The sequence below is a fragment of the Streptomyces sp. NPDC007896 genome, assembly GCF_042959425.1.
In the GTDB taxonomy this organism is placed as follows: Bacteria; Actinomycetota; Actinomycetes; order Streptomycetales; family Streptomycetaceae; genus Streptomyces.
In genome coordinates this window covers 1-52,554 of the sequence record NZ_JBIBKX010000030.1, presented here as the reverse complement: position 1 = coordinate 52,554, position 52,554 = coordinate 1, and the positions used below count along the sequence as shown (strand labels likewise).

Here is a 52,554-nt window from a genome sequence, read left to right as displayed (position 1 = left end):
CGGGGGAATCCAGGCCGCTGCGCGTGCAGACGCAGGGCCGCCCCTCCGAGAGAGTCGTCCTGATCTTCCGGCTCCGCTTCGGCTAGCGCGAAGGTGCCTTCGTGCCGTAGGGACAGGACGCGATTGCGTTCATCGACGACGACCGCGACCGTCGTGACGAGGCACCAAGCCCGTGGCGCTGTGTGTAGATCCACAGAAGCCTTCGCGTGACGTCGGCGGCATCCCGGAGGTAGATGAAGGTGCCGAACGACGGAGTCTCCGCGGTCGGACGGTTCTGCAAGTCGAGGAGCCGGTAACCCTTGCGGAACAACTCTCGTACGCCCTCGTCCTCGTCGGCCCCCAGATCCTCACCGAGTAGGAGGTCGAGGTGCCCGACGATCTCCGGCAGGGAAGCGTTCAAGTCCTTGCGGGTGGAGGTGGCCATCCGCATGGAGAGGGCTGCCTCGGTGCTTTCCGAAATAGTCTCGACGTCGACTGGGAGAACTTCGGTTGCCGTGCTGTCGGTTGCTCTCAATGCCTTGCCACTACTTGCCACAGTGATCACCGTCTGGCCCCTTCAGCGCGCGTTTCGGGCCGTGCCAGTAACGCATAAGACCGCGTTTGAGATCTCCTCGTAGGACAATCGGGCGGTGATCCGTCCCCTGAACCGTGACCGCTCCCTTGAAGAGCTTGAACGCGACCGCTGGCCAGCCCCGTCGGCCGACGCCACCCGTCTTGTCGCTACGGCGCACGCCTTGCGGCTTCGACCGATCGGCGAGCTGACCGTCGAGGACATGCGTTTGTTGATCGGCCAGGACATTGGACTGCCCTATCTCCTGCCGCTGGCACTGGAGGTGCTGCGGGACAGCCCGATGGCAGAGGGGGACATGTACGAAGGTGATCTACTGTCAGCAGTCCTCACCAGGAACCCAGCGGTCTGGACTGAGTCTTCCGGACTCGGTCGAGAGCTTCGCGTGATCGTCGCGGAGTTGACCGACCTGCCACCTGACCTGCAGCAGAAGGTTGAGCGGTTCATGACTTCGTAGAGCGCTGATGCGGGATGTTGCCCATGGGTGGGCGGACCGGCGTATCTATGAAACTTTTCGCAGAAGCGGGCGCGGGCCTGGCCGCGTCGCTGGTCGGCCGCGGGTGAGGCGGCGGACCATGATGCCGATCATTGCCCAGCGGATCATGGTTTCGGAGCGGGCCGGGCTGGTCTCGTAGTCCCGGGCGAGGCGGCGATGGGCGGTGAGCCACGAAAAGGTGCGCTCGATCGCCCAGCGCTTGGGCTGGACCTCGAAGCCGCGCTGGCCGGGCTCCTTGCGGACGATGTCCAGCTCGCGGCCGAGGATCTGGGTCGTCCAGTCGACCAGGCGGCCGGCGAAGCCTTGGTCCGCCCAGATCTTGCGAATCTGCGGATGGTCCAGTCGGGCCCACAGCAGCGGCCGCTTTGCGCCATCCCGATCCTGGACGCTGGCCGCGACGACATGGATAGCGACGAGCAGACCGAGGGTGTCGGTGACCAGGAACCTCTTGCGGCCCTTGACTTTCTTGCCCGCATCGAAGCCCCTGGTCGCTGCCGGGACGGTGTCGGCGGTGCGGACAGACTACGAGTCGATCAGCCCTGCGCTTGGCTCGGCGTTTCGGCCGTCAGCCTCACGGACCCGGCCGCGGAGGACGTCGTGGACGTGCTCGACGGTGCCGTCGTCGTGCCACCAGGTGAAGTACCAGTACACAGTGGGCCAGGGCGGGAAGTCCTTCGGCAGCTGCCGCCCGGCGCACCCGGTCCGCACCACATAGAAGATTGCGTCCACGATCCGCCGACGTGGGTGCTTCTCCCGACGCCCGCCCCTTGGCCCTACCCGTGCCGGCGGCAGCAACGGCTCCACCAACACCCACTGTTCGTCCGTCAGATCCGACGGATAGCCGCTCCCAACACCACTCACGCGCAGCTCAACGGCCGCTTCAGCGCACAGGCACGGCTGATGTCAAACGCGGCCTCAGAGAAGATGGCCGCTCTCAACGCGGAAGTCGCCGCCGGCGATCTGGTGGTGTTCGCTTTGCCGACCTACAAGGCCACCTATACCGGACTGCTGAAGTGTTTCCTGGACAGGTATCCGGCGAATGGTCTGGCAGGGGTTGTCGCCGTCCCTTTGCGCACGGGTGCGGACTCCGGCCACGCCATGGGAGCGACCCACACCCTCGCTCCTCTCCTCGTCGAGCTGGGCGCCGTCGTTCCCGGTCGCGGCTTCTATCTGCCGATGGATCAGCTGGACGAACTCGACACCGTGGTCAGGGCGGCAGCGGCCGAGTACTCCTCGAATGTCAAGAAGATCGCAGGTCTGGCACAAGCGATGTCATGACGGGGGTGGGTGGCGGCTCCCCTCCCCGGACAACCTTTATGACACTCGTTATACGTGCAGTGTAGGGTCGGTTATGACGATCGATATAGGAGGCAGCCGTGACCGTCATCACCGTGAACAGCTCCAAGGGGCGTCTGGATCAGGGGCAGCGCCGCAAGCTGGCCGAGACGCTGACGGATGCGGTACTCGTGCCCGAGGTCGGCCAGTTCGCGCCGGCCGCCCGGATCGGGTTCCAGGTGCACTTCGTGGAGCGGGAGCCGGACATGATGGCGATCGGCGGACGGCTGCTGGCCGACATCGGCCAGGAACTCGACGTCATGCTGGTCGATGTGGCGGTGATGGACGGCGACTGGCGCCCGGAGGTGCGGGCCGAGGTCATCGAGCGCCTCCTGGTCGCACTCGCCGACGCGTGCGGGCTGCCGGCGCCGTCGCCGGCCTGGTGGGTCAACTTCCGGGTCATCGACGAAGGCAGCTGGGGCTCCAGCGGTGGCGTCGCCTCCATCCTCGCCCTCCTGGCCAGCGGTGTGTTCACCGAGGAGAAGGCCAAGATGATTCGAGCCGCGATCGGCGCGTGAGGCCCGGACCGCGCGGTCGACCGAACCGTCAGCTCGAAGGGCCGAGCGCCCCGGCGATCAGCCCTTCGAGCTGCTGCGCGACCTGGTCCAGGGGTTGCGCGCTGCGCTTGGCGCGGCACATGGCGGTGGCGCCCTCGACGGCCGCCACGACGAGGGCCGCCAGCCCCTGACCCTGCTCGGGTGCGACGCCGTGTTCACGCAGCGCGTCGGCGAGCAGCCGCTCCCAGTCCTCGAACATCTCGGCGGCGGCGAGCAGCGCCGGCGGGATCTCGCCGGCCGGCGGCTCCTCGACCGAGACGGCCAGCACCGGACAGCCGGCCCGGAAGTCGCTGTCGACGACGATGCCGCGCCACAGGGCCAGGAAGGCCCGCAATCCGGCGACCGGGCCCGCCTCCAACTCCTTGCGCAGTACGCGGGCGACCGTTCCGCCCGCGTACCGCACCGCCTCGGTGGCCAGTTGCTGCTTGCCCTCGGGGAAGTAGTGGTAGGTGGAGCCGAGCGGCGCCTTGGCGTGTTTCGCCAGCTCCCGGATGCTGGCGGCGCTCAGGCCGCGCCTGCTGATCAGGTCGGCGGCGCCGATCAGGATGCGCTCGCGCGACGGCGCGCTGGACTTGGCCACGATCGTGCTCCCGTCTGGACCCCTCTGGCTATAACGCTCGTCATAGTCTAGCGTGACCTCCGCCTATAACAGTCGTCATAGAGCGTGCGTGGAGCACGAGAGGAGACTTCGTCATGCCGATGATCCGGCTCACCGTCCCGTCCGGCGCCCTGACCGAGGAGGGTCGCAAGACCGTCCAACGCGACCTGGCCGCCGTACTGCTGCGTTGGGAGGGGGCGCCCGACACCGCGTTCTTCCGGGCCCAGGCGTGGAGCTACCTCGCCGAGCTGCCCGAGGGAGCGCAGACCACGGCCGAGGACGAGGCGCCACGCTTCCTCGTGGAGGTGACGGTTCCGCAGGGCGCGTTGTCCGAGCGGCGCAAGGCCGGTCTGGTCGAGGACGCCACCAAGACGGTCCTCGCGGCGGCCGGGCTGTCCCAGGAGGACGCCCTGCGGGTATGGGTGCTGGTGCACGAGCAGCCCGACGGCACCTGGGGCGCGGGCGGCTCCGTCATCCGCTACGCCGACCTGGTGGCGCTCGCGAAGGGGCAGCGGGCCGATGCGTGAACTGACCTACGTCGCCCGCAACGCCGTCGAGTGGCGCGAGGCACCCGACCCGAAGCTGGGGTCCGGCCAGGAGGCGATCGTCGCCCCGGTGGCGGCGACCTCCTGCGACGTCGACACCGCGATCCTGGCCGGACACGGCTTCATCGACCCGCCGTTCGCCCTGGGCCACGAGTGCGTCGCCGAGGTCGTCGAGACGGGCGACTCGGTGACCGGCGTGTCCCCCGGCGACCTAGTGGTCGTTCCCTGGTCCATCAACTGCGGAACCTGCGACCACTGCCGCGCCGGACTCACCGCGCACTGCACGGCCGTACCGCACATGGCCATGTACGGCGCACCCATCGGCGGCAGTTGGGGCGGACTCTTCTCCGACCTGGTCCGCGTGCCCTACGCGGACGCCATGCTCGTACCGCTGCCGGACGGCCTCGACCCGGTCGCCATGGCCTCCGCCGGCGACAACTGGTCGCTGTCCTGGCGGCTGGTCGCACCTCACCTGAGGAACAAGCCCGGCGCGCGCGTGCTGGTCGTCGCGCGCGGCAGCATCGGTCTGTACGTGTGCGACATCGCCCGTGCGCTCGGCGCCTCCGACGTCCTCTACGTCGACCCGAAAGCCGAACACCGCAAGCTCGCCGAGGACTTCGGCGCCCGTACCGCGGAGACGCTCAAGCCCGTCCGGCACGGCTTCGACATCGCCGTCGAGGCCACCGGACGCGTCGACCAGCTCGCCCTGACCGTCAAGTCCCTTGCCCCGGAAGGCATCTGCGAGTCCGCCGGCAACCACTTCCGGCCCGGCGAGCTGCCCCTGCTCGACATGTACCTCACCGGCGTCACGCTGCGCGTCGCCCGTGACAACGTCCGCGACCACATTCCTGACGCCCTCGACCTGGCCCTCTCCGGCAGGGTCGACCCCGCCCGGGTCGTGTCCCACGTCCTCGACTGGGAGCAACTCCCGGACGCGCTGCCCGAGAAGCACCTCAAGCCCGTGTTCGTCCGCGCCGACGGCTGACACGTCCCGACCGAGAAACCTGATGAACCCAGTACCGACCGACTCCCTGACGACTACCCCCGACCCCGTACGACCCACAGGAGAGGAACTGGACCACCAGTGGGCGGCGATCGCCGCGCTCGGCCGTGAACTGCGGGCTCTGGTGGACGCCACCGTACGCACCGCGACCCCGCCCGAGGTGCTGCACCGCATGACGGACGAAGTCCGTCGGCTCACGGGGCAGCTGACCGGCCGGCGGCGGGCACGGGCGGAGATCCCGGCGGTGGACGAGTTCCCCGGCGGGGTACGGATGTACAGCCCCGTCACCGGGCCCGGCAGCCCGCTCGCCCCGCCCATGCGGGTGACGCCGGACGGCGACGGCGTCGTCGGTCACTGCACCCTCGGCATCGCCCACGAAGGCCCGCCCGGCTATGTGCACGGCGGCATGAGCGCCATGCTGCTGGACGAACTGATGGGCTGGGCCTGCTACGCGGCCGGAACGCCCGCCATGACCGTCTCCCTGCGGATGCGTTACCGGCGGCCCGTCCCCCTGGAGACCCCGCTGCGGGTCCACGCCCGCGTCGCGGGCATCGAGGACCGCAAGATCTTCGTGGCCGGCTCGATCAGCGCCGCGGTCGACCCGTCGGTGAGCCTGGTCACCGCGGACGGGGTCTTCGTCGCACCCGACCCCGACCGGGCCCGCGCCCTGTTCCCGAACACGCCCTGATCTGATGCCGAGGGCTGCCGCCCGTAGTGGGCGGCAGCCCGCGACGGCGGCCTGTCAGGCGGGCTGGCCGGTGGGCATGACGGTGATGTGCGGGAGGTTCACCCGGGGCGGGAGGCGCGCGACGAAGCCGACGGTCTCGGCGATGTCCTGCGGCGTGAGCCACTCCAGCAGCTGCTTGGCGCCCTCCAGAGCCGCGCGGACCTCATCGCCGCCGACGTGGTTCTGCAGTTCGGTGTCGACCAGGCCCGGCTCGATCACCGAGACCCGCACCTTCTTCGCACCCAGTTCGGCCCACAGGTTGCGGGACAGGTGGGAGACGTACGCCTTGGTCCCGGCGTAGACGGCGAAGGCCGGAGGGACGGACTGGGCCGCGACCGACGAGGTGTTGATCAGGTCGGCCACTCCGCGCTCGGCGGCGGCCCGCACCAGCTGGGGCGTGAACGCGGCGATGACGTTCGTCAGGCCCTTCACGTTGATGTCGATCTCACGCTGCCACGAGCCCACCGCCGGCGCCTCGGCCGGGTTGAAGAGCATGACGCCCGCGTTGTTGAAGAGCAGGTCGGTGCCGCCCAGCTCGGCTGCCACCTGGTCGGCGGCAGACTGCCCGGCCGCGGTGTCGGCGACGTCGACGGCCAGGGCGAGGGCCTGGCCCCCGCTCTTCTCGATCCGGGCACCAGGTCGCTCAGCCGGTTCGCGCGACGCGCCAGGACGACGACGTGGGCGCCCAGCGCGGTCAGGTGCTCGGCCGTCGCCTCGCCCATGCCGCTGGAGGCTCCGGTGATGACCGCGACACGGCCGTGCCGAGATCAGCTGTTGAAGCGGCGTTGCGGTTGCGTACGTGTGGTCCCGGCAGGAGTGTCGCGGACGCGCGCCGTCAGAGAACGAAGTGCGTCCTGGTGTCGAGTGATCAGTCTGTCCGCCGCACGGCCCAGGTCGTCACCGCCGCCAGCGCCGCGGTGATCACGGCCATCAGGGGCACGGCCGCGGAGGTCCAGGCCGCGGCCAGCACCAGAGCCGCGGCCATGGGTGAGGCCGCGACGGCGGGACCGCGCAGCGGCGGGCCTACGCGCAGCCACCAGACCGTCGCGATCCAGGCGGCGAGGGGTATGCCGACAGCCAAGCCCTGCTGCAGGTGTGTGACGTGCGCATGGCCGATGAGGGCGTCGACGGCGACGGCGAGTCCGGCGCCGATCGCCGCGGTCGAGGCGAAGACGAGGTAGTGGCCGTAGCCCCAGATGATCGTCGTGGGCATGGAGCGCAGCATGCGCTGGGTGGTCCGGTCGAAGTAGAGCCACCACAGGCTGAAGACGAGCAGTAGACCGCTGCCGGCCAGGACCAGCAGGTCGACGTCGGTGCCGTCGCGCGAGTCGGCCGCGGTCTGCACGGCGCTGGTCGCGGCCAGCACCGCCTCGCCGAGCACGATCATGGTGAACAGCCCGAACCGCTCGGTGATGTGCTCCGGGTGAAAGGTCGTCACCCGCGCCCGCTCGGCCCAGATCGGGACCAGCAACTCGCCCACGGCCACCGCCAGCCCGACGTAAAGGTACGTCGGCGGGTCGAAGGCGAGGCGAGCGATCCATCCGGCCTGTACCAGGGCGTAGCCGACGGCGTACCGCAGGGCGGTCGTGCGCCGCTGCGGATCGGCCCTGGCCGCCCGCAGCCACTGCATGACCATGGCCAGCCGCAGGATCACGTAGCCGAGGGTGATGACGAGATAGTCGCCGGACTCGAAGGCCCGGGGTACGCCGGCGGCCAAGGTCAGCGCCCCGGCGATCTGCACCATGGTCAGCAGGCGATAGGGGTCGTCGTCGTTGTCGTACGCGGAGGCGAACCAGGTGAAGTTCCCCCAGGCCCACCAGATCGCGAAGAACACCCAGAGGTAGTTGCCCACGGCATGGCCGAGGTGCCCGCCGCTCAGGTCGTGATGCAGATGGGAGGCGGCCTGCGCGACGGCGGCGACGAAACAGAGGTCGAAGAACAGTTCCAGCGGGGTGGAGGACCGGTACGCCTCGTCGGTCCGGCGGGCCGTCATTCTGCGTAGGTTCAGCACCCGCGTGCCGCGGCCTTCCGCGGCCGGTTCCAGGCCGACCGCTTCTGTGGTCTCCCCGGGCATGGTTCGGCGATCCGTCCTGGCTGTCTGTGTCAGGTTCCGCTGCCGAGCAGGTCGTGGGCCGCGACCCACAGTGTGTAGGGGTTCGCCAGCTCGGGATGGGCGGCCGTCATCCGGTCGATGAGCTCGCCCGGTGCGGAGCTGCGTTCCAGCGCCGTCTCGAAATCGGCCAGGTAGCGGCGGCTTTCGTCGATCTGGCGGCGGGCGTCGTCGTCGGGGGCCCGTGGATCGCGGTGGCCGGCGATCAGGGTGTCGGCGTCCAGCGCCGCCACGGCGTCCAGCGCCCGCGCCCAGTCGGCCCGGGACTCCGGTGTCGATCCCATCAGCCACATGTGCGTCCGGTTGTAGACGACGTCACCGGAGACGACCAGGCTCAGCTCCGGGACATGGACGACGCTGGAACGCACGGTGTCGCTGGTCCCGACCGGGATCACCGTGGCCGAGGAGCCTCCGATCGGGATCGTGCGGCCGTTCAGCGGCCCGGGCGCGACAGGCTTGCCCGTCAACTGGCCGGGGAAGAACCCGCCCCAGATCTGCATGTACCCCGCTGAGATCTGCTCCTCCATCGCGGGGATGGACTCGGCCAGGGCCACCGGCCTCGCCCGCGGGAACGCCGCCAGGATCTCTGGCAGCCCGAGGAGGTGGTCGGCGTGCGGATGGGTGATGTACACGTACTCGGGCTCGCGGTCGTGGGACTTCACCCACGCCGCCAGCTCCCGGGCCTCTCGCACGGTGATGAGGCAGTCGATCAGCACGGCACCGTCGTCATCGCCGATCAGCGTCGACGTGGACGGCGGCCAGGTCGCCGGGCCCACCGCCTCCTCGAATCCCGGTACCGCACTCGGGATCGGCTTGGGATCCACCACGAACACGTCAAAGTCACGGCTCATCGTCTTCTCCGGCATCGCTGACTCAGCTGGACCTCATGGTCACCCTGGGGGACGGCGGCGGAGTATCAGCATGTTGACTGCACTGCGGGCCCGAGCCGCGGCCGGTTGCAGTCATGTTGCTGATACCACCCCTCGGTGCGTTGCCGGATGCTGGTGCTCATGAATCTGAACGCAGCCACATCCGGGGGCGGCGCGCGCCTGCTGGCGGACGGGAACCAGGTGCCGGTGCTCGGCCTCGGCGTCTGGCAGGTGCCGGCCGGGCGTGAGTGCGTCAACGCCGTCCGCTGGGCGCTCGACGCCGGTTACCGGCATATCGACACGGCTCAGGCATACGGCAACGAGGAAAGCGTCGGCCGCGCCCTCCGCGACAGCGGCGTACCGCGCGACCAGGTGTTCATCACCACGAAGTTCCATCCGCGGGGCAACGATCCGGTCGCCCAGGCGGAAGGCAGCCTTCGTCGTCTCGGCCTGGAGCAGATCGACCTCTACCTGGTCCACTGGCCCGAGGGCGGCCCGACCCGGGCCTGGGCCGGCATGGAACGTGCCCAGGAGCGGGGACTGGCCCGTTCCATCGGGGTCTCCAACTACGACGCGGCCGAACTCGAGGCCGTGATCGCCGCGGGAACAGTTCCGCCCGCCGTCAACCAGATCCTGTTCAACCCGCGGCACCGTCGACGGGCGCTCCTGGACGCCTGCGGCCGGTTCGACGTCGCTGTCGAGGCCTACAGCCCGCTGGGCACCGGCCAGTACGTCGACGACACCACCGTGGCCAGGATCGCCCGACGGACGGGCCGGACACCGGCACAGGTGCTACTGCGCTGGGGCCTGCAGCACGCACTCGTGGTCGTGGCGAAATCAACGCACCGCGACCGCATCCACGAGAACGCACAGATCCACGACTTCACCCTGTCGGCCGAGGACATGGCCGAACTCGACGCGCTCGACCGGACCGGCGGCACCGACCGCGCGCTCGAAGCCAAGTGGTGGTAACACCAAAGGAGTACGCAATGCCAATGATCGACGTGTACGCCACAGCGGGCACATTCACGGACGGGCACCAGCTCGCCAAGGACCTCGCTGCCACCCTGATGGCCATCGAGGAGGTTCCGGACATCCCGATGTTCCGCCAGAACACCGCCGCCTTCATCCACGAGTTGCCGGCAGGCGACCTGTCGAACGTCGACGGCGCGTCCACCTACGTACGCGTGCAGGTGCTGACCAACGCGGGTGCTCTCGACCGCGACAAACAGATCGCGGTGGTGAGCCGGTTCACCGGCATGGTCGCGGAGGCCGCCGGCGACCCGACACTCGCGGACCGCACCTGGGTGCTGTTGACCGAGGCCGTGCCCGGTGGATGGGGGCTGGGCGGTCACGCGCACACCAACGACGAACTCGTCGCCGCGGCGCGCAAGCAGATCGCTGAGCTGCAGGCGATGGCCGGGGACCAGTGACGTAGGCGACGGTCACGCCTGTTCGTGGATCCAGGCTTCCGCCAGCGTGGTCCATATCGCGGCCTCGCCGGCGCTCCGGGCGAGGCCGAGGCTGTGCGGGCCGTGGGCGAACACGTGCACGGCGTGGGGGACTTGGCCGGCCGCGAGCGCCGCGGCAAGGCGGTAGGTGTGTTCGGCGGGGACATAAGGGTCCTCCGCGGTGTGCCAGACGAAGAACGGCGGCGACTGGGGCGTGACCAGTGAATCCAGCGATGTCGACCGGCGCAGCCCGGGGCCGGCGTCCTCGCCGAGAAGGATCACCCGAGCCGGACGGTAGGTCTCGGTCTCCATCGACGTGATGGCGTAACCGAGCACGGCGAAGTCCACCGCCCCATCGGGCCCGGCGCCCGGCGCGAGGGCGGCCAGCCCGGCCAGATGACCTCCCGCGGAGAACCCGATGAGACCGATGCGCTGTGCGCCGGCCGCCCGCCGACGGCGGATCTCGGCGCGCAGCGCGTTGAGCGGCTCCGGGTGCCGGGCGCGGAGCGGATAGCGGAACACGCTCGCCCGCACGCCTATGTCGCCGAGCCAGTCCACCACCGGCTCGGCCTCGTGCGAAGCGTGTTCGGCGTACCCGCCGCCGGGCAGAACGATCATGTGGGTGCCGGTCATCGAGGGCCGCCGAGGAAGGCGTCGACGTCCGCGGCGAATTCCGCGTGGTGCTGGAACAGGAACCCGTGCGCCGAGTCAGGATAGATCTTCACGCGGGCCTGCGGGATCAGACCCGCGAGCAGGTGGGAGTAGTGCGGCAGGATCATCGGGTCGCTGTCGCCGTTCGCCACGAACACGGGCATCCTCAGGCCGCTGAGCCGCTGGAGCTTCGCGTGATCGGGGATCCCCCACGTGCATACGGCGTCGTACTGCGCCTCGCGGGTCGCCCAGTTGGTCGCCGTGTCCCGGTCTTCGCCCCGGGCGCCGTAGATCCGCTGCAGGGTTTGCCGGCCGGCCTGCAGGCTTGCCGGGGAGCCGGTGAAGAAGACGCTCAAGTATTCCTCGGGGCTGGTTTCAGGGTTGCCGACAGCGTCGATGACCTCAGGGGCCCAGCCGTGCATGCCGTCGGCGCCCTGCGGCGCCGACGAGGCGAGGACCAGCCTTCTGACGAGCGCCGGCCTGGTCAGGGCGATCTGCTGCGCGACGAAGCTGCCGAGGGAGAATCCCAGTACATCGACTGGGCCCTGGCCGAGGCCCAGGGCCCCGATCGCCTCGATGAAGGCGATGGCGTCGTGTGCCATCTGGTCCGCGGTGTTCGGAGTCGTCCCGCTGGAGCCGCCGACTCCGGCGTTGTCGAAGGCGATGACACGCCGGGCCGGTGCCAGCGCGTCGATCAGCGCCGGATCCCAGTTGTCGAGGTTTCCACGGAAGTGCTGGAGAAGGACCAGCGGCACACCGGCGCCGTCGTCCGTCGGGCCGGTGTCGCGGTACGCGTAGTCGATGCCGTTCGCGGCCTTGACCCGCTCGTTCGGCAGACCTGAGTACGAGTTGAGCTCCATGACCCGAGCGAATCAGCCGCGGCGCGGCGGCGGAATCCGCATGTTGACTGCACCGGGCCGCCGCGGGGGAGGTGCAGTCGGGTTGCGGATACCGGCCGCCGGGTACCGGGTGATCACCTACGACCGGCGGGGTTCGGCCCGTCGAGCGAGCCCACGACCGGCTACGACCGGCGTGGTGCTCTACGGGTTCTCGATGGGCACCGGGCACGTACGGCCCCGGCTGGGTGGACAAGGCGGTGCTGATCGGGACGGTCCCGCCGTTTCTGCTGAAGGCGGCCGACAATCCCGAGGGTGTCGACGGCCAGGCGTTCGAGGCCACGGCAGGACGACTGTCCGCCTTGGTCGCGGATCTCAGGCTGGTCAGCGTCGAGGGCGGCCCGCACAACATCTGCTGGACGCACCACGAAGCGGTCAGCCAGGCTCTGCTGGAGTTCCTCGCCGACTGACGTACGCGTTACAGGGCTTGCAGAAAGCCGACGAGCAGTTGGTTGACCTGGGCGGCGTGCGTCCAGATGATCGCGTGCCCGCCGTCCGGGATCACCGCGAGGCGGGCGTCGGCCAGCATCACGGCCAGGCGGTTCCCGGTCGCGCCGGGCGGCATGACCCTGTCCTGAGCGCCCTGGACGATCAGGACGGGGATCGTGATGCGGGCGACGTCGTCGCGGAAGTCCTCCCGCCAAGCGACCGCGCAGCCCAGGGCCGCGACCGCGGACACCCGGAGCGCGACATGGAAGCTGTTCTGCCACGCCTGGTCGCTCACCCGGCTCCCGCCGAGCAGGTCGGTGTTGCGGTAGTCGGTGTTGTAGTAGTCGATGTTGTAGTACCGGTCCAGGTAGGCCTTGATCGCCGCCGGGCGGTCGGCGGACAGCTCGCCGAGGAAGGCGTCGAGGACGCCCGGGGCGATGCCCTCCGGGTTGGCGTCGGACCGGGGCAGGAACGGCGGCAGAGGCGCCAGCAGCGCCGCGCCGCGGACCCGCCGCTGCCCGTACGTTCCCAGGTACCGGGTCAGTTCCCCGGTGCCGGAGCAGCAGCCGACGAGCACCGCGTCCAGCACATCCAGGACTTCCAGCAGTACGTTCAGGTCCGCGGCCAGCGTGTCGTAGTCGTAGCCCACCGCCGGCCTGCCCGAGTCGCCGCCGCCGCGCCGGTCGTAGCTGATGACGCGGTACCCGGCCGTGAGCAGAGCCGCTTCCTGCTTCTCCCACGAGCGTCCGTCGGCGAGATAGCCGTGGACCAGGACGACGGGCGGGCCCGCGCCGTGGTCCTCGTAGTGGATCCGGATGTCACCGGTGTTCTCCCGGCCGACCATGACATACGGCATCACGAAACCGCGTTCCGTCGCGCGCAGGGGACAGCATCCATACACTCAACCCTGTGCCGCGCAGCGGCCGTCCGGTATCCGCAACCTGACTGCACACGGCTTTGCGCGACCGGATCACCTTGGCTGTGTGCGGGCCTCTCTTTGGCCGGGTGAGGGTGGCGTTTCCGCGATGACCCGCAAGGACACGAACGTGATCGGGCGGCGGCAGGAGCTGTCCCTGCTGCGGGAACTGATCGCTCCGCCCCACAAGGAAAGCCACGTTCTGCTGCTCCTGGGCGATCCGGGTCTGGGCAAGACCGTCCTGCTGGCCGAAGCCGCGCGCGAGGCCAAGGCGGCGGGGATGCGGGTGCTGGCGACCACCGGCAGGGAGTCGGAGCAGGACCTGGCGTTCGCCGGGCTGTACCAACTGCTGCGCCCGGCGCTGGACCGTGTGGCCCGCCTGCCGACCCGCCAGGCCGAGGCGCTGCGCGGTGCGTTCGGGCTCTCCGACGACCCCGCGCCGCCCGACGCCCTGCTCACCGGGATCGCCGTACTCACCCTGCTGTCCGAGCTGTCCGACGAGCAGCCGCTGCTGGTGGCAGCCGACGACACGCAATGGCTGGACCGTGCCTCCCTCGACGCGCTCGCCTTCGCCGCCCGCCGCCTGGAATCGGAGCAGCTCGTGCTGCTGGCCGGCGCCCGCGGGAACGTACCTCCCGCCGGTCTCGAGCGGGACCTGCCGCAGCTCCTGCTGCAACCACTCACCCGGCCGGACGCGGGCCTGCTCCTGGACGCGCAACCGCGCCCGCCGCACGGTCGGCTGCGTGAACAGGTGCTGACCCAGGCGGTCGGCAACCCACTGGCACTGATCGAGCTGGCCAGGGTGATCGCCACGGATCCCGACGCGGGGCGCCGATGGACCGCCGAGCCGCTGCCGTTGACCGGGCAACTGACCGCCCTCATGGCCGCCCAGTACGTCACTCTGCCCCCGGCGGCCCGATCCGCGCTGCTGCTCGCCGCGGCCGCCGACAGCCCGGACCTGACCACGGCGGTACCAGGGCTTTCCGCCGACGCCCTTGCCCCGGCAGAAGCGGCGGGCCTGATCCGACTGGACACGCCGGGCCCGCGGTTCGCCCATCCGCTCACCCGGTCGGCCGTCTATCATGCCGCGCCCTTCGCCGAGCGGGCCGCGGCGCACCGACAGGTCGCCGACGCGCTCCGCGACCAGCCCGACCGCCACGCCTGGCACCTGGCGGCCGCCGCCCTGGAACCCGACGAGCACCTGGCCGCGCTGCTCGAAGACAGCGCGGCCCAGGCACAGCGCCGCGGCGGCGCCGCCGCGGCGGCACGCGCCCTCGAACGCGCCGCCGAGCTCAGCCCCGGCGAACCCGACAAGGCCCGGCGACTGCTGGCCGCCGCCGAACTCGCCCTGCCCGCCGGACAGGCCGACTGGGTACGCGAACTGGCGGGCAAGGTACTCACGCTGACCTCCGACCCGGACCTGCGCATCGCCGCCCGGCTGGACATCGGCTGGTCCCTGCTGTGGTCCAACCGCAACGCCGACGCGTTCGACACACTCCTGTCCGTCGCCGCCGAGGCCTCCCCGAGGCTACCGGCCATCGCGTGGCAGGCCGCCTGGATGGCCGCCACGGTCGCCCACCAGACCGGACTCCCCGAAGTCTGCGCCAAGGCACGTGCCGCCCTCGACCTGCTCGACTCCCGGGGCGGCCCACCGCCGTCGGCCGATGACTGGCCCGCCGGCCGCGCCGACGAGTACCGGATCTGGATCCAGGCCTGCACGGACCCGTTCGGCGAAAGAGCCGACATCGTCCCCCGCCTGCGGCGCACAGCGGGAGGATCCCTCTCGGACCCGGGTACGTTCGGCGCGGCGGCCTGGGTCCTGGACGAAACCGAACTGGCGGTCAGGGTGCTGCGCGAAGCACTCAGCCGGCTGCGCGCCCCGGGCGTCCGCGGTGCCAGCGGCGGCGTGCTGTCGGCACTGGAATGGGCATGCGTCGACAGCGGGCGCTGGGACGACGCACTCGCCGCCGCCCGAGAGGCGGGCGACATCGCCGCCGCCTACAAGATGGAAACCGTCGCGGGCTCGGCCGACCTCACCACGGCCATCGTGGCGGCCATGCGCGGCGAACACGACCAGGTGGCACCGCTGCTGGCCCGCGTGCGCGCCGCCGTAGACACCTGCGAATACCGCGGGTTCGCCGCCAGGATCTGGCAGACGGCAGGTCTCGCCGCGCTGGCCCAGGGCAACTACGTGACCGCGTACGCGCAGCTCAGCCGGCTCTTCTCCGCCGACGGCACACCCCTGCACCATCACTTCTCGTACCTCGCCGTCGCCGACCTCGCCGCTGCGGCGGTGCGCGCCGAACGGCACCTCGAAGCGCGTACGTTGCTGGAGCGCGCGCTGGCTCGCGTGGACCCCGCGCCCGGGCCGCGCCTGGAACAACTCACGGCCCGCGCCCGGGGACTGCTCGCCGGGCCCGACAACGCCGAAGCCCACTTCGCCGCACCCCTGGCCGATCCCGCCGGAGACACATGGCCGTTCGAACGGGCCCAGCTTCAGCTGGACTACGGGGAATGGTTGCGTCGGCAGCGACGGATCAACGACGCCAAGCCCATCCTCGTGACCGCCCTGGAAACGTTCCGCCGTCTGGGCGCGGCACCGTGGACCCGGCGCGCGGAATCCGAGCTGCGTGCCTGCGGCGTAACGGTGCAAGCCCCGCAGGGCGCCCCGGGCGCGCTGGACGGCCTCACCGCTCAACAGCGCGAGATCGTCATCCTCGCCGGACACGGCCTGACCAACGGCGAGATCGCCGACCGTCTGTTCCTGTCCCCCCGCACCGTCGCCTCACACCTGTACCGTTCCTACCCCAAGCTCGGCATCGCCGGCCGTCGCCAACTCCGCGACATCATCGACCAGCAGATCACGCCACGGGCCGGCCGCTAGGGCCTGTCCGGCGGATCAGGGCGCAGGAAACACGATTGAGGTCAGGACGTGCCGGCCTGACGGGTCGGTTGGTGGGTGATCAGCAGGCAGGCAGCCCGCCAGGCGAGAACCAGTACACGGTGCTCGGCTTGCGGCGGGTCGGCGGACGGGCGGAGCGGTCCGAGACCAGTGAAGCGATCGCGCGATGGGTCTCGGCGTAGTCCTCGCGTCGGCCGGTGTAGCGCTGGAGCCCCGGTAACCCTCGTCGACCTCGGCTGTCGCCTTCGGGCGGAGCCGGAGTTGCTCGGCGATGCCCTCGGTGCGCATCGCGGTCTGGTCGTGCATCCGGCCCGGGCGGTCCGCGCCCGACCACAGCAGGCGTCCCTGGCCGTCGCTGATGGTGGTGGTCTTGATGGTGTTCTGCTTCTTCTTGCCGGAAACGAAGGCCCGCCGTCCGGGCCGGTTGGCCTTGGGGCGGCGGACCTGGGTCTCGGCGCCGTCGATCCGTAGCCGGATCCCTCGGCCTCGGCGTAGGCGGACACGTCGGCCTCGGCGTAGGCGGACACGTCGGCCAGAGTGCGCAGCGGGACGTCGCAGAAGGCAGGATGGGTCGAGGCCGCACGGCCCACTTCTTGGTCACACTCGAAGAGCCTGTACGGCCGTTGTCACGTCACGGCCCTGGTCGAGCAGCATCGCGGATCTCGTCGCCAACCTCGTCGCCTACCAGGGCAGAGGGCCCGCCGCGTCGAAGTAGCCGCCGGTCGGGCCGTCAGGCCCCAGCTGAGCCATCCGAACGATAATCTCGGTGCCCTGCTCGACGGTCTGTGTGCCCTCGTGCCGGTTCAGGTCCGTCGCGGTGTAGCCGGGCTCCACGGCGTTGATCCGCATCCGCGGGAACGCCTTGGCGAACTGCACGGTGAGCATGTTGACCGCGGTCTTGGAGGCCGGGTAGGCGACCCCCGGATACCCCTTGCCGGCCTGGACCAGCGAGGCCAGGCTGCTGCTGACATTGACCACGACCGGGGCGGAGGAGCGTTCCAGCAGTGGCAGGAAGGCATGGGTCACCCGGACCAGGCCGAAGACGTTGGTCTCGAACACCTCCCGCATCACGTCGGCGGTCAGCTCCGCGGCGCCGATGATGTCGCCTCCCGGCGACCGCACCTCGATTCCGGCGTTGTTGACCAAGACGTCCAGGTCGCCGTCGGCCTCGATGGTGGCCACCGCGGCAGCGACCGACGCATCGTCGGTGACATCGAGTTGCACGAACCGGGCGCCGAGCTCGGCCGCGGCCGCCGAGCCCCGCTCGATATTGCGCGCTCCCATGTAGACGGTGTGGCCCGCGGCGATGAGGCGGCGGGCGGTCTCGTGGCCGAGGCCTTTGTTGGCCCCGGTGATCAAGGTTGTCGTCATGGGGCACAGCTTCCCTCCGGGATGATGCGATCGACCAGAGGTTTACAACGCGGTCCGCGATGCGGCTCGACCAGGGCGCCGAGGCCCATCGTGCGATCGCTTCACTGGTCTCGGACCGCTCCGCCCGTCGGCCGACCCGCCGCAAGCCGAGCGCTCGCCTGACAGGCGGCCTGCTGATCACCCACCAGCCGATCCGTCAGGCCGGCACGTCCTGACCTCAATCGCGGACCATGTCGTAAGCAGCCGGAGTCGGTGCCGTTGCTGCCGGCGCTACCCCCGCAGGTGCCGGGACGACTACCACGGGCTCGTCCCGGCGGGTGCGCTCGGCGAGCGACCCCCGCAGGCGCGGGGGACGACGGGGACGGTCTCGGGTATTTCCTCAGGAACATCGAGCTGCCCCCCGCGGGCGCGGTACGACAGCCCGGCGGTGTCGATGCCGTCCCGGGCCTTCGAGCTACTCCCGCGAGCGCGTGGATGATGCGACCCCAGCGTCCTTCACGCCCTGCGGCCGCCGAGTTGACCCAGCGGGCGCAGGGACTACTCGAGTGCTGTCCCGTAATGATCTCCGAACCGTGGACTGACCTGTCGTTCGCCGTCTGTCACCCGGCGAGGGTGACGGACTGGACACCGGCCCGGAAGTCGGATCCGTCCCCGGGGAGGGACTGCTCCACCAGCCGGACCCTCACGCCGGCCGCATGCACGGGCGCCAGAGGCACCACCTCCGCGTTCCCCGCAGTGGCCGCCGACGTCCGCGACGTGCACCGCATCCGCTGCGCCCCGAACCTCAGGTCGGACGCCGTCACCAGGTGGGTTCCCGCGGCGGCCAGCCTCCTCGCGGCCGGGGCGCGCCGTACCAGCCCGGCTGCTCGACGCCGACCACGGCTCGGGTGGGCGGGGCGGCGGTCGGAGGGCCACTCAGGCCCGTGGCCCCGGACCGCCAGACTGGGCAGTTTTCGAGAAGCATCGGTGACCCGACCGCCGCTACCGTCGAAGACATGAACTCCATCGACTCCGTCACCCTTGAGGTGGCCGACACCACGGCCGCCGCCCGTTTCTACTCCACCGCCTTCGGACTGGACTCGTCGCAAGTGCGCCTGCGCGCCATCGAAGCCCCATCGACCGGCTTCCGCGGTTTCACCCTGTCGCTCGTGGTGTCCCAGCCGGGCAACGTCGACGCCCTCGTCGGTGCCGCCCTCGACGCCGGCGCCACCGCCCTCAAACCCACCTCGAAGTCACTGTGGGGCTACGGCGGCGTCGTTCAGGCCCCGGACGGCACGATCTGGAAGATCGCGACGTCGACGAAGAAGGACACGGGCCCGATCACCCGGGACTTCGACGAGCTCGTGCTCCTGCTGGGCGTCGAGGACGTGAAGGCCAGCAAGCAGTTCTACGTCGAGCAGGGCCTCACTGTGGGTAAAAGCTTCGGCGGCAAGTACGTCGAGTTCGCCACCGGGTCGGGCCCCGTCAAACTGGCTCTGTACAAGCGCCGCGCTCTCGCCAAGGATGCGGGTGTCCCCGCCGACGGCACCGGATCGCACCGGCTCGTGCTCTCCAGCGCCGCCAGCCCATTCAGCGACCCGGACGGGTTCGTCTGGGAAGCCACTGCTCCCCTGACCGCCACCGCCTGAGCCGAGCCACCTCCGTTTACGGGACAGCACTCAGACAGGACATGCGCCCCGGTGCGCTGGTCGGAACCACCCCCGCAGGCGCGAGGACGACCCCGCCGTGCGGTCGACCTCGACCGGTGCGAGCGAGCTACCCCCGCGGTCGCGAGGACGACCTGCTGGATGCGGGCACGCCCTGATCGGCGGCGAGCCACCCCCGCTGGTGCGGGGACGACCTGCTGGATGCGGGCACGCCCTGATCGGCGGCGAGCCACCCCCGCTGGTCCGGGGACGACACCGTCGCCTGCAACACGGCGAACTCCTTAGGAGCTGTGTCTGAGGCCTCCATGACGAGGCGAAGGCGCCTTGGAAGAGCCGTCTATGCTGACCGGCAGCAGGACACGGGGAAGGGGCGGTTGGTGGACTGGTTCTGGTGGGTTCTCATCATCTTCTGGACGGGTGGCTTCGCGTGGGCAGCCGACAACGTCCGCACCGCGCTGCGCAATCGGCATGAGCGGAAGTTGCAGTTGTTGGAGGCAGCGAAGCAGGAACGTTTGGCCATCGAAGCGGTGCACAAGCCGCCGGAGCCGGTGTGCGGATGCACGCACCATCTCGCCAAGCACGACAAGCAGGGCCGGTGCCACGAACGCGTCGAGGTGCCGACGGCCTGGGACGAGAACAAGAAGCCGCTGCGATACGAGGCCGGCCAGTGCAACTGCCAGCAATACGTGGGACCGCAGCCTCTGTCGCAGGTGTTCGCCGAGGAGCTGACGGACCGCGCCTGACCCGTATGGGGGACTTCCGGCGGTCATTTTCGCTTCGTACGGTGGCGAGCACGGGTAGGGGCGGTGTTCCCCGGCTGCGGCTGGTCGTGGACGCGGAGCAGGATGGCGGGCCGCAGTTGTGCCGTGGGTGCGGTGTTCCGCTGATGCCGTCGGTGAAGGCGGCGGCGGTGTTCTGTTCTTCGGCCTGCCGTTCGCGGCACTGGCACTGGCTGCGGCGCACGAGGGCCAGGACCGAGGCGGTCCAGGCCGCCAGGATGGCGAACTACCCGGAGTGCGGCGCAAGTTGGACGATCGGGTTGGAACATCCCGTCTCGGCACGGTACTGCTCTTCCCCCTGCCGCAAACGGGCCTGGCACCGGCAGCGCACGCAGCCGGGCGGGGTGTGAGACAGCGCGCACCGCCGAGGCAGGGCCACTCCACGCGCCGGGCCCGTGCGCCCTGGCAACCGCTTCCGGGGCGCCGGATGGTGCCAAGTGGCGTGTATTCGAAGCGAGTTGGCGGCACGAAGGATGCCGCGCCCGGATGCCTGTGGGGGCGGGTGCGGATGTCCGCGATGGTCGGCAGTGTGACCCGGGACCATTGCGACGAGCTGGTCAAGCTGGGGCGGGACTGGGTGGGCATGATGAGCAGCGCCCAGTGGCGCCTCGGTGACGCGGCCCTGGAAATCGAGCCGATGTGCTCGTACGGGGGTGCGAATCCGTCCGGGAAGGACGACCTGTTCACCGTCAGCGAGGCCATCCGGATGTTCGGCGAAGATGTCGGCCTGGCCTGTAGGACGGTCCGTAGTTACCGGTGGGTGTCCTCGCGCTGGCCGAAGGAGCGCCGACGGGCGGACGTCTCGCACGCCATCCACAAGGTCCTGGCCGGCATCCCCGCTGAGCAGGAGCGTTTCGAGGCGGTCAACAACCCCCCGCCCAGCCCCCGCGGTGGTCCGCCGAGGTGGACGCACGACAGCGCGAAGCGGGTGGTGGGCTGGAAGGTCAACTCCCCGGAGAGCGTCCAGGAGAAGGTGGAGGCGATCCACGACCTGGCCACCGACGACGCGGTCGCCGCGGTGGTGACCACCGACTTCCTGCGCCGTCCGGCGGTCGTTTCGAAGGCCATGGCCGATGACACGGCCCGGCACGCCGTTAATGAAGCCCAGTTCGACCGGTTCCGCCAGCAGGCCCAGTTCGCGCAGGAGAAAGCAGGCACGCCGCCGCACCGCATGGAGCACAACGACCAGTTCATGGATCTGGTCGCGGCCTGCGCGCAGTTCGCCACCACCGCGGACAGGATCGTGCCGAACCTACGCGGCGAGCACTACGACGACGGCGAACGCGAGACGGTCTGCCGGGGCCTTGCCCGGGTTCGCGCCGCGGCCGACTGGATCGAGAACGCCGTCACCCGCGGCGAGGTCGACCTCGCCGAGCAGCTGGAAAAGCTGCTGAAGGGCTCGGGTGAGTAGGCGATGGGGCGGGGAGTCCCCGCTCACGTCCACGCCGAAGCGATCCTCGGCGCCCTCCGGGAAGCCCGTCCCGCCGGCCTGACCATCACCCAGCTGATGTCCGCCACCGAACGCACCCGCGCGCAGGTCCACACCGGGCTCGCGCATCTGCGCAAGGTCGCAGTGGCGAAGGGCCTGCCGCCCGTGACCTGGGACACAAGATGGGGGTATCGGATGCTGGATGACGCGCCGGAGGTGTGGACCGGCTACGAATGGGCGTTCTTCGAGACCGTCCACCACCGGGTGGCCAACTTCATCGCCGGGACCCTCCTCCCGCACCAGAAGAAGACCCCCGAGGACCCCTGCATCCGCACGGTCATGGCGCAGCTGGGGGCGATCGAGCCCACCCTTCAGCTTCTGGCCAACCTGGAGTGAACCGGAGCACGAGTGGCAACGGGCCGTGGCTGCCCCGCAGTTGGCCCCATCCACCGGTCGCGGCCCCAGACCGTCATGCTGCTGCCCCGCTACCGCTGCCCCTCCGGCACCAGCGACCTCGAATGGGCCCTGCTCAAAGCTCTCCTCCCGACTCCCGCCTGTCAGATGCCGAAGGACGGGGCCCCGGAGAAATGGCCTCGGCGCCGCGTCGTCTTTGCCGACCGTGGAGCTCATCGGATGAGCTCTGAACTGCGACGATGCGTCGCGGTCATGTCCGCGATGCCCTTCGGTAGATTCTTCGAGGCTCGCGAATGCCGAGCCGGCGGTGCGCCGAGGAGGATGAACGTGTCTGGTGAGCGGCTCGACTCGGAGTGGCTGCGAGGCTGGTGCGAGCAGACTTCTGCGGAGCTCAGGGCTTTGGTGTCGTCGTTTCTGAAGACGCACGGTTTCACGCCTGGTGAGAACGCCGTCGCACTCGCAACGGATGAGAGCCACAAGGCGACGGCAGCACTCGTGGATCTGACGCCGATTCCCTCTGACCTGACCACCCTTTACTGGGTGATTTGCGAAGTTTCCTTGCCTGATGTCGAGCACGGATACTTCGTCCACCCAGCCTGGACAGTTGCCGAGCACTTCCGCGAGTACGGATCTGTCCAGATCGACGACGAGCCCCCTGCCATCGTGTTCGCCAGTGATGGCGGTGGCCATCTGTTCGCAGTGGCAGGCAGCGGACGAGTCTGGAGGTCGATTACAGCCTCCTGGTTCGACGATTTCGAGGTCTTCGCATCATCCATCCAAGAGTTCCTTGAACAGATCGGCCGAAGGGCCGCCGGACGGAACTGACCAGGCAATCCGCCTGGGGATGTGGCTACCGCCTCAGGTTTGATCGCGTTCGAGGAGCTGAACCTCGAGGTCGGCGATGCGCTTGTCCGTGAATCGGAGGTTGGAGCGGGCGCCTTCGAGTCGTTCCTGGAGCTTGCGGTGCTCCTGGGCGAGCTGGTGGACGCGGTGCTTGAGGGTGGTGTACTTGGTGGTGAGATGCTGGACGGACTCGCCGGGAACCATCTGGTCGAAGTCGCGTAGCTGTCCAATGAGTTCACCGATCCGCTGCCGCTGCGCCGACGTCCAGGACCGCGACGCGGCCCGCTTGGGCATCACCATCAAGGTCGTCCCCCGCGCCAAGGACGCCAAGGGCTTCGTCCTGCTGCCCAAGAGGTGGGTGGTGGAGAGGAGCAACTCGTGGACGATGCGGGCCCGGCGCAACGCACGGGACTATGAGCGGCTGATGGCCCATTGTCACATCCTCTTTTCGCAGGTCACGGCATTATGAAGTGCTGTGGTACTCCCGTTTGCCGTTCGGTTGGGCGTCGACGGTCGCCGTTCCGAACGGCATTGGCAGCGCTTGGTCTTCAGGAGGCTGCGAGGGTGGCTGGCAGCGCTTCGGTCTGGCGGCGAGACCGGGCCAGGCGGCGGGACATGAGGGAGATGAAGGCATTGGATGTGGGCTTCTGCGCCGCCCGGGCGGCGCCCCGATCTACGTCATCTGGACAACCTGTCCGCCCACAAGGGCGAGACGATCCGGCGCTGGGCGCGGAAGAACCGGGTCGAGCTGTGCTTCACAAACCACCACAACCACATGTTCCAGACCCGGGCCCTACATGCCTACCTGCGCTGGCGCAACCAGCATGCCCGTCACCCCGACGTCCTAGCCGCTCAGCGCCGCGAACGCGCCCGCATCCGCAGCGAGAAGGGTATCCGCTGGGGCGGACGCCCTCTCAAGATCGCGGCTTGACCGACCCGGCGAACCAATGCGGTCACGGCACTAGCGGGCCGCAGCGAGTTCGGCGAGGACCTCGACGGAGCGGTCGATCTCGGCCTCGGTGTTGTAGTAGTGCGGCGAGAGCCGTACCAGCGGGTGGACGTCCCGGTCCTCGGTGTCGAACTGGGTCTGCACCGGGTCGGTGGTGCTGACGTTGATGCCGTGCCCGGCCAGGGCGGCCGCGACATCGGCCGTGGCCATGTTGTCGACCTTGCAGGTGACGATCGCGCACCGCTGCCGGCCGAGGTCGTAGGTGGTGATGCCGGGCACGGCGTCCAGCCGGTCGCGCAGATAGGCGCCGAGGGCGAGGGTGTGTCGGCCGATCTCGTCCATGCCGAGGTCCAGGGCCTGCTGGACGGCGGCGCTCAGACCCAGGACGTTGGCGTAGCTGACCTCCCATGTCTCGAAACGCTGCGCGCCGTCGTGCCAGGTGAAACTGCGCTTGCCGTCCCAGGTGGCCGCGGCAATCTCGGTCACGTGCGGCTCCAGGTATGCCAGTGCCTCGGGGCGCACCCACAGGAAGCCCGTGCCGCGCGGGCCGCGCAGGAACTTGCGGCCGGTGGCGGTGAGCATGTCGCAGCAGAGCTCGGCGACGTCGACGGGGAACTGGCCGACGGACTGGGTGGCGTCGAGGAGGAAGGGAACGCCGGCGGCGCGGGTGATGCGTCCGATCTCGGCGGCCGGGTTGACCAAGCCGCCGCTGGTGGGGACGTGGGCGATGCCCACCAGCTTGATGCGGTCGTCGATCAGGTTCGCCAGGGCGGCGGTGTCGAGCCGGCCGGACTCGTCGTTGGGGACGACGACGACCTCGGCTCCGGTGCGCTGGGCTATCTGCAGGTAGGCCAGAACGCTGCTGCCGTACTCAGCCCGGCCTGTGAGGATGCGGTCGCCCGGCTTGAACGTCATGGAGTAGAACACGGCATTCCAGGCGTGGGTGGAGTTGTCGAACAGCGCGATCTCGTCCGCCTGCCCACCCACCAGTCGGGCGATGCGTTTGTAGACGGCATCAATGCGGTCCCGTTCCTGGCCCGCGGCCTCGTAGCCGCCGATCGCGGCCTCCAGCTCCAGATGGGAGGTCACGGCCTTGAGCGTCTGACGCGACAGTAGGCCCGCGCCCGCGTTGTTGAGGTGAATCCGGTTCGCGGTGCCCGGGGTGTCCTGGCGGAGCGCTTCGATGTCCATGCCCTTTATTTCCCATCTGTGCGGTGCTGCTCTGCCTTCACAGTCCCAAAGCACCTCTCTTCAGTAAAGTGAATGTTTCTGGAGGAAACAGGTCACAGAATCTGATGAATGGAGTGAGGGGCGTGTACAACCTGCGCCGCCTGGCGGTGCTGCGGGAGCTGAAGTACCGCGGCACGCTGGCTGCTGTCGCCTCGGCCATGTCCTACAGTCCCTCGGCTGTCTCCCAGCAACTGACGCTGCTGGAGTCAGAAGTCGGCGCTCGGCTGCTGGAGCGGGAGGGCCGGGGGGTCCGGCTGACACCGCAGGCGGAGATCCTCGTCGCCCGCACGGAGAAGGCGCTGCGGGAGCTGGAGCGCGCCGAGGCGGAGATCGCGGCCTCGTTGCGGGAGGTGTCCGGGACGATCAGGGTGGCGGCCTTCCAGACCGCGATGCTCGCACTGATGCCCGTCGCATTGACCTGGCTACGGGAGAACCATCCCCGGACAAGGGTGGAGGCCAGCCAGGCCGAGCCCCACACCTCGCTGCCCGGTCTGCTTACCCGGGACTTCGACCTCGTGATCGACGAGACGTTCCCCGGGCACGCGCCACCGGCCCGCGCCTCCGAGTTCGAGCACTACCTGCTGTGCGAGGACGCCATGCGGCTGGCAACCCCCGCACCCGTGGTGTCGCTCGCTGATCTGGCCGAGCGCCCCTGGGTGATGGAACCCGCCGGCACGCCCGCCCGGGCATGGGCGACGGCCGTCTGTCACGCCGCCGGGTTCGAGCCCGACGTCGCTTACGTGTCCGCGGACATGCTGGTCCACGCACGGCTGGTCGAGCAGGGCCACGCGGTGGCCTTCCTGCCCGACATGCTGTGGTTCGACCGCGCCCCCGGCGTCATCCTCGACGGCTCCGCCAGCCACACGCGCACCGTACTCGCGACCGTACGTGCCGGAGCCGGGGAGCACCCCCTGATCCAGACCTTCCTCACCGCGATCCGCCACGCGATCGGCGAACTGCCCGCCCGCACCGGGTAACCGCCGCATGACCTCGACCCGACACGAGCCCCTGGGCGCACCCCCTGGTGTTTCATAGGCGGTCACTCGTGAAACACCCTGACGCCCGGCGGTCCACTCGGTGACTTCGTCGGGTGCGAGGTCGACGGCGGTGTCCCGGCCGCGGAGTGGGCCGAGATCTCGACGATCTCCTGCCAGTTGCCGTCGTCGGGTGACGGTTCGGCCTCGTGGAGCGAGACGGTGACGTCGACGTAGCCGGTGTGGATCCCCGTGCTGACGATGGTGACGCCGTCAGCGGTCCTGACGAGTCCGTTGTGAGTGCGGTCCAGGTCGAGGCCGGTGGGTCCGTCCTCGTCGCTGATGTCGAAATGGTGGTACTCGACCGGGACGTGCTGGCTGTCCCGTTCAACCTCATCGCTCATATTGCAGTCCTCTACCCCCGGTTGGCGGCTACTTGATCCAGACGAGGAACTTGTCCTTCTCAATGATGCGGTTATACCCGTAGAAGTTTTTCAGGGCCCGGCCACCGTCCTCGTTCCGCGTTGCGTTGATCAGGCGACGGCTGGACGGGCAGGCCTTTTTGCGATTCTGGGTGATCTTGGTCTGGTTCGTCAGCCGGGTGAGGTAGCGCTGGGTGCTGTGCTTGCCGGGCAGGTTCTTCGTGTTCTGCGCGTACTCAATATGTTTGGCCAGCTCCGGGTACGGCCCGTTCTTCGCGTACACCATCTCCGGGATGTTCGGCATGACACAGCCGATCTTGGACGTGCCGGGCAGAGCGTTGTCGCAGCGCACGGGCGGCGTGGGCAGCGTCACCGCGTTTGACGGGGCCGGCCCAGGCGGGGTGGGTGAACTTCCACGAGGCCGACGCCTGGCCTTCGCCCTTGTCGCCCTTGGGCGTGGCTCGGATGGCGGAGTCGAGGAAGAACTGGCCGACTACGGTGGCAGCAGGCACCGCCTCAGACAGCAGTCGGCAGATCAAACGCAAGGCAGCAAGGCCAGTCGTATCGCGGGCCAGACCACCGCCCAAGGCGGCACCGCAACATCATCACAGTCATACCTGGTCGCGACGCCCCTCGCCTGCTTCAGAAGGCCGATCCGACACTCGACCTTGTGCCTGCGCTTGTACGTCTCGCGGTCGAAGCCGGGCGGGCGGCCACCGGCCGAGCCTCGGCGGAGCCGGTGTCCGGCCTGGTCGCGCTTCTCCGGGACGGTGTGCGGGATCTGCCGTCTGCGCAGGTAGGCGCGGATCTGGCGGGAGGAGTAGGCGCGGTCGGCGAGCACATGGTCCGGTCGGGTGCGCGGACGTCCGCCGCCGGGACGGGGGATGCGGATCTTGTCCATGACCTGCTCGAAGACGGGCGCGTCACCTCTCTGGCCTGCCGTGATGACAGCCGCGAGGACGTGGAACGAGGCATCCACGGCCGGGTGAATCTTGGTGGTCAGGCCACCGCGAGAGCGACCGAGGCCGTGGTTGTCCGGCTCGGCCGCCAGACCATCCGAACGCGTCCGGCCCGTATCGTCAGCACCCTTTTGCGGGCCCCGGCGGCGTGCTGGTGGGCCCGGCAGACCGTGGAGTCGACGGAGACCTCCCACTCGATAATCCCGTCGGCGTCCGCTTTGGCCTGCAACTTCTTCAAAATGCGGGGCCAGGTCCCATCGATCTGCCACCGACGGAAAACCGTGTATGCGGTCTCCCACGGTCCGTACCGTTCGGGCACGTCCCGCCAGGGCGAGCCGGTCCGGGCCCGCCACCAGATCCCGTCGAAGACCTGCCGTCGATCCCTCGGAGGCCGACCCATCTTCGGTATCGGCGGCAACAGCGGCTCCAGCCGCTCCCACTGTGTATCCGTCAGATCGCCACGAGACATCTGAAGATCGTTTCACGACCTTGATCAACATCTCAAACGCGCCCTAAAAGAGCGTTTTATCCCGCCGGGGTTGTTTGGCGTCGATTCGCAGACCGAGCCGGTATGGGGCTCTCGGGGCAGACGTGCCTAATGCGGGGCAAGGGATTCGTGTCGTCGTTCGGCGAACCGTTTCGTTGCTTCTGCTCCTGTCTGATCCCAACGCGCCCCCGGTTGACCTCGTTTGCGCCCTGGGGAGGCGGCCTGCTCGACGGTACTACCGAAACATGACGCGACAGCGCCCGTATCCCAGCGACCTCTCCGATGCGCGCTGGGAACTGATCGAGCCCACGCTCACCACGTGGCGGGGCGAGCGCAGAGGCAAGGGTCTCGACATCGGTCGCCCGCCTGAGCATGACCTGCGCCGCCTCATGGACGCCATCCTCTACGTCGACCGCACCGGCATTGCCTGGCGTTACCTGCCCCACGACTTCCCGCCGTGGGAAACGGTCTGCGGCTACTTCGCCGCCTGGCAAAAAGAAGGCATCTTCGACCAACTCAACGGCCTCCTGCGGCGCCTGGTCCGGGAAGCCGAAGGCCGCGACGGCGAGCCAACCGCCTGCGTGCTGGACGCGCAGAGCGTGAAGACCTCAGCGAACGTGCCCGCGGCCGGCCAGGGCATCGACGCCGGCAAGAAAATCGCAGGCCGCAAGCGCCATATCGGGGTCGACACCCTCGGCCTGCTCCTGGCCGTCTGGGTCACCGCGGCGAGCGTCTCCGACAACGTCGGCGGCATGCACCTGATGTCCCGCATCGCCGCCGCTCACCCCCGCGCGACCAAAGCATGGGCCGACACCGGCTACCGCACCAAAGCCATGGACCACGGCGCCCGCCTCGGCATCGACGTGGAAGTCGTCCAACGCGACCCCGGCGTCAAAGGATTCAAGGTGATCCCGCGACGCTGGGTCGTCGAGCGGACCTTCGGCTGGCTGATGCATCACCGCCGACTGGCCCGTGACTACGAAACCCACCCCCACCGCTCCGAAGCCATAATCCACGTCGCGATGATCGACCTCATAAGCCGCAGACTCACTCGCGAATCCACCCTGAACTGGCGCGACACCTGAACCTCGAACCAAACAACCTCGCCGGGACAAAACGTTCTTTCAGGGCTGTCGCGCATTGCCGAGGGCGGTGAGTGGCCGGCTCGGCCGGGACCGTACTGTTCGCTCGTTGATCAGTCACGCTGGTCGAGGCGCAGCCCCCGCGGCCTGCGCCGACGGGGCTGTACGCCGACTCCGTCCAGACCAGGCTCATGGAGGTCGCATCGACTGTGTGGACCGAAGTCGTTGCGGCCCTGCCTGGCACGGCCCTCTTCCAGCCCCCTGCATCGGAGTCGTCGCTGATCCGCTGCACCGCGATCCTCGGCCATCCACTGCCTGCGGACCTCGCTGCTCTCCTCCGCGAGAGCAACGGCGTTGAGGGCGAGTACGGAGACGGACTCATCTGGTTTGCCGGGCGAATCGCCTCTGAGAACCAGAGCCTTCGCGAGGACGCTGAGCTCGCCACCCTCTACATGCCGTTCGGTCCGCTGCTCTTCTTCGCGGACGCGGGAAACGGAGACCTGTTCGCGCTCCTGTCCAGGATCGACCGGCCCGATGTCTTCGTCTGGAACCATGAGGACGACAGCCGCACCTGGGTGGCACCGAGCCTGGCCAAGTACCTTGAATGGTGGCTGACAGGGCAGATCAAGCTGTAGCGCCACGCCTTACGACCCAATCGCTCACGATGAGATGATCTTGGCGTGGGTGGTGTGATCACGGCGTCGGAACCGTCCTGGATAGCCCCGTTCACCGGGTTGAGCCCGCGCGACTTCCGCAAGCTGATCACCAGCCTGCGACGGGAAGGAGTCGAACGAACTCGTCCAGGGCGCCCCTGTTCGGCGTCTCAAAGTCCAGCGCCGACCGCATCATCGACCACACCGGGCCACAGCTAGCCCTCAAACAACGGCAGCGCTTCCGGAGGGACACCGTGCTCATCGTCGACGGCACCCTCGTGCCGACTCGCGATCACACCATCGCCGAGCAGTCCAAGAACTACCGCTACTCGACGAACCACCAGGTCGTCATCGACGCCGACATCCGCTTGGTCGTCACGGTCGGACGGCCAGTGCCCGGCAACCGCAACGACTGCAAGGCGTGGGCCGAATCCGGGGCCAAGCAAACCGTAGGAAGGACCACGACGATCGCCGACGGCGGCTATCAGGGCACCGGACTCGTAATCCCGCACCGCCGCCCGGCCGGCGGCGAACTGTGCGAGTGGAAGCAGGATCACAACCGCTCTCACAAACAAGTCCGGGCTTGGGTCGAGCACGTCCTCGCCCGAATGAAGACCTGGAAGATCCTGCGCGACTGCCGGCTCAAGGGCGAAGGCGTGCACCACGCCATGCTTGGCATCGCCCGCCTCCACAACCTGCTCCAAGCCGGATAGCCGGACCACCGCCCCAGTAATCGGTACGCCCTGGCACACCTACAAGATCGATTGCGGGACAACCCTTAGGCAAGGTTGAATTCACAACGAAATATCCCTCGAACTGTGTGCCCGTAAACAAAACCACGTGTGCCATGAATAGCTCGTCAACTTGCTGACGGGAGATCTCTTCGAGTTCCTCTTGTTTCAGAATATTGATCCGAAACGGTAAGCGTTCTGAGTCGTTGAATGCTGCGTGGGGGAACTGGTGGGGGACGCACGGCAGTCGTCGCCGTCGGCGCAGGAAGCGTTGCGGCTACGGGCGGTGGCCGCGCTGGTGGAGGGCCGGGACCGCAAGGGCGTCGCGGCGGTATTCAAGGTCTCGCTCAAGGCGGTGGATGGCTGTGGGCGAAGTGGCAGGCCGGTGGGCGTGAGGCGCTGACCACCACGCAGCAGTTCGAGGACTACGTGTCCAAGAAAGGCACCCCGACCGAGGCCGCTGCGGTCGAGTACGTCACGAAGGTCCAGGGGGGTGACAGCCTGAACAACATCCTGGACAGCGCCCCACAGTAGGAAGAAGAGAAGTGGTTGGGGGGTGGGGCAGGCTGGCCGGGTGGCGGGCGAGGGGAACGGGTGCCTCGGGTGTCCTCGCGCGATGCCGGGGCCGCGCGCGTCGCCGGGCAGACAAGCTGCCCGGCCGGACTCCTCTACCGTGTCGGCGACCTCAAGCGCTGGGCACGCAACCGGTCCCGCGCCGTCTCCGGCACCACCGACCCGGACTGACGGACCGCTGTGCGGGTGGCACTACTACCCCCGTTTCCGAGGCTGTTGCCGACCATCCGCAGCGAAGGGTAGCGCCTGGGTTCAGTTCGTGAGGGCGGGCACGAGACCGAAGGTCGGCACCAGACTCGGATCGTTGAACGCCGTGATACGGCTGATACGGGCGCCGATCAGGGCGAGGACCTGGACGCCGTACGCCTCATATCGGTCCTCGCCCGCGCGTTTGTAGACGACGAGGGCGGGCTGGCCGTTGGCGCGGGTGGGAACCATCCGCCATAGGTCCTTGCGGAGGACTTGGTCGGCCAGGAACCCGGCGACGGCCCGTCGGCCGGTGAACCAGGTCGGGATCGGCGGCATTTCGAACTCGACGTCGGCTCGCAACAATTTCACCAGCGTGTCAGGGTCGGGCCGAGTGAACGCCTCGACGTAGCCGTCGAGGAGGGCTTGCTGGGCTTCCGTATCCGGCTCGGCCAAATCGTCCTCGACCGGTCCGGCCTCGGCCAGGCGGGCCCGGGCACGGCGCAGCGCGCTGTCGACAGCCGCAGTCGTCATATCGAGCATTTCAGCGACCTCGGCTGTCCGGAACGCCAGTACGTCGCGCAACGTCAGCACGGCCCGCTGTCGGGCGGGCAGGAACTGCAGTGCGGCGATCAAGGCGAGTCGCACTGCAGTCCTCCTGGCCACGACCGCGGCCGGGTCGTCGGCTCCGAACAGCGCGTCGGGCGCGGGCTGGAGCCATGCCACGGACGGCTCGCGGGCAGCCACGAGCACCTGGTGGTCGTCCGAGGGCGCGCCCAGGCCCGACGGAAGTGGCCGCCGGGAGCGCGTTTCCAACGCCGTCAGGCAGGCCATAGTGGCGATCTTGTACAGCCACCGCCGGACCGAGGAGCGGCCCTCGAACCGGCCGAACGCGCGCCACGCTCGCAGGTAGGTCTCCTGTACCAGGTCCTCGGCATCATGAATTGAGCCGAGGATCCGGTAGCAGTGCGCGAGTAGTTCCGGCCGGAACGGTTCGGTCAGGGCGGAGAACTCGGAGTCCGAGGTCATCGCGGCTTCTTTCGACGGTGCGGTGAGGGCCAATGTAGGGGGCGGCTCAGCTGATCGGGTGCAGTCCGGCGCTGCTCACCCGATACTCCAGACTGCTGGCAGCGTCCGTTGCCACGTCGATGACGGCCTTGGCGACCTGGTCCGGGGTGAGGATCGGCTGCAGGCCTTCGACGAAGGCTTCCCGGTCGACGCCCTGACGTGCGGCGTAGCCCTCGACTCCGACGGAGCCGAGGTCGGTGGCTGGGGTGAGCTGCGGAAGCAGCGTGACGAAGCGAATGTCCAGCCCGGCCCGTTTCGACTCGTCGGCCGCGTATCCGCTGATGTACCGGATGGCTGCTTTGGCGCTGGCGTACCCACCGCTGAGCGGGGATCCGGCCAGGGCCGCGCCGCTGGACATCGCGACGACCACACTGCCCGGCGCCAGCGGCTCCAGCAGCGCCGCCCGTATCCAGGTGAAGACGTGCCGGGTGTCGACGCGCCAGTTGCGGCTGAAGGTCTCCCAGGTCTGCTCGTGCAAGGGCGCCATGTGCGGCGTGACCCCGGCGTTGAGGACGAGCAGACTGGGTCGGTGTTCGCGGATCACCCCCTGCGTGAGCGCTTCGTCGGTGGCATCGGCAGCGAAGGATGTGAAGCCCTCGCCGAGTTCGTCCCGTACGGCGCGCAGCTCCGACTTCTCGCGGGCGATGCCGATGACGTTGGTGCCTGTGGCGACGAGCGCGGCGGAGAGCGCGCGCCCGAAGCCACGGCTGGCACCCGTGACGACGGCAGTCTGGAAGGGAAGGGGCATCAGACACTCCGAAATGGTGGTCGGGTTCGGTCTATATCTAGACCAGCCGGCGCGGGAAAATCCGTCGCCGACCCCGAAACTGCGTGCGGTCACCCGTGCTGCAACGGAGACGTGGGCCCGTTCGGCTGCGGAGCTTCGGCAATGCTGCTTCCGTCTGCGTGGGCCCACATGCCCGGTCAGCGTGTGATGCCGTGGACAACGGACAGAGCGAAACCCTGTCCATCCCTTGTTCTTCGCAGGGAATCCCGGCCGTCAGGCCGGGCGGGAATGCGATCCTCGGGTCTGGAGGCGCGAAGCGCCGGAGTTCTCTGCGTCTGCGGGGTGACGGTCAGGCTGGGCGCCTCTGGTTGTCGATGGAGTCCTTGCCGATGCTCAGCGGTGCGCCGCTGCAGGACCCCGCGAAGTAGGACGGGGACCAGAACACGGGCCCGGTCCCGATCCGGTTGATCCGGCCGGTGTACTCCGCGCGCTTCCTGGAACTGGTCACGGCGATGGGCGCTGTCATCCTGCACACCAAGCTGGGAGTCTCCTCGCCGTTCGTGGCAGGCTTGGCACCTTTCCTGATGTTCGGCTGGTCGGCTGCGGGACTGCTGATCCTGTGGCGGCTCAACCTGGCCAGGATGCTCGTCACCGGTGCCATCGTCTTCCCCGCCGGCCTCGCGCCGGTGGCACTCTTGCTGGTCCACCCCTCCCTGTGGCTGTACCTCGTCGCCGTCTCGATCGCTGGACTAGGAGCGGGCGCGCTGAGGCGAGGATGGCGTTGGCGGACAGCGAACCGAAGGTCATCGCCGAGACGTTGAGCAAGGATGGCCGACCTCGCCAAGCAGCTCGGCGCGCACCACTACATCGACGGAGCCGCGGTGCGACAGTCCGTCCACGGTCGCTGCGATGGCGTCGGAGCTGTCGGTGGTGGCCAGGACGACCTTGGCGCCGCCCAGGGACCGCAGCGCGCCCGCACGGGGCCCGGCTGTGGCACCTCACGTTCCACGATCTCGAACGGTCCGCCGGCGGCGGCTACTTGCGCGACTCGGCCGGATACTTCGGCTGCCGCACCGCGCACGGAGGTTTCGACCGCGCACGGTTCGCCGAAAAGGCCGCTCACGACAACGTGAAATGCGTGTCCCTCAAGCCCTCTCAGGGTGCCAAGCCCGGCATCGGAGGAGTGCTGCCCGGAGAGAAGGTTCATCATCGTGGACGGAGCGGAGGGCGGCACCGGAGCGGCTCCGCTGGAGTTTGCCGACCACCTCGGCAGTCCACTCACCGAGGGACTCATCGCCGTCCACAACGCCCTGGTCGGCGTCGGCCTGTGGGAGCGGATCAGGATCGGTGCCAGCGGCAAGGTGGCCACGGGAGCCGACATCGTCAAGCGCATAGTGCAAGGCGCCGACTTCACCAATTCGGCACGCGCCATGATGTTCGCCATCGGATGCATCCAGGCGCAGAGCTGCCACACCAACGCCTGCCCCGTCGGGGTCGCCACACAGGACCCGCACCGCGCACGCGCATTGAACGTCGACGACAAGTCGGCACGGGTCCACCGCTTCCAGTCCGCCACGGTGAAAAGCGCGCAACAGATCATCGCCTCGCTGGGCGTGAGTGAACCCGCCGAACTACGCCCGAACATGCTGCACCGGCGGGTGGACCCGGTCACCGTCCAGTCCTACGCGGAGCTCTACGACTGGCTGGCCCCCGGGCAGTTGCTGATCGAGCCGCCCGAGTCCTGGGCAGCGGACTGGAAGGCCGCCGATCCTGACCGCTTCAACGCATGATGAGTCTCGCGGCGAGCAGACGTGCTTCCTCCATCGCCTGCGGTTGATTCCCGGCGTCCGGCAGCACACCACTCACCATGCGGCACGCCGACAGCACGAACAGCAGTCCCGGGCGGCTTGACCCCGTCCACATCCGCCGCTTGAGGAAGCAGAGCAGCGACGGCAGCAGGAGTGGGTGGCGGAGAGGGAACGCTGGGCTCCAGAACCTGACCCGGAACCCGAGGCCACACCGTGCGAGCGGTGCAGAGGGCCGATCACCGGCCCGCTCGGCTACGACCCTGAATTCGCCCCGCCGCGGACGGCCGGCACTGCCCCTCCTGCCGTACCGACCTGCGCCAGCAGCATCCGACGCTGCGCCAGGCGGTCTTCGGACGGCGCTCGCGCGGCAAGTAGCCGGGGGCCCCCCGGTGGTGCCGGGACCCTCTGGACAAGGGCCCTGGCGGAGTCCTCAGGGGCGGTTCCAGCCCCGGGGCGGGGTCAGATCCAGGTGGGCACGTGACCCTCGGCATACCGGGCGCCGAAGCCGCCGTGGGGCAGGATCTCGTCGATCGATGGCTGGGCCGCTCCCGTCCTCGACCTCCTCCGCCACGGCACCGCTTTCATCCACCGCCTTGATCGCCGGTGCTGTACGGCGGCTTGCCAGTGCGCCCGAGGACATCGCGGCCAACGGACTGCCGGCGGTCGAGGAATGCACGCCGTGGGAGGAACTGCGCGGGGCCTACCTCGCCCGCCTCGCCGCCCAGCGCCCGGCCGTCGCCTGATGACAGGACGACGTCGCGCTCAGATCGCCTTCAGCGACTCCGCGGCGAAGCAGCTGGAGAACCTCACCGACGAACACCAGATCCACGCCCTGGACCGCGCCCTGGACGCCATCTCCGTCGACCCCGAGATCGGCGAGCTGGCTTCGTTGATCTCTAGGAACAGCGTTTGGCGACCGGTTCCGGGGGCAGTTGGTGATCACCTGGCCCACGCATCTCGATGAGAAACGACGGCACTGTCGTGTCCACGAACGTGGGACAGCCAGCCTCTCGTCAGAGTGGCTGGCCGTCGAAGGGGTCGCCGGAGCCGGGCTTGAACGTTGTGCCGAGGTCGTATTGCGCGATCCCGAAAGGTTGAAAATCGGCATCGGCAAGGACGCGGTAGAGGAACTCCGAGGCGGACATGTCGTACCGGTGCCATGCGCCGACGTCATTGGACCGCGCGAGGACGGGGTAATCGCCCGGCCGCTCGGCATCGATCAGCCAGAAGTACTCGTCGGCCCATTCGGTGGAGCCCCACTCAACCAGACCCTTGCTGCCCGGCGCGTAGATCGCATAGGGCTCGACGGCGGAGACGTTTCCAAGCTTGCTGTCCTGGTCGACCGACAGGGAGACCCGCCACTGTGTCAGGAAGTCGAACGCGAGGCCCTCACCGCGCCCCAGAAAGTAGACGGAATCACTGAAGACGCCGCCGCCGAACACCTCGTAGAGCTCCTTGTAGTCCGCCGGCAGCGGAACACCCAGCTCTCCCTCGATCGCCGCCCAGTCGACGGAGATCCCGAGCGGCTCCCACCCGGTCAGTTCGATCACTCGCTGAACCCACATACAACAATCTTTTAGCATCGGTCTTCGCTCCGATGTCCCTCAACCCCATCGAGCCCCGTGAGTTCGGGAAAGCTGAAGGGTTCTCGGTAGGAATCCACGGGTCCGATACCAGACTTTCCGGCGGGAAGGCCCGGGTTCATGACGAACCTGGGGTGCGGGGCCAGCTACAGAGGTCGGTAGGTGCCGTAGTTCCCTGCAAGGGAGGTAGTGGCGGCTTCGGCGACATCGGATCGGGGGCCGGAGACGCATGAGGTGAGGAAGTCTTGTACTCGCTGCCCCGTCCAGCCGGCCGCGGCAACAGCGGGCCAGAAGTAGAGCCCGTCGTGCGGGGACCTATCTTTGATGAAGTCGAGGATGTAGGTGACGGTTTCCTGATCCGGGGCAAGCCGGAGCATGGCCACGGCCTGCAACGCTCCGCCCGCAAGCGTCTCGTTACTAGTACTCAGGCACCAGCGGATCGCCTCTGCGTGGGAGTGCTCCATGTAGCTCAGACGGACAATGGCGTCGCCCCCAGCAGTGTGAACTGCATGGAGAGTTTTGCGCTGAAGGACGAGATCCCGCAGGTAAGGGAGGTCGGACGGGGAGCCGCAAGTACCCAACGCCATCGTCATCTGATACTGGGTCTCCCAGGTCCGCGAATCCCTCACCTCGTTCTTCAGGGCTTCGAGCAGGGCAGGACCGGCAGATGGGTCGCCCAGCTGTCGAAGTCGCTTCGCGGCCGATCGGCGCTTGGAGGAACTCCGGTCTTGAAGCTGGCGGATCGCCTCGACGGCATCGAGAGCCACGGTCTCTCCTACTGGATATGAGCGTCGCTGGATCCTATTCGGTTCCTCTGACAGTTCCGCCGGCGGTCTCACGGGGCGTGTCGGCGTACACGTGACGACCGGGGCGGTGATCGCGTGAGTGAAGAGCGGAAAGTCTTGCGCTCAGGCCGCGCCGGTTACGTGAAGTGTCAGGAGTGGGGTGCGGCTGGTCGTTGCTGCTCTCGGACGAGGACCGGCGCGGGCTGACCGCGCTCTTCTGGTCGAACATCAACCCGTACGGCACGTTCCGGCTGGAGATGGACAAGCAGCTCGACTTCGCCCTACCCACGGTGCCCATCCCCGTTCACCGGCCAGCACCGCCGACCAACCCGCAACGGAGTCCCGCCATGCCCGCTGAACAGTACGGACGCTGGGTCAGCGCCGCCGACACCACCGCCTTCGCGCAGGACGGCTCTCCGGCTTCGGCGCTTGCACTCGCGTGCGCCCTGCACGCCCTCAACGAGGTCTCCAAGGGGCGTCGAGCCGAGCCCCGCCGCCGCGGTGCTGACCATCTCCGGCCCTGACGGGTCCGTGCTCGGCCAGTTCGCCGCCGGTACCCTGGACGCGGAGATCCTGGCCAAGCGCGTTCACGAGATGTCCGCTGACCGGTACGGCCCGGTCTTCGCCGAGGACCTGGAGCGCCTCGTGCGTAGGTACCAGCAGTAGGCCCCGTCAGGCGTCAGCTGGGCGCTGCGCGACCAGGCCGACGACTCCTGCGGCCAGCTGCTCAAAAGAGTTGGCCCAGGACGTGTTGCCAGTTGCCGACAGCCTCAGCGAGTTGGGTCGATGTGCCGGCGGCAGCGGTGATCGAGGCCATGGCCGCCCTGGCACGACTGAGCCTGCGGGGTTCGTCGGGTGCGACCGCCGCGTCGGCGACGTCGGCGAGGTTGTCAAGGAGCTGGGCACGCAGGGTCTCGGCGAGCCCTGGGTCTTGCTGGACGGCCTCGGCCAGGGCACGGATGGCAGCCGCGGTGTCCGTGTCTCCACGGTCGGCAACGGTGTTGATGCTCGTGCCGATGCTGAGGACCGTGTCGGCGACGGAGACGTTGCTGTTGTGCACGTCACCGATCGCGCCGACGTTGCCGTAGACGGTGACCGGGTCTCGCCGCTTGCCCTGCCCGGAGTCCTCCGCATACTTGGGCATGAGTTCCAGCACCTCCGCAAGGTAGTTGACTGCGATCGCAACATAGGCCGAGTGGATCCGCGGATGGATCCCGGCGGCGATCTCCCGATACTCCTCATAGATCGGGCTGCGGCCACGGTGCACGCCCCTTTTCGCATCGACCAACTCTTCCGCGTGCTTGAACCCCCAGGTCGCCTGCCAATATCGCTGTTGAACCTCTGTCGTGAGGAACGGGCGAAGTGAATCTTCGAAGCGCCAGCTCAGCGCAGCCTCCCGGGATGAGCCGGGCCAGCCGCCTTCCTGGGCCGCGTCGTACTGCTTGACACCTGCTTCTATCAGCATGGCGAGCTGCTCGGCGACTGTCTCCGCAACCACATCATCGCGGAGTCGGGCGAATCCGGGCGGATGGTGAGCCGGGAGCAGGGCTGGGCGTTGAATTGACCTCGCCAGGCTGTCCGCCAGAGTAACGAGACCCTTGTGAAGCTCGCTCAGAACCGGCCTCAACTCACTGTCCGATGCCTTCCAAAGCCACCTGTCCGGCTTCCACTGCAGCGCTTGCTTCACCGGCATGAGTGCCATGCCGATTCCACCAAGATCCGTTTTATAGGCATCCTCAATAGGAATGAAACCCCGGAGTAAGAGCGACACCCTGCTCTCCCAGGAGTTGCCACCGCCGGTGGCTATGTCGCTTATGAGGTCTGCCGCCTCCCTCGTAGACCCCCGCAGCCGTCTCCGCTCCAGGAACGGGCGCACGGCCTCCGCGTGGGAGCGTGCCTGCTTGGCAATGCCTGGTCCGAGTTCCGGCACGGTCTCGCTGATCGTCCGGCGCGCGGCGTCAGGATCGGGTAGTCCCGTGTGGCTTGCGATCGTCATGCAGCCATCATGCCCACGACCGGCGGCACGGACCGGGGTGTCGGAAAAGGATGGCACCCTCAAGTGATCAACGCACCACCCACAGATGATCATGTGATCGTGGAGGCACAGATGCGTGACTACGGGTTTTCGCCAGCTCAGCAGGATGAGATCTGGAGACGCTGGCGCGAGGGCCAGTCGTTCAGCTTGATCGGGCGAGCGCTCGGGGCACCGATGCAGCACGCCCGTCGGTTCCTGCACCAAAGCGGCGGCATCCGCCTCACCCCGCAGCAGCGAGCAGAGCCCCATCTGAGCGGCAGCGAGCGCGAAGTCCCGCGGCATCGCCGCCGGGGAATCCGCCCGGCAGTTGGCCAGGCGACTGGGCCGATCGCCTTCGACCGATCGGGCCGCGGACTCGATCGAACAACTGAGTGTCTCCTTTCCGGACACCTAGACGGGAGTGCAGGTGGACACTGCCGGCGACCGCCTCATCGTCTACCGCAGACCGGACTCGCGCTTCGATGCTGCCCTCGCCGGGCTCGGACTGGGGGTGCACGTCGATCTCCAGGACGCACCGCGGTCCAGGAAGGAGATGCGGGCGACGCACGACCGCCTGGTGCCGCTTGTGGGAAACACCACCGGTTACCGCATCGTCAGGGTCGGCCGCGGAGGGGATGAGCTCGGATTCACCCGTGGGGTCGTGGAGGTCGGTGTTAACGGCGACCTGGAGCAGGCCAAGCGCGAGCTGGGCGCGACATTCGGTGACCGGATTCAGGTCGATGCCGTAGAACCCCCGGCTGGGTGATGGCAGCCCTGCGCGCGCAGGACCCTACCGCTCGACTCGGACAGGGCATCAGGTCGGGCAAGAGCGGGACCGCCGGTCTCTGTCGGCCTTGGTACGCCTGGGACGGCCCAGCGATGGCCCCCAAGTGATGCGGCGGAGCGCACAATACGACCCGCCCCTCGTGGGCCGGGGGGGTCTTGGACTTCGGGGCGAATCCTCGCCTTCCTCAGTCTGTGGACGGTCACTGCGATCCGCCTCCAAGCGCCGTCATTGATGTCACGCGTGGATGCCAGTCTGGGTCACGTGAGAGACAGAGGGTCCCGTGGCGGTGAGCCAAGCTACGCTCATCGCAACCCCCACGGCCTGGTGAGAGGGGGAGCACCTTGGTGAGCCGTCCCCTCCTCTACCTCGACTTGGACGAGCTGTTGAACCCTGTGATGCGAAGCGGGGGGTGTCGCCCCGAGGGCTGCACGACCCATCGAATGAAGCCAGGGAGCTGGCTCACCCACCTTGGAGCAGGACCGTGAACCCGAAAAGGCACCAGCGGACCCTACGCATCATGTTGGCCGTTGCCGTAGGGGCTGCTCTCGCCATTGCCGTCACTGCATCGATCATGAAGGACCGCAGGCATGGGGAGGGTCTCTTGGGTGAGGTGCTGTTGAGCGGTGACGGCCGCACCATCACCACCCTGAACAGCCGGGCCCCATGCCAGCAGGACCCGCCCCTCCTGGTGGCGAGCGAATCCCGCGATTCCGTCACCTTGGTACTGAAGGAAAGCGATATCGATCTCCGGCCTCAGTGCAACAGGATCGACGAGCAGATCACCACGAAGCTGCAGTCACCGCTGGGAACACGACGGCTGGTAGACCCCGGTAACGGCTGGACCATTGCCCCCTTCGACCAGAAGCGGCTGGCCAACCCGCGATATCTCCCGCCAGGCTATTCGCCGACAACTGACGTGCAATGGAGCGACCCCGTCCAGCATGCCCAGCTGTCACCCTTCATGCGGGTCCGGAACTCAGGCCCCGCCTGGACCCGTTTCTACCACCGCGCTTCGGAGCAGGCGTCTTTGAGCATCACGCAAATCGCCGGACGGCTCACAGTGAGTGCCGCAGGCACTCCGGAGTCCATCCACGGGTGGGCCGGTCGGCTCACCCCGGACTCCAATAACACCGTGACATGGACGAACGGGACCTACACATTCATCGTGAGCACCACGGATCAGGACCTGCACGAAGCCGAACTCCTGAGGATCGCCAAACACCTCACCCCCTGAAACCCGAGAGCGCCAACTGGAGGCGACGAACGCGGCCCCCGATGATCAAAGGTGTCGAAACCTTTGATCACGAACAGGGGTCGCGTTCGCATGTCATCCTCCCTGACCGGTGTCCTGCAACGCCACCGCGAGGACGTCGACTTGTCCTGCCCACCCGCCGAACTGCCCGACCTGACCTCGTTGTCGACGGTCCTGGACCGGCTTCCCGATCCGCGGCGCGTAAGAGGCCGCCGCTACCGGCTGGGCTCTTTGCTTGCCCTGTGCCTGCTCGCGGTCCTCGGCGGGGCCACCACGCTGGCCGGAATCGCACGGTTCGCCATCGCTCCACCCCCGAAGTGCGCAAACGGATCGGGCTGGACCGTCCTCCGCGCGCCACCACCCTGGGCCGCCTTCTGTCCCGCATTGACGGCGACGCCCTTGATGACGCCGTGAGCGCCTGGCTTGCCCGGCACTCCCGTGACCCGTCGAAACCGATCCGCCCGAGCTGGTGGGAGTGGCCATCGACGGCAAAGCCGTGCGCGGCAGCCGCGACGTCGGCAAGAGCGCCATCCACCTGCTCGCCGCCGTCCTGCATGAGAACCAGACGGTGATCTCACAGCGGCAGATCGCCGCGAAGAGCAATGAGATCCCCGCCTTCGCCCCGCTGCTGGAACGGCTCGACCTGCGCGGGCACGTCGTCACCGCCGACGCGATGCACACGCTGACCGATCACGCCGAGCAGATGGCCGCCCAGGGCGCCCACTACATCCTGGTCGTGAAACGGAATCAGAAGAAGCTCCGCCGACAGCTGCGGCGACTGCCCTGGCGCGAGATTCCGCTCCTGCACCGCACCCGGGACAAGAGTCACGGCCGCCGCGAGATCCGCCGTCTGAAGGTCTGCACTGTCCAGCCCGGCCTGCTCTTCCCGCACGCCGTCCAGGCCATCGAGATCAAGCGCCGCCGCACGAACCGTAAGACCGTCAAGACGATCTACGCGATCACCAGCCTCACCCCCGCCCAGGCCACCCCGGCCCAACTCGCACAACTGATCCGCGGGCATTGGCAGGTCGAGGCCCTGCACCACGTGAGAGACGTGACCTTCGCCGAGGACGCCTCCCGCATCCGCACCGGCACCGCACCCCGAGCAATGGCGACCCTTCGCAACCTCGCTATCGGGCTCATCCGCCAGGCCGGCTGGACGAACATCACCGCCGCCACCGACCACTACCGGTCACGATCCGACCACGCACTCCAACTGCTCGATCTCGAAACCTGAGAACGCATCAGCCCTGATCAAAGCGAGGCGAGGATCTTCGCCTCTTTCTCCGGGGCGATCCCGTGCTCCGCCCACCGCGGGTGGTCCACGGGACGCCCATCCGCCGCCCACCACCGCCACGTGTCGCGGATCGTCTCGAAGATCGGACGGCAGCGCAGCCCCGCAGCCACAGCGCGGCTTGAGTCGACCGCCCACACACCGGCATGGGTGCGCCAGAGCGGAAGTTCGGTCCACTGCGCCACCCCGTGGTCCGTCAGAACATGTGGTTCGGCCCAAACCGGTTTCCCCATGCCGCCAGTGACGGTCAGGCACCCACTAAGGAAGTCCGCGAAGGTGACGCCGTCGGGGTGGGTGACGTTGTACCCGCCAGTGGCTGTGCTCGCGGCCTGGTCCAGGGCGAATTGAGCGACGTCACGGACGTCGACGGGCTGAATGCGCTGCTCGGGCGGGGCCGGGGCAAGGAGGCGGCCGCCGCGCTTCGCCCGCTCCAGCCACCAGGGAAGGCGGCCGACGTATTCGCCAGGGCCGAGGATCACACCGGGACGTAGGAACACTGCACAATCGCCGAAGGCCTCCACGACAGCACGTTCTCCGCCGGCCTTCTGGAAGCCGTACTGAGTGGGCTGCCGTCTTCTCCTGTGTATCCGAAGGATTCATCGGCGTCCGCAGGGCAGTCCAGCAACGGCGATTCCTCCGCCAGGGGCTGGTGCGGCCACCCTTCGTAGACGGATACGGTGGAGATGTGCACCCAGCGTCTTGCGCGCTTCCGCAGGCTCGTTGCAGCTGAAAGCACGTCGCGCGGTGCAAGTTCTGAACTGGAAGTGTCGATCACCGCGTCCCAAGGGCCGCGCTGGGCTAGGGTCCGCAGGTCATCGATAACTGTACGGTCACCGTGCACGGCCTCCACGCCCGGCGCGTCGGGACCTGACCGGCCGCGGTTGAACGTGGTGACCGTCCACCCCCTCGACAGCGCGTTTTCCGCAATGACCTTGCCCAGGAATCACGTTCCACCGACGATCAGAATCCCCATGGGTCGATCCTGCCCTCCACACGAAGCAAAGGACAGGTCGGCCCGTGAGAACGGCGGGACCGCTGCCCAAGGCTGATCAGGGCCGACGGTCTAAATTTGCGGCGGCGTCGGCAAGACGGGCAACAGTGTGGGACGACGGGCGAAAGACTCCGAGGTGCTGCCACTGCTCTACCTGCACGTCGTCCGTCGTCCGGCGACTTCGTCCCGGCGCTGTAGCACTTCCTCGGCAGCGCGGCCGGGCTGTCTCCGGCGACTTCAAAGGACTCGGCCGGTTCGCGGGGCGGCACCGCAAGGGGGAAGAGGCCATGTACCTGCGCCAGCGCATCGCGGCTACCGTGCAGGCATGCACTTCAGGGAGCCTCCGCCAACTTGAAGTCGCAGGTCAAAGGGCTGGTGTGACCGGTACTCAGGGTGCTCACGCTGGTCGTGGGCGGGAGCCTGTGGAGTAGATCGTCTGTCAGCGGTTGACTTCGAGGTTCGTCAGAACGAGCAAGGCTCGCAGGAGGCGGGTGGCGCGGGCGGGGTCGGTGCGGAGCTTGGTGAGGGTCCGCCAGTTCTTGAGGTGGGCGAAGCCGTGTTCGACTGGCGCGCGTCCGACGGCGAGGACGCGGTTGGCGTCCTTCTGGCCTGGGGTGAGTTTGTGGGTGGGGCTGGTGTGGAAGTCGGTGACGATCACGGGGTCGAGTACGTCGTTGTCCAGGCCGCGGAAGCCGAGGTCCGCGAGGGCGCCGAGGCCGGCGGCGCGCAGGTGGGCCAGGATGTGGTCGTGGCGGGCGGCGGTGATGTCGTGGGTGCGGCCGGGCCGGGCGGCGGATATCCAGATCAGGCGGCCGCGTTCGTCGGTCAAGACGAGGAAGTGCAGGCCGTGATGGTGGTGTTTGCCGGAGTAGTTCCGCCGGTTGGCCTTGCCGGTGCGACGTTGGGTGGGGATGAGGGTGCCGTCGATCAGGACCACCTCCCCGCCTGTCCTAGCGACCCTCTTCAAGGCGCGGTCCAGGCACGGTGCCTGGGCTGCGAGCAGGGCGATCAGCTCGTCGCGCCAGCGGCGCGCTCGCGCCGGACTGCTCCGGGCGACAGCATCCCCGGTCACAGGCGGGTGGTGAATCGGCCGTCGGGCAGTTTGCGCAGCCAGCCGCGATCAACGAGTCTGACCAGTCTCCCGCGCAGCGGTTCCAGCTTGGCCCGCACGCTGACGTCGACTCCCAGCATCTCGCCGACATGCCGGGCCATGACGGGTTTGGCAGCCTGCCGCACAGCGGCGAGGATGCGCTGGTAGTCCGCCGGGAGCATGGTCTCCTCCACGTCCGGCTCGCGGTGCGGAATCAGCTTCACCGACCGCCCACCCACCTGCCCGGGCATCGGCGCGGCTGAGGCGCGCTCGTCGGCGAGTTGTTCGCTCACCCGCTCCAGGACCCGCTCCGCGACGGCAAGTTCGTCCCGCTCGGCCCGCACCTCCGCCAGCTGCTTGGCCAGCTGTTCTTCGAGTTCGTCCAGTTCCGCACGCCGGGCGGTGATCCGTTCCAGCAGCTCGGGATCCATGCACTGGATCGTAGAAGACCACCCGGCCTCAGCGAGCAGGAACCGCAGAGCTGCCCGCTCCTACTCGGCGGCCTCCCGCACGTCTTCCACCCGCGCTGGCTGTCGGCGCCCTCGCGTCGTCGTTGATTCACGTGGCGGTGCAGGCCGTCTCCCAGCGCCATCCTGCCGCCGAGAAAGCGACCTGGATTGGCCAGCAGGTTCCGTCGGCCTCGACGTCGGAGCGACGGTGAAGGCGCCCCACACCGGATCGTCCACCCGGCGCCCTTGAAGGGCGAGTGCCGTACGCCGGGCCGCATCCACGCTGGAGAACGTCATGCTTCGTGGTCGGGGTCGAGCACCACCACAAACCTGTTGCCTTCCGGATCCGTCATCAGGGCGTGCATGCAATCGTGAGGTTCCACGAGAGAGGCGCCCTTGGCGATCAGCGTCTGAACCTGTTCGGCGATCGTTCCGACAAGGACGGTGACGACCGGTAGCACAGCCGGAGATTCCGCTTCGCCGACGCTGTACCCACCCCAACCCGGGATGCCGCCCCAGAACCTGATCATTTTCTCTGGGTCTACTGCTTCAAAATGAACGTGCATGCTGCTGTCTCACTTTCATCTGTGCGACCGAAGCCGAAAACGGCCTACCGAATCAATCCGGCAGGCCGTTACGGGTGAACGGACTTCAGCAGTCGATCACGGTGTTGCCCGTGTCTGCGATTCCGGGTTCGCTGAAGCGTCCGTGGTACTCGACCTGCAAGGTCACCTGAGTGTTGTACGTCTCCCTTTCTCCATCATGCACGCACGTGAGCCCTGGAGTGGTGTAGCGCCCGCTGCACTTCGTCCACCCGCTGTCCTTGTGCTTCACCGCGCGCCAGTACCCGTCGCGCACGTACTCCTGAAGATCGACCTGGACCCGGCACTGGTCGGGTGCCGGAGTTGAGCAACCCGTGTAATGGCCCTGGGCGTACAGCGGGCCGCCATGGGTGACCTGGAACGGTTTCTCACCCTGGAACGTGCACCACACGGGAAAGGCAGCAGTCCTCGCGACGGCCCTTCCCGTGCTGCCGCTCGGAGCTGCCGCAGCCGACGCCGTGGCAGCCGGCACCAGCAGGGCCCCCGCCGCGAGAAGCGGGACGACAAAACGTGCTTTCACTTTTCCCCCTAAGAAAAATCGAACGCGTGTTGCGCCACCGACCACCCTCATGGGTTCACAGGCGCCACACCAGATCCGTGGCGCGAACTTTCCGCTGTTTGTCCGGTTCTCAGTCGTGGAATTGGCCGTTCCCTCCCGTCCACTGGCAGCGGGCCGGTAGAAAACGACGAAGCCCCCGCCGGCCGAGAAGCTGACAGGGGCTGCCTGTGCGGTTTCGTGATCACGGATGCACGTGCGGATCACCTCGTTCAGCTCCTACGCCTGCTCGGGCGTCGACTTATTCGGGCCGTTGGTGAACGCCTCGACCGTCCGCTCCACGGCGTCCGGACGGTTCAGTACCGGGCACTGCCTGCGCCCCCACTCGACCAATGATCAGCGGGGCGAAGCAGACCCCGAATTGGCAACAGCGTCTGAGGAAAGCAGCCGGGGCCCAGTTGCCGCCCGACGATACATGCTCGGCTGCGCGCCGATGGCGGAGAACGGCGGACCTCGAAGTCAACCGCTGACAGGCGATCTACTCCAGAGACTCCCGCCCACGACCAGCGTGAGCACCCTGAGTACCGGTCACACCAGCCCTTTGACCTGCGACTTCAAGTGAGCGGAGGCTCAGGGTGCGCCCTTGTCCTCCTTCAGCTCGCCCGCCAGTCCCCATGATGGTGGCTGAGACGCGTATCTCCGCTCTAGGAGCTGGGCAGTCTCAGATGCGTCGTTCGGAGTGCGCGGATGCTTGGAGGGCTTGTGAACATAGCCGCACTGCTCGTGTCGGTCGGTGAGAGTTGATGCAACAGTTGGTTTGCGTGAGCGGTGTGTTCTGCCGGGAGGTATGGGTTTAGAGGCGCCGTTGCGGGGGATGGTGCCGTCTTGCGTGGTGTGCGGCTGGGAACGGGCTCGGCGGCAGGGCGGAGTCTTGGAGGCGGGGGACGGTGGGGGAGCACCATCGGTTAACAAGGGCCGATCCTGGAGAGTTCCGAGCCGTCGCGCCCCACGGCCACGATGAGCGGTCTCTGGACGCCAAAGGCAGCGCCACGACCGACGGCACCCCGGTGCAACTCACCCCAGGCCAGAAGGACGCCAACCGCGTCCTCGCCGTCGGACGCGCGCCAGTCGAACACGGCTTCGCCCACCTCAAGAACTGGCGGACCCTCACCAAGCCCCGCACCGACCCCGCCCACGCCACCCGCCTCCTGCGCGCCCTGCTTGTCCTGACGAACCTCGAAGTCAACCGCTGACGGATGTGAGGCCCGCTCCGCCCGGACGCTGAAAGTCACTCAGCGACGGTGATTGAACGAAGGTCAGCGTCCAGCATGCGGATCAACTCACCAACCCGTCCGCCGCCACTCGGCGCCGCCGGGAAGCGTTTGAGCACGTCAATGACGACTGGTGTCGCACGATGCACCGTCTGCTCGATACTTTCGGCACCAACGCTCCGATCGTCGCCGTCGACGAGTTCGGCCGCTCTGGCCGCGTAAGCGCCAGCTCCGAGAATGTGCTTGACCTGGGTGGCCTTGGCCAACGGATGCAGGTAGGCGGCGCCTGCCGCAGACATCGCAGCCCACGCTGCCTCTCGGGCAGCCGCAGTATCCGCGCCCTTGGCCGCTTTGAGGGCCGCCGATGCCGTGTCGCGCAGAGACTTCCCGCGTTCGCCGCCCCGGGCGAACTCCCACGCGGCACTGATCGCGTCTCGAGGCCGCGAGTCGTCCGGCTGATCGGCCTCGAATACCTCAAGCGCCGCCTCAGCACAGGCCGCAGCGAACGCGGCGATCTCACGAAGGTCCTGCTTGCTCAGAACGATCTCGCTCGCGTCCCCTGTCATGGGTTCTATCTTCCACGATTGCGCCGGACCGCTAGCACTCCAGTGTGACTTCGTGATCTATCCGGTTGAAGTGCTGGCGAGTCGTCGCTGGTAGTGGCTGCGGCGGGCCGTGGCCTGGTGGCGCCTACGCCAGTTTGACCAGTGGAGCAGCCTGCGCGGGGAGGTGCTCGGCGGGTCCAGCAAGGCGCCGAGCAGGAGGCGGATCTCGGGGACGGTCAGGTCGATCGGGGCAGTGCTGCGAGCGGGGCGGTTCGGCTGTGCGGTCCTTGACGGCGTCGCGTCGGCAGCGAGGACCGCCAGGAACGCCAGCGCGAGCATGGCCAGGGTGATGTGCCGGTGCCAGGCGGTCCAATGGCGGACCTGGTAGTGATCCAGTCCCACTTGGCCTTTCGCGGCCTGGAAGCATTCCTCGATGCACCACCTGGCTCCGGCCACCCGAATTAGCTCGGACAGCGGCACTGGCTTCGGGGCCCAGCACAGGTAGAAGGCGAGTTCGCCGCTGTTCGGGTTGCGGCGGATCAGCAGGTGTCGGTGGCCGTCGGCGCCGATCTCGATCCAGGCCCAGTCGTAGTAGCGCGGCCCCTTTGCTCCGGATCCGGCGCTCTGCCGGTGCCAGGCCGAGGTGGGCGGGCGGTTGGCCATGGCATCCGCGCGGGCGGCGGTGCGGCCCTGGTTGATCCGTACCCGGGTACTGCAGGCGACGGCCAGGACATAGCCGATCTCACGGGACTCCAGCAGGGCGCGTAGGCCGGGGTCTTGGCCGTATGCCTCGTCGCCGGTCGCCCAGGTGGCGCTGGTCCCGGCGTCCAGTGCTGCGGCGATCATCTGCCCGGCCAGCGTGGGCTTGGTAGCGAACTCCGCTTGGTCGGGCACGCCGGCGCGGGTTCGGCGCTCGGCGTCCTGGCACCACGAGGCTTCGGGCAGGTAGAGCCGGCGGTCAATCAACGCGCGTCCTCTGCTGGAGGCGTAGGCGAGGAAGACGCCGACCTGACTGTTCTCGATCCGGCCGGCGGTGCCGGTGTACTGGCGCTGCACGCCAGCCGAAGCGGTGCCTTTCTTCAGGAAGCCGGTCTCGTCCACGATCAGGACCCCGCCGTCGGCACCGAGGTGCTCGATGACGTAGGCCCGGACGTCATCGCGGACAGCGTCGGCGTCCCAGCGGGTGCTTCGCAGCAGCCGCTGCATCGGCCCGGGGCGGGCATGGCCGGCCTGCTCGGCCGGCCGCCAGCAGTTCTTCCGCTCGACGCCGGACAGCAGGGCGAGCACAAAGGCGCGGGCAGTCGCCCGCGGCTCCACCCGCTTGAACCGGCCCGCGATCCGGGCCATGGCCTGATCGAACATTGAAAGCCAACAGGCGGCGTCTATGCTGCTGTCCGCGGTCACAACACGATCTTCAGGATTCCACACAGCCCTTGATGATCACGCGGTGGCCGCTCCAGGTCTAGCGGGTGTGACAGGCTGCTTTAGCCGGTGGGTTCCGCACAGGACGAGGCTCGGGATCGACCGCCGAGCGTCAGCGGCCCGACGCCTGGATGTTCAGCCCGTGGCTCGGCCCCGGGGACGGCGTGACGGACTTGGCCGACGACGTTTCTCCCGGCCTGCGGCTGCTTGTAGGGCCGGTCATCGAGTGCAACAGGGGGGCGGGGCATGGGCGAGGACCCACTCATTACGGCGGTGCGGAGCGGGGACGAGGACGCGGTCAGAGTGCTGCTTGAGGACGGGGCGGATCCCGACGCCGTCGACGAGCAGGGCAGCCCCGCACTCTGCCTGGCCATCTCAGCATTCAACTCGACGATCGCCAGCTACCTGGTGGAAGGCGGCGCGGATCCGGACCGCCAACTGTCCGACGGGACCACACCCCGACTGCGGGCCGTCGACAGCGGCTCCATCGGCCTCGCCCACTGCCTGCTCGGTGAAGCGGCCCAACTCAGTGAGGCCACCCGCGTGGAACTGCTGGCACGCGCACGGCAGTGGCATGAGATGGGCCCGGTCGCCATGCTGCGGGAGCGAACCAGCGCCTCGGACTCGGTCGAGCGGGTCCGGATCCGGGACACGGAATGGTTCACCGAGTACCACGAGATCCGGCTCGGCGGAATGACCGTCCGCGACGGCCACACAGGGATCCTCACCCTCCTCGAGAAGCACTTCGGACTTCACCCGGGCATGGACGAGTTGGCCGCCCGCGCGTGCGCACTTGAGTACCCCGACTGGGAGCACGCCGCCTGGTGGGAGATCACCAGAACCCTTGCCCAGAGGCAGGACAATGAGACCTGGGAGGCTGCGGCGGCACTGCGGGCTCACCCTGATCCCCTGCACCGCCGCTTCGGCGCGGAGGTCCTGATCTCCCTCAACCTCGGGGATCCCATGTCGGACGCCCCGAGCCCGTTCGAACAGCGCACGCTCGAGTTCCTCCTCGGCTGGGCGGCGGAGGAGGAACACCCGCACGTCCTGGCCGAGACCCTGTCCGGCCTTGGCCAGCATGAAGATCCGAGGATCGAACCACTGGGGCTTTCCTTCCTCGCCCACTCCGCCCCGCAGGTACGTGCGGGGGTTGTCTCGACCCTGAGAATCGTCGACTCGGAAAGGTCCGAGCGGCAGACGTTCACCTCCGAGGGACTGAACGCCCTCCTCGCACTGGCTCAGGACACCGACGCCTCCGTCCGCAAGGTCGCCGCCTACCGGCTCGCGCACAGCCTGAATCCGGAACCCGCCGTCGGGGACATGCTGGCCAGCCTGCTCGACGACGATGACCAGCAGACCCGCATCTGGGCCGTCCATGGGCTGGCCGAGCGGGACGATCCGCGCTGCGTCGACGGCGCCGGCCGGGTGGGGCCCGTCGACGAGTACGAGGCCTGGTCCTGGATCCTTGGCGCGCCCGCACGGTACGAGCAGCGCCAGAGGGAACAGGACGCGCCAGCCAGGGCCGAGTAGCGAATACTCGCCCCTACGTCTCACCGCTTGCCCGCAGCGGTCACCCTCGGAGACGAGTCCGCCCCAGCGACTCGATACGCGATGCGGCCGACCGCATGGTCGTGAAGTTGACCCGCCCACCAACTTATCTGCGGACCCGATATCGACGCACCCGGTCATATCCGGCCCAGCGCAAAACCACGAAGTCGCACTGGAGTACTAGTCGGTAGGGACGGCTCCGGGCTTCATATGCCGACTGGCTCCCAAGCTGACCGGATGCCGCCCGGCCACAGCGAACGGAAGACGAGCAGCCGACCGCTGACAGACGATCTACTCCTGAGACAGCCGCCCACGACCAGCGCGAGTACGCCGACATCCGGTCATACCAGCCCTTTGACCAGCGAATTCGAGTTGGCGGAGGCTCACTGCGCAACACCCATTGCTGTCAGCAAGGAGCGGCCCGCATGCAGGCACTCCGCATTGCTTCCGACACGACCGTCACCGGGCTAACGCTGCCCGACCTGGATGCGCGGCGGGCGATCCGGGAACACCTCGGATCCACGGGCGCCGCCGACCAGGCCGTGTATCACCGGCGTGCTCTCCTGCAGATCCACGGCAGCGGACAGTCGATCGGACTCCAGCAGAATCTCGCCGCCTGGGCCCTGGCGAGCGCCTGGCGGGGTATGGCTCTGTACCCGCTGCACGGGCCCGTCGTCATCACCGGCCGTACCCAGGACGGGGGAGTGGCGCCACTGGACGATGACCTTGCGCAGTACGCCCGCGCTGTTGCGCAGACCGTCCGGGAGACGCTGATCGAGTGGCAGGCGCGGCACCCGGCAACCAACGAGGCGGCCATCGCCGAGCTCCTTGCCTGCGCCTTCCGTGACGTGACCACCGACCGGTAGTAGTGCACGCCGGATGCGCACCGTGCACCGCATCGTCCGCAGCGGCCTGTTGAAGTCCATCGCTGACTGCAGCGACCGCGTTTGGCGAGGGCGCCCGTGTGGCGTGCAGGGGCACCTACCAGGACGCCCCATCTCTCCGCGGTCCTCGGGGTGAGCGGCCGTACTCCCGCAACGCAGTGCCTCATCCTCGGCCTGCCGCACCGCGGAGGCCAGATGCGGGCCGTGGGAGTGAGCCTCCCCCTCGGCCAGGCGGTACGCCACGAGCTGCTCCCGCTGCTGCGGCCGGCCGGGGACACGTAGGCAGAGCTGCCCGGAACCGTGGGCGGGCTGCCCGGCGCGGGTCCGGTGCACTACCGGCCCGTGATCCCCGACGTGGTCGTGGAGATCGAGGCCGACCAGACCGGCCCCCGCGAGTTCGGGCGGTTCCGGCACCGCCCCCGCGTGCTACGCGTCCGAGGCGACCTCACGGCCGACAACCTGCCCCCCGCTCCCTGAGCCGCGGGCCAGCGGCTCCGTCCGTGAGCGCGCGGTCACCGCACCAGGCGGCAGGTGCGCCAGCCTCGCCCGTCACGCACCAGGACGCCGCGCTCTTCAAGATTGCCGAGGTGGTAGGCGACCGACGCCGTGCTGCTGAGCCCGATGTCGTCGGCAAGCTGCCGGACCGACGGGCCCTCACCGCGTTCCTCGATCCAGCGCCGTATGCACCGCAGGATCTGCTCCTCCCGTGCCGTGAGGTGCTCCGGGCGCCGGTTCACGGTCGCCACCCCACGGCGCGGGCCTGGCGGCGCAGCTCCACGCGCGCCGCCGGCGTCCGTCCCGGGCCGGACCAGTACGGGTGAAACAGCAGCCGGCCGGACAGGGTCTGCAGGCGGCGGCGCAGCGCGGTGGTGTGCACCGGGTGCGGCACGGCCAGCACCGCATACGTGAGCTGCCACTCCGCCTGAAGCTCGATCAGGTCAGGGGGGAAGGGTGCGTGCTCCATGCCCATAATTGGGCCACGTGTTCGATTTTCTGGCCAAGTCGATGCGCTGGCCCGCCTCCGGCGCCCGTGTCCTGAGCCATCGGATCTTGAGCGCGTGCCATCGATTCCTAATGCGGTCTGTCAAGCCGCGAGGACGGTGGGCGGCGTGAGTTCGTAGCACCGTCCGTCGCGCAGAAGGGCCCAGAGGACGTTC

63 protein-coding genes and 6 pseudogenes are annotated in these 52,554 nt (G+C 68.4%); 39 read left to right on the top strand and 30 right to left on the bottom strand.

What is annotated here, in order from left to right:
• Positions 1 to 82: 82 nt before the first annotated feature.
• Positions 83 to 544, bottom strand: a complete 462-nt coding sequence (locus ACFZDJ_RS51740; protein WP_391070022.1) for a hypothetical protein — start codon at positions 542 to 544, stop codon at positions 83 to 85.
• Positions 545 to 629: 85 nt separating this feature from the next.
• On the opposite strand from ACFZDJ_RS51740, the gene ACFZDJ_RS51735 reads away from it, so the two are divergent.
• Complete coding sequence (locus ACFZDJ_RS51735; RefSeq protein WP_391070020.1) at positions 630 to 1,025, top strand: contact-dependent growth inhibition system immunity protein; 396 nt, start codon at positions 630 to 632, stop codon at positions 1,023 to 1,025.
• A 45-nt stretch (positions 1,026 to 1,070) separates the two neighbouring features.
• Here ACFZDJ_RS51735 and ACFZDJ_RS51730 read toward each other — a convergent pair.
• Positions 1,071 to 1,955 (bottom strand): annotated as a pseudogene (locus ACFZDJ_RS51730) (IS5 family transposase).
• A 9-nt stretch (positions 1,956 to 1,964) separates the two neighbouring features.
• Here ACFZDJ_RS51730 and ACFZDJ_RS51725 point away from each other — a divergent pair.
• A complete protein-coding gene (locus tag ACFZDJ_RS51725) occupies positions 1,965 to 2,342 on the top strand; it encodes an NAD(P)H-dependent oxidoreductase (protein ID WP_391070018.1) in 378 nt (125 codons plus the stop codon).
• A gap of 98 nt (positions 2,343 to 2,440) precedes the next feature.
• A complete protein-coding gene (locus ACFZDJ_RS51720; RefSeq protein ID WP_391070016.1) occupies positions 2,441 to 2,917 on the top strand; it encodes a 4-oxalocrotonate tautomerase family protein in 477 nt (158 codons plus the stop codon).
• 28 nt (positions 2,918 to 2,945) lie between these two features.
• On the opposite strand, the gene ACFZDJ_RS51715 is transcribed toward ACFZDJ_RS51720, so the two are convergent.
• A complete protein-coding gene (locus tag ACFZDJ_RS51715; protein WP_391070014.1) occupies positions 2,946 to 3,536 on the bottom strand; it encodes a TetR family transcriptional regulator C-terminal domain-containing protein in 591 nt (196 codons plus the stop codon).
• A 113-nt stretch (positions 3,537 to 3,649) separates the two neighbouring features.
• On the opposite strand from ACFZDJ_RS51715, the gene ACFZDJ_RS51710 reads away from it, so the two are divergent.
• From ACFZDJ_RS51710 to ACFZDJ_RS51700, 3 genes are read left to right on the top strand one after another with little or no spacing between them, the layout of a single operon-like run.
• The gene (locus ACFZDJ_RS51710; RefSeq protein WP_391070013.1) at positions 3,650 to 4,081 is read left to right on the top strand and encodes a tautomerase family protein; all 432 of its coding nucleotides are present in this window, start codon (positions 3,650 to 3,652) and stop codon (positions 4,079 to 4,081) included.
• On the top strand, positions 4,074 to 5,084 hold the full coding sequence (locus tag ACFZDJ_RS51705; RefSeq protein WP_391070011.1) for an alcohol dehydrogenase catalytic domain-containing protein: 1,011 nt from the start codon (positions 4,074 to 4,076) through the stop codon (positions 5,082 to 5,084). The genes ACFZDJ_RS51710 and ACFZDJ_RS51705 overlap by 8 nt, the downstream gene beginning before the upstream one ends.
• Before the next feature lie 22 nt (positions 5,085 to 5,106).
• Entirely contained in the window at positions 5,107 to 5,790 is a 684-nt protein-coding gene (locus ACFZDJ_RS51700) for a hotdog domain-containing protein (RefSeq protein WP_391070009.1), read from the top strand.
• 54 nt (positions 5,791 to 5,844) lie between these two features.
• Here the strand turns inward: ACFZDJ_RS51700 and ACFZDJ_RS51695 are convergent.
• The 3 genes and pseudogenes from ACFZDJ_RS51695 to ACFZDJ_RS51685 form a co-directional block, all read right to left on the bottom strand.
• Positions 5,845 to 6,551: pseudogene (locus ACFZDJ_RS51695) on the bottom strand (SDR family oxidoreductase).
• 146 nt (positions 6,552 to 6,697) lie between these two features.
• On the bottom strand, positions 6,698 to 7,903 hold the full coding sequence (locus ACFZDJ_RS51690) for a low temperature requirement protein A (protein WP_391070008.1): 1,206 nt from the start codon (positions 7,901 to 7,903) through the stop codon (positions 6,698 to 6,700).
• 29 nt (positions 7,904 to 7,932) lie between these two features.
• Positions 7,933 to 8,790, bottom strand: coding sequence for an MBL fold metallo-hydrolase (locus ACFZDJ_RS51685; RefSeq protein ID WP_391070006.1), 858 nt, complete (start codon positions 8,788 to 8,790; stop codon positions 7,933 to 7,935).
• 159 nt (positions 8,791 to 8,949) lie between these two features.
• Between ACFZDJ_RS51685 and ACFZDJ_RS51680 the strand changes: the two genes are divergently transcribed.
• Positions 8,950 to 9,780, top strand: coding sequence for an aldo/keto reductase (locus ACFZDJ_RS51680; RefSeq protein ID WP_391070005.1), 831 nt, complete (start codon positions 8,950 to 8,952; stop codon positions 9,778 to 9,780).
• Positions 9,781 to 9,797: 17 nt separating this feature from the next.
• Positions 9,798 to 10,241 (top strand): hypothetical protein, encoded by a 444-nt coding sequence (locus ACFZDJ_RS51675; RefSeq protein ID WP_168505983.1) that lies wholly within the window; start codon positions 9,798 to 9,800, stop codon positions 10,239 to 10,241.
• A gap of 12 nt (positions 10,242 to 10,253) precedes the next feature.
• On the opposite strand, the gene ACFZDJ_RS51670 is transcribed toward ACFZDJ_RS51675, so the two are convergent.
• The gene (locus ACFZDJ_RS51670; RefSeq protein ID WP_391070004.1) at positions 10,254 to 10,892 is read right to left on the bottom strand and encodes a prolyl oligopeptidase family serine peptidase; all 639 of its coding nucleotides are present in this window, start codon (positions 10,890 to 10,892) and stop codon (positions 10,254 to 10,256) included.
• Entirely contained in the window at positions 10,889 to 11,770 is an 882-nt protein-coding gene (locus ACFZDJ_RS51665) for an alpha/beta fold hydrolase (RefSeq protein ID WP_391070002.1), read from the bottom strand. The genes ACFZDJ_RS51670 and ACFZDJ_RS51665 overlap by 4 nt, the downstream gene beginning before the upstream one ends.
• Positions 11,771 to 11,994: 224 nt before the next feature.
• Here ACFZDJ_RS51665 and ACFZDJ_RS51660 point away from each other — a divergent pair, with 224 nt between their 5' ends.
• A complete protein-coding gene (locus tag ACFZDJ_RS51660) occupies positions 11,995 to 12,216 on the top strand; it encodes an alpha/beta fold hydrolase (RefSeq protein WP_391070000.1) in 222 nt (73 codons plus the stop codon).
• Between the two features lie 8 nt (positions 12,217 to 12,224).
• Here ACFZDJ_RS51660 and ACFZDJ_RS51655 read toward each other — a convergent pair whose 3' ends face one another.
• Entirely contained in the window at positions 12,225 to 13,091 is an 867-nt protein-coding gene (locus ACFZDJ_RS51655) for an alpha/beta fold hydrolase (RefSeq protein ID WP_391069998.1), read from the bottom strand.
• A 169-nt stretch (positions 13,092 to 13,260) separates the two neighbouring features.
• Between ACFZDJ_RS51655 and ACFZDJ_RS51650 the strand changes: the two genes are divergently transcribed.
• Positions 13,261 to 16,035 (top strand): AAA family ATPase, encoded by a 2,775-nt coding sequence (locus ACFZDJ_RS51650; protein ID WP_391069996.1) that lies wholly within the window; start codon positions 13,261 to 13,263, stop codon positions 16,033 to 16,035.
• Between the two features lie 15 nt (positions 16,036 to 16,050).
• Here ACFZDJ_RS51650 and ACFZDJ_RS51645 read toward each other — a convergent pair whose 3' ends face one another.
• Both ACFZDJ_RS51645 and ACFZDJ_RS51640 read right to left on the bottom strand, forming a co-directional pair.
• Positions 16,051 to 16,518, bottom strand: a complete 468-nt coding sequence (locus ACFZDJ_RS51645) for a transposase family protein (protein ID WP_391070052.1) — start codon at positions 16,516 to 16,518, stop codon at positions 16,051 to 16,053.
• 216 nt (positions 16,519 to 16,734) lie between these two features.
• A complete protein-coding gene (locus ACFZDJ_RS51640) occupies positions 16,735 to 17,424 on the bottom strand; it encodes an SDR family NAD(P)-dependent oxidoreductase (RefSeq protein ID WP_391069994.1) in 690 nt (229 codons plus the stop codon).
• A gap of 59 nt (positions 17,425 to 17,483) precedes the next feature.
• Between ACFZDJ_RS51640 and ACFZDJ_RS51635 the strand changes: the two genes are divergently transcribed.
• The 6 genes from ACFZDJ_RS51635 to ACFZDJ_RS51610 all read left to right on the top strand — a co-directional run bounded on the left by ACFZDJ_RS51635 (position 17,484) and on the right by ACFZDJ_RS51610 (position 22,517).
• The gene (locus tag ACFZDJ_RS51635; RefSeq protein WP_391069992.1) at positions 17,484 to 17,639 is read left to right on the top strand and encodes a hypothetical protein; all 156 of its coding nucleotides are present in this window, start codon (positions 17,484 to 17,486) and stop codon (positions 17,637 to 17,639) included.
• A 780-nt stretch (positions 17,640 to 18,419) separates the two neighbouring features.
• Positions 18,420 to 19,052, top strand: coding sequence for a glyoxalase (locus ACFZDJ_RS51630; protein WP_391069990.1), 633 nt, complete (start codon positions 18,420 to 18,422; stop codon positions 19,050 to 19,052).
• A 395-nt stretch (positions 19,053 to 19,447) separates the two neighbouring features.
• Entirely contained in the window at positions 19,448 to 19,813 is a 366-nt protein-coding gene (locus tag ACFZDJ_RS51625) for a hypothetical protein (protein WP_351435349.1), read from the top strand.
• A 565-nt stretch (positions 19,814 to 20,378) separates the two neighbouring features.
• Positions 20,379 to 21,260 carry a DUF6192 family protein gene (locus tag ACFZDJ_RS51620; RefSeq protein WP_391069989.1) on the top strand — a complete coding sequence of 294 codons (882 nt, stop codon included), beginning with the start codon at positions 20,379 to 20,381 and terminating at the stop codon, positions 21,258 to 21,260.
• A gap of 3 nt (positions 21,261 to 21,263) precedes the next feature.
• On the top strand, positions 21,264 to 21,674 hold the full coding sequence (locus tag ACFZDJ_RS51615) for a RacP protein (protein WP_391069987.1): 411 nt from the start codon (positions 21,264 to 21,266) through the stop codon (positions 21,672 to 21,674).
• A 237-nt stretch (positions 21,675 to 21,911) separates the two neighbouring features.
• On the top strand, positions 21,912 to 22,517 hold the full coding sequence (locus ACFZDJ_RS51610) for a hypothetical protein (RefSeq protein WP_391069985.1): 606 nt from the start codon (positions 21,912 to 21,914) through the stop codon (positions 22,515 to 22,517).
• Positions 22,518 to 22,550: 33 nt separating this feature from the next.
• Here the strand turns inward: ACFZDJ_RS51610 and ACFZDJ_RS51605 are convergent, their stop codons facing one another.
• Positions 22,551 to 22,739, bottom strand: coding sequence for a hypothetical protein (locus ACFZDJ_RS51605; protein WP_391069983.1), 189 nt, complete (start codon positions 22,737 to 22,739; stop codon positions 22,551 to 22,553).
• A 61-nt stretch (positions 22,740 to 22,800) separates the two neighbouring features.
• Between ACFZDJ_RS51605 and ACFZDJ_RS51600 the strand changes: the two are divergent.
• Together ACFZDJ_RS51600 and ACFZDJ_RS51595 are read left to right on the top strand one after the other, a co-directional pair.
• A pseudogene (locus ACFZDJ_RS51600) lies at positions 22,801 to 23,004 on the top strand (transposase); the annotation flags it as partial.
• A gap of 184 nt (positions 23,005 to 23,188) precedes the next feature.
• Positions 23,189 to 23,466, top strand: a pseudogene (locus ACFZDJ_RS51595) (IS630 family transposase); the annotation flags it as partial.
• Between the two features lie 30 nt (positions 23,467 to 23,496).
• Here the strand turns inward: ACFZDJ_RS51595 and ACFZDJ_RS51590 are convergent.
• A complete protein-coding gene (locus ACFZDJ_RS51590; RefSeq protein ID WP_391069980.1) occupies positions 23,497 to 24,675 on the bottom strand; it encodes an aminotransferase class V-fold PLP-dependent enzyme in 1,179 nt (392 codons plus the stop codon).
• Between the two features lie 122 nt (positions 24,676 to 24,797).
• Between ACFZDJ_RS51590 and ACFZDJ_RS51585 the strand changes: the two genes are divergently transcribed.
• A complete protein-coding gene (locus ACFZDJ_RS51585; protein WP_391069978.1) occupies positions 24,798 to 25,691 on the top strand; it encodes a LysR substrate-binding domain-containing protein in 894 nt (297 codons plus the stop codon).
• A 62-nt stretch (positions 25,692 to 25,753) separates the two neighbouring features.
• On the opposite strand, the gene ACFZDJ_RS51580 is transcribed toward ACFZDJ_RS51585, so the two are convergent.
• The 3 genes from ACFZDJ_RS51580 to ACFZDJ_RS51570 all read right to left on the bottom strand — a co-directional run bounded on the left by ACFZDJ_RS51580 (position 25,754) and on the right by ACFZDJ_RS51570 (position 27,538).
• Positions 25,754 to 26,092, bottom strand: a complete 339-nt coding sequence (locus tag ACFZDJ_RS51580) for a hypothetical protein (RefSeq protein WP_391069976.1) — start codon at positions 26,090 to 26,092, stop codon at positions 25,754 to 25,756.
• Between the two features lie 28 nt (positions 26,093 to 26,120).
• Positions 26,121 to 26,483: a hypothetical protein gene (locus ACFZDJ_RS51575; RefSeq protein WP_391069974.1), complete on the bottom strand. Its 363-nt coding sequence runs from the start codon at positions 26,481 to 26,483 to the stop codon at positions 26,121 to 26,123.
• A 162-nt stretch (positions 26,484 to 26,645) separates the two neighbouring features.
• Positions 26,646 to 27,538, bottom strand: a protein-coding gene (locus tag ACFZDJ_RS51570; RefSeq protein WP_391069972.1) for an IS5 family transposase whose coding sequence is annotated in 2 segments (ribosomal slippage) — positions 26,646 to 27,184 and positions 27,184 to 27,538 — 894 coding nt in all. Because the reading frame shifts where the segments join, the coding sequence is not laid out codon by codon here.
• Positions 27,539 to 27,801: 263 nt separating this feature from the next.
• Here ACFZDJ_RS51570 and ACFZDJ_RS51565 point away from each other — a divergent pair.
• From ACFZDJ_RS51565 to ACFZDJ_RS51550, 4 genes and pseudogenes are all read left to right on the top strand, one after another.
• Positions 27,802 to 28,641, top strand: coding sequence for an IS5 family transposase (locus tag ACFZDJ_RS51565; protein ID WP_391069970.1), 840 nt, complete (start codon positions 27,802 to 27,804; stop codon positions 28,639 to 28,641).
• 188 nt (positions 28,642 to 28,829) lie between these two features.
• A complete protein-coding gene (locus ACFZDJ_RS51560; RefSeq protein WP_391069969.1) occupies positions 28,830 to 29,273 on the top strand; it encodes an SMI1/KNR4 family protein in 444 nt (147 codons plus the stop codon).
• Positions 29,274 to 29,318: 45 nt separating this feature from the next.
• Positions 29,319 to 30,004: pseudogene (locus ACFZDJ_RS51555) on the top strand (transposase).
• Positions 30,005 to 30,625: 621 nt separating this feature from the next.
• Positions 30,626 to 30,766: a hypothetical protein gene (locus tag ACFZDJ_RS51550; RefSeq protein WP_390941619.1), complete on the top strand. Its 141-nt coding sequence runs from the start codon at positions 30,626 to 30,628 to the stop codon at positions 30,764 to 30,766.
• Between the two features lie 81 nt (positions 30,767 to 30,847).
• Here the strand turns inward: ACFZDJ_RS51550 and ACFZDJ_RS51545 are convergent, their stop codons facing one another.
• Together ACFZDJ_RS51545 and ACFZDJ_RS51540 are read right to left on the bottom strand one after the other, a co-directional pair.
• Positions 30,848 to 31,843 (bottom strand): RNA polymerase subunit sigma-70, encoded by a 996-nt coding sequence (locus ACFZDJ_RS51545; RefSeq protein WP_390941621.1) that lies wholly within the window; start codon positions 31,841 to 31,843, stop codon positions 30,848 to 30,850.
• Between the two features lie 13 nt (positions 31,844 to 31,856).
• On the bottom strand, positions 31,857 to 32,597 hold the full coding sequence (locus ACFZDJ_RS51540) for an SDR family NAD(P)-dependent oxidoreductase (RefSeq protein WP_391069967.1): 741 nt from the start codon (positions 32,595 to 32,597) through the stop codon (positions 31,857 to 31,859).
• Positions 32,598 to 33,052: 455 nt separating this feature from the next.
• On the opposite strand from ACFZDJ_RS51540, the gene ACFZDJ_RS51535 reads away from it, so the two are divergent.
• The 4 genes and pseudogenes from ACFZDJ_RS51535 to ACFZDJ_RS51520 all read left to right on the top strand — a co-directional run bounded on the left by ACFZDJ_RS51535 (position 33,053) and on the right by ACFZDJ_RS51520 (position 35,348).
• A complete protein-coding gene (locus ACFZDJ_RS51535) occupies positions 33,053 to 33,397 on the top strand; it encodes a hypothetical protein (protein ID WP_391069965.1) in 345 nt (114 codons plus the stop codon).
• Positions 33,398 to 33,630: 233 nt separating this feature from the next.
• Positions 33,631 to 34,366 (top strand): annotated as a pseudogene (locus ACFZDJ_RS51530) (glutamate synthase-related protein); the annotation flags it as partial.
• Positions 34,367 to 34,917: 551 nt separating this feature from the next.
• Positions 34,918 to 35,127, top strand: a complete 210-nt coding sequence (locus ACFZDJ_RS51525) for a hypothetical protein (RefSeq protein WP_391069963.1) — start codon at positions 34,918 to 34,920, stop codon at positions 35,125 to 35,127.
• Positions 35,127 to 35,348: a hypothetical protein gene (locus ACFZDJ_RS51520; RefSeq protein WP_391069961.1), complete on the top strand. Its 222-nt coding sequence runs from the start codon at positions 35,127 to 35,129 to the stop codon at positions 35,346 to 35,348. Before ACFZDJ_RS51525 ends, ACFZDJ_RS51520 begins: the two co-directional genes overlap by 1 nt.
• 49 nt (positions 35,349 to 35,397) lie before the next feature.
• Here the strand turns inward: ACFZDJ_RS51520 and ACFZDJ_RS51515 are convergent, their stop codons facing one another.
• A complete protein-coding gene (locus tag ACFZDJ_RS51515; RefSeq protein WP_390941633.1) occupies positions 35,398 to 35,934 on the bottom strand; it encodes an SMI1/KNR4 family protein in 537 nt (178 codons plus the stop codon).
• Positions 35,935 to 36,113: 179 nt separating this feature from the next.
• Positions 36,114 to 36,734 carry a HEAT repeat domain-containing protein gene (locus ACFZDJ_RS51510; RefSeq protein ID WP_391069959.1) on the bottom strand — a complete coding sequence of 207 codons (621 nt, stop codon included), beginning with the start codon at positions 36,732 to 36,734 and terminating at the stop codon, positions 36,114 to 36,116.
• A 164-nt stretch (positions 36,735 to 36,898) separates the two neighbouring features.
• Between ACFZDJ_RS51510 and ACFZDJ_RS51505 the strand changes: the two genes are divergently transcribed.
• Both ACFZDJ_RS51505 and ACFZDJ_RS51500 read left to right on the top strand, forming a co-directional pair.
• The gene (locus ACFZDJ_RS51505) at positions 36,899 to 37,276 is read left to right on the top strand and encodes a hypothetical protein (RefSeq protein WP_391069957.1); all 378 of its coding nucleotides are present in this window, start codon (positions 36,899 to 36,901) and stop codon (positions 37,274 to 37,276) included.
• Complete coding sequence (locus ACFZDJ_RS51500; protein ID WP_391069955.1) at positions 37,254 to 37,418, top strand: hypothetical protein; 165 nt, start codon at positions 37,254 to 37,256, stop codon at positions 37,416 to 37,418. The genes ACFZDJ_RS51505 and ACFZDJ_RS51500 overlap by 23 nt, the downstream gene beginning before the upstream one ends.
• A gap of 61 nt (positions 37,419 to 37,479) precedes the next feature.
• Here the strand turns inward: ACFZDJ_RS51500 and ACFZDJ_RS51495 are convergent, their stop codons facing one another.
• Entirely contained in the window at positions 37,480 to 38,748 is a 1,269-nt protein-coding gene (locus ACFZDJ_RS51495) for a hypothetical protein (protein WP_391069953.1), read from the bottom strand.
• Between the two features lie 319 nt (positions 38,749 to 39,067).
• Here ACFZDJ_RS51495 and ACFZDJ_RS51490 point away from each other — a divergent pair, with 319 nt between their 5' ends.
• From ACFZDJ_RS51490 to ACFZDJ_RS51470, 5 genes are all read left to right on the top strand, one after another.
• The gene (locus ACFZDJ_RS51490) at positions 39,068 to 39,181 is read left to right on the top strand and encodes a helix-turn-helix domain-containing protein (RefSeq protein WP_391070050.1); all 114 of its coding nucleotides are present in this window, start codon (positions 39,068 to 39,070) and stop codon (positions 39,179 to 39,181) included.
• A gap of 12 nt (positions 39,182 to 39,193) precedes the next feature.
• On the top strand, positions 39,194 to 39,532 hold the full coding sequence (locus ACFZDJ_RS51485; RefSeq protein ID WP_391069951.1) for a hypothetical protein: 339 nt from the start codon (positions 39,194 to 39,196) through the stop codon (positions 39,530 to 39,532).
• Between the two features lie 538 nt (positions 39,533 to 40,070).
• Positions 40,071 to 40,787 carry a hypothetical protein gene (locus ACFZDJ_RS51480; protein WP_391069949.1) on the top strand — a complete coding sequence of 239 codons (717 nt, stop codon included), beginning with the start codon at positions 40,071 to 40,073 and terminating at the stop codon, positions 40,785 to 40,787.
• Between the two features lie 90 nt (positions 40,788 to 40,877).
• Positions 40,878 to 41,219 (top strand): transposase family protein, encoded by a 342-nt coding sequence (locus ACFZDJ_RS51475; RefSeq protein WP_391069947.1) that lies wholly within the window; start codon positions 40,878 to 40,880, stop codon positions 41,217 to 41,219.
• A 55-nt stretch (positions 41,220 to 41,274) separates the two neighbouring features.
• Positions 41,275 to 42,042: an ISAs1 family transposase gene (locus ACFZDJ_RS51470; RefSeq protein WP_390941653.1), complete on the top strand. Its 768-nt coding sequence runs from the start codon at positions 41,275 to 41,277 to the stop codon at positions 42,040 to 42,042.
• A 17-nt stretch (positions 42,043 to 42,059) separates the two neighbouring features.
• On the opposite strand, the gene ACFZDJ_RS51465 is transcribed toward ACFZDJ_RS51470, so the two are convergent.
• The 5 genes from ACFZDJ_RS51465 to ACFZDJ_RS51445 form a co-directional block, all read right to left on the bottom strand.
• Entirely contained in the window at positions 42,060 to 42,578 is a 519-nt protein-coding gene (locus tag ACFZDJ_RS51465; protein WP_391069946.1) for an epimerase, read from the bottom strand.
• Positions 42,579 to 43,529: 951 nt separating this feature from the next.
• Entirely contained in the window at positions 43,530 to 44,162 is a 633-nt protein-coding gene (locus ACFZDJ_RS51460; protein WP_391069944.1) for a transposase family protein, read from the bottom strand.
• Positions 44,159 to 44,611 (bottom strand): hypothetical protein, encoded by a 453-nt coding sequence (locus tag ACFZDJ_RS51455; protein ID WP_391069942.1) that lies wholly within the window; start codon positions 44,609 to 44,611, stop codon positions 44,159 to 44,161. Before ACFZDJ_RS51455 ends, ACFZDJ_RS51460 begins: the two co-directional genes overlap by 4 nt.
• A 311-nt stretch (positions 44,612 to 44,922) precedes the next feature.
• Positions 44,923 to 45,195, bottom strand: coding sequence for a hypothetical protein (locus tag ACFZDJ_RS51450; protein WP_391069940.1), 273 nt, complete (start codon positions 45,193 to 45,195; stop codon positions 44,923 to 44,925).
• 85 nt (positions 45,196 to 45,280) lie between these two features.
• Positions 45,281 to 45,994, bottom strand: coding sequence for a hypothetical protein (locus ACFZDJ_RS51445; RefSeq protein ID WP_391069938.1), 714 nt, complete (start codon positions 45,992 to 45,994; stop codon positions 45,281 to 45,283).
• A gap of 800 nt (positions 45,995 to 46,794) precedes the next feature.
• Between ACFZDJ_RS51445 and ACFZDJ_RS51440 the strand changes: the two genes are divergently transcribed.
• Positions 46,795 to 46,980 (top strand): transposase family protein, encoded by a 186-nt coding sequence (locus ACFZDJ_RS51440; protein ID WP_391069936.1) that lies wholly within the window; start codon positions 46,795 to 46,797, stop codon positions 46,978 to 46,980.
• Between the two features lie 35 nt (positions 46,981 to 47,015).
• On the opposite strand, the gene ACFZDJ_RS51435 is transcribed toward ACFZDJ_RS51440, so the two are convergent.
• Complete coding sequence (locus ACFZDJ_RS51435; RefSeq protein ID WP_360271865.1) at positions 47,016 to 47,564, bottom strand: putative immunity protein; 549 nt, start codon at positions 47,562 to 47,564, stop codon at positions 47,016 to 47,018.
• A 57-nt stretch (positions 47,565 to 47,621) separates the two neighbouring features.
• Positions 47,622 to 48,905 (bottom strand): IS701 family transposase, encoded by a 1,284-nt coding sequence (locus ACFZDJ_RS51430; protein ID WP_391069935.1) that lies wholly within the window; start codon positions 48,903 to 48,905, stop codon positions 47,622 to 47,624.
• 306 nt (positions 48,906 to 49,211) lie between these two features.
• On the opposite strand from ACFZDJ_RS51430, the gene ACFZDJ_RS51425 reads away from it, so the two are divergent.
• The 4 genes from ACFZDJ_RS51425 to ACFZDJ_RS51410 all read left to right on the top strand — a co-directional run bounded on the left by ACFZDJ_RS51425 (position 49,212) and on the right by ACFZDJ_RS51410 (position 51,874).
• Entirely contained in the window at positions 49,212 to 50,495 is a 1,284-nt protein-coding gene (locus tag ACFZDJ_RS51425) for a HEAT repeat domain-containing protein (RefSeq protein ID WP_391069933.1), read from the top strand.
• A 443-nt stretch (positions 50,496 to 50,938) separates the two neighbouring features.
• Positions 50,939 to 51,379: a hypothetical protein gene (locus ACFZDJ_RS51420; protein ID WP_391069931.1), complete on the top strand. Its 441-nt coding sequence runs from the start codon at positions 50,939 to 50,941 to the stop codon at positions 51,377 to 51,379.
• 150 nt (positions 51,380 to 51,529) lie between these two features.
• Positions 51,530 to 51,679 carry a hypothetical protein gene (locus ACFZDJ_RS51415; RefSeq protein ID WP_391069930.1) on the top strand — a complete coding sequence of 50 codons (150 nt, stop codon included), beginning with the start codon at positions 51,530 to 51,532 and terminating at the stop codon, positions 51,677 to 51,679.
• An 18-nt stretch (positions 51,680 to 51,697) separates the two neighbouring features.
• Positions 51,698 to 51,874, top strand: a complete 177-nt coding sequence (locus tag ACFZDJ_RS51410; protein WP_391069929.1) for a hypothetical protein — start codon at positions 51,698 to 51,700, stop codon at positions 51,872 to 51,874.
• A 35-nt stretch (positions 51,875 to 51,909) separates the two neighbouring features.
• Here the strand turns inward: ACFZDJ_RS51410 and ACFZDJ_RS51405 are convergent, their stop codons facing one another.
• Complete coding sequence (locus tag ACFZDJ_RS51405) at positions 51,910 to 52,134, bottom strand: winged helix DNA-binding protein (RefSeq protein ID WP_390942228.1); 225 nt, start codon at positions 52,132 to 52,134, stop codon at positions 51,910 to 51,912.
• The gene (locus ACFZDJ_RS51400) at positions 52,131 to 52,361 is read right to left on the bottom strand and encodes a hypothetical protein (RefSeq protein WP_261691452.1); all 231 of its coding nucleotides are present in this window, start codon (positions 52,359 to 52,361) and stop codon (positions 52,131 to 52,133) included. The genes ACFZDJ_RS51405 and ACFZDJ_RS51400 overlap by 4 nt, the downstream gene beginning before the upstream one ends.
• Positions 52,362 to 52,554: the final 193 nt, after the last annotated feature.

What these genes read in the sequence shown, in the direction of transcription:
- ACFZDJ_RS51725 (WP_391070018.1), top strand. Translation starts at nt 1,965, where the DNA reads ATGTCAAACGCGGCCTCAGAGAAGATGGCCGCTCTCAACGCGGAAGTC.
- ACFZDJ_RS51710 (WP_391070013.1), top strand. Translation starts at nt 3,650, where the DNA reads ATGCCGATGATCCGGCTCACCGTCCCGTCCGGCGCCCTGACCGAGGAG.
- ACFZDJ_RS51705 (WP_391070011.1), top strand. Translation starts at nt 4,074, where the DNA reads ATGCGTGAACTGACCTACGTCGCCCGCAACGCCGTCGAGTGGCGCGAG.
- ACFZDJ_RS51700 (WP_391070009.1), top strand. Translation starts at nt 5,107, where the DNA reads ATGAACCCAGTACCGACCGACTCCCTGACGACTACCCCCGACCCCGTA.
- ACFZDJ_RS51690 (WP_391070008.1), bottom strand. Translation starts at nt 7,903, where the DNA reads ATGCCCGGGGAGACCACAGAAGCGGTCGGCCTGGAACCGGCCGCGGAA.
- ACFZDJ_RS51685 (WP_391070006.1), bottom strand. Translation starts at nt 8,790, where the DNA reads ATGAGCCGTGACTTTGACGTGTTCGTGGTGGATCCCAAGCCGATCCCG.
- ACFZDJ_RS51680 (WP_391070005.1), top strand. Translation starts at nt 8,950, where the DNA reads ATGAATCTGAACGCAGCCACATCCGGGGGCGGCGCGCGCCTGCTGGCG.
- ACFZDJ_RS51675 (WP_168505983.1), top strand. Translation starts at nt 9,798, where the DNA reads ATGCCAATGATCGACGTGTACGCCACAGCGGGCACATTCACGGACGGG.
- ACFZDJ_RS51670 (WP_391070004.1), bottom strand. Translation starts at nt 10,892, where the DNA reads ATGACCGGCACCCACATGATCGTTCTGCCCGGCGGCGGGTACGCCGAA.
- ACFZDJ_RS51665 (WP_391070002.1), bottom strand. Translation starts at nt 11,770, where the DNA reads ATGGAGCTCAACTCGTACTCAGGTCTGCCGAACGAGCGGGTCAAGGCC.
- ACFZDJ_RS51655 (WP_391069998.1), bottom strand. Translation starts at nt 13,091, where the DNA reads ATGCCGTATGTCATGGTCGGCCGGGAGAACACCGGTGACATCCGGATC.
- ACFZDJ_RS51650 (WP_391069996.1), top strand. Translation starts at nt 13,261, where the DNA reads ATGACCCGCAAGGACACGAACGTGATCGGGCGGCGGCAGGAGCTGTCC.
- ACFZDJ_RS51640 (WP_391069994.1), bottom strand. Translation starts at nt 17,424, where the DNA reads ATGACGACAACCTTGATCACCGGGGCCAACAAAGGCCTCGGCCACGAG.
- ACFZDJ_RS51635 (WP_391069992.1), top strand. Translation starts at nt 17,484, where the DNA reads ATGCGGCTCGACCAGGGCGCCGAGGCCCATCGTGCGATCGCTTCACTG.
- ACFZDJ_RS51630 (WP_391069990.1), top strand. Translation starts at nt 18,420, where the DNA reads ATGAACTCCATCGACTCCGTCACCCTTGAGGTGGCCGACACCACGGCC.
- ACFZDJ_RS51615 (WP_391069987.1), top strand. Translation starts at nt 21,264, where the DNA reads ATGGGGCGGGGAGTCCCCGCTCACGTCCACGCCGAAGCGATCCTCGGC.
- ACFZDJ_RS51610 (WP_391069985.1), top strand. Translation starts at nt 21,912, where the DNA reads ATGAGCTCTGAACTGCGACGATGCGTCGCGGTCATGTCCGCGATGCCC.
- ACFZDJ_RS51605 (WP_391069983.1), bottom strand. Translation starts at nt 22,739, where the DNA reads ATGGTTCCCGGCGAGTCCGTCCAGCATCTCACCACCAAGTACACCACC.
- ACFZDJ_RS51590 (WP_391069980.1), bottom strand. Translation starts at nt 24,675, where the DNA reads ATGGACATCGAAGCGCTCCGCCAGGACACCCCGGGCACCGCGAACCGG.
- ACFZDJ_RS51580 (WP_391069976.1), bottom strand. Translation starts at nt 26,092, where the DNA reads ATGAGCGATGAGGTTGAACGGGACAGCCAGCACGTCCCGGTCGAGTAC.
- ACFZDJ_RS51565 (WP_391069970.1), top strand. Translation starts at nt 27,802, where the DNA reads ATGACGCGACAGCGCCCGTATCCCAGCGACCTCTCCGATGCGCGCTGG.
- ACFZDJ_RS51560 (WP_391069969.1), top strand. Translation starts at nt 28,830, where the DNA reads ATGGAGGTCGCATCGACTGTGTGGACCGAAGTCGTTGCGGCCCTGCCT.
- ACFZDJ_RS51540 (WP_391069967.1), bottom strand. Translation starts at nt 32,597, where the DNA reads ATGCCCCTTCCCTTCCAGACTGCCGTCGTCACGGGTGCCAGCCGTGGC.
- ACFZDJ_RS51525 (WP_391069963.1), top strand. Translation starts at nt 34,918, where the DNA reads ATGGCTGGGCCGCTCCCGTCCTCGACCTCCTCCGCCACGGCACCGCTT.
- ACFZDJ_RS51520 (WP_391069961.1), top strand. Translation starts at nt 35,127, where the DNA reads ATGACAGGACGACGTCGCGCTCAGATCGCCTTCAGCGACTCCGCGGCG.
- ACFZDJ_RS51495 (WP_391069953.1), bottom strand. Translation starts at nt 38,748, where the DNA reads ATGACGATCGCAAGCCACACGGGACTACCCGATCCTGACGCCGCGCGC.
- ACFZDJ_RS51480 (WP_391069949.1), top strand. Translation starts at nt 40,071, where the DNA reads ATGTTGGCCGTTGCCGTAGGGGCTGCTCTCGCCATTGCCGTCACTGCA.
- ACFZDJ_RS51475 (WP_391069947.1), top strand. Translation starts at nt 40,878, where the DNA reads ATGTCATCCTCCCTGACCGGTGTCCTGCAACGCCACCGCGAGGACGTC.
- ACFZDJ_RS51455 (WP_391069942.1), bottom strand. Translation starts at nt 44,611, where the DNA reads ATGGATCCCGAGCTGCTGGAACGGATCACCGCCCGGCGTGCGGAACTG.
- ACFZDJ_RS51450 (WP_391069940.1), bottom strand. Translation starts at nt 45,195, where the DNA reads ATGCACGTTCATTTTGAAGCAGTAGACCCAGAGAAAATGATCAGGTTC.
- ACFZDJ_RS51435 (WP_360271865.1), bottom strand. Translation starts at nt 47,564, where the DNA reads ATGACAGGGGACGCGAGCGAGATCGTTCTGAGCAAGCAGGACCTTCGT.
- ACFZDJ_RS51430 (WP_391069935.1), bottom strand. Translation starts at nt 48,905, where the DNA reads ATGTTCGATCAGGCCATGGCCCGGATCGCGGGCCGGTTCAAGCGGGTG.
- ACFZDJ_RS51425 (WP_391069933.1), top strand. Translation starts at nt 49,212, where the DNA reads ATGGGCGAGGACCCACTCATTACGGCGGTGCGGAGCGGGGACGAGGAC.
- ACFZDJ_RS51420 (WP_391069931.1), top strand. Translation starts at nt 50,939, where the DNA reads ATGCAGGCACTCCGCATTGCTTCCGACACGACCGTCACCGGGCTAACG.
- ACFZDJ_RS51400 (WP_261691452.1), bottom strand. Translation starts at nt 52,361, where the DNA reads ATGGAGCACGCACCCTTCCCCCCTGACCTGATCGAGCTTCAGGCGGAG.